Below are 57671 nucleotides of genomic sequence, written 5' to 3'. Positions count from 1 at the left end.
CGCAATAGGATATTCAGTGGTAAAGTTTCTCCAGGCTTGAATAAATCTCTATTTGAATAAGCGAACGCTTCCATTTCTTGCCAGTTATTGCCGGTAACAGCAAACGCTGATAAATCTAATGGCACCTCTTTTAATGGTAGATAACCAAAACGTTTACCGGCTTTTACCATTAATAGGTCAGAACTATTGGTTTTATATTTAAAGTTTCCTAAACCATTGGTTAGCTTGCCTAGTTTTATCTTTGAGCCATCTTGTTTAACAACATACACCGTCCCTTTGTTGATTGGCTGCTGACTTGATAAAGTTAGCACATTCACCGAAATACTATCGGCAAACACTTTCGCTTGAATGCCAATATCGGTAATCAATGCCTGCACTATTTTGGTGTCGTTATTATTCATTTGACCGCCACCTTTTATGCCCAGCACATACCAACCGTCAGTGAGTTCTTTTGGTAATTGTAAAGCTGTTTTAATGGACGCGTTTTTCTCTGCTTTAGGAATATCAAAGGATAAGGTAGTGATGCTTTTTAAGTACTTGGCATTGTCAGCCATTCGATAAGCTCGGATTTGTTGGTTGTAATACAATTTATTTAATATCTTTTCAGGTTCTAGCACTTGCAGAACTTCTACTGAAACGGTATCTAAATTGCTAACAGAAATTGGAATGGTTCGATAACTTGCACTTGGTATTACAGGGCCTTTGCTCAAAACTGTTAGCGTCGGCGCATATTCCGGAATAAATATTTCTTGTTTGCTGGCAACTGTGATTTTTTTAGCCCCTGTAACCGTTACTTCATAACGCTTACCTGCACTGACATTAGTGTTAATCATTGCCAGCTTATTGCTGTTTAAAAACCAACCCGAGGATAAGTCCTCTTTGGTTATTACATCGATTACTTTGACACCTGCGGTGCTAGCTGACTTTTCTGAAAATTGAACAATAAGCGCGGGCTTATTTTCATGGCTGTATGTACCGACATAGCTGACTTCACTAGCAACTGCGGTGAACATCTGTACCGATAAAATGACTGCAAGAGCTATGTTAATAGCGACAGACGAAGTAAGAGAAACGAAACGTTTCATAACAAATCCTTATGCGTTGAGGCATTTATAATTATTTGAGCAAATTCAATTTGCTTGAACACACATTGCAAATTAATAGAGATCTATTATGAGCGATGGTGATATAAATGTTGTGACCTAGTTATGACTAATTATGATGAATTATGACAAGCTCATATCTTGTCATAACCCAATGATTAATAAAACGTATTATAAATAGTAAACACAAAAATTTAGTCATTTTCTTAGTAATAGAATTGTGTAGTTAAAACTAAACGTTATTTCTATGAATCCTGCCTAGTTGACGAGAATATTAACGAATTTTTAACTACAAACTATTGCAGTGTTTTACAATTGGTTAACGGTATTTTTTCATAATTCGTTTAATATTAAACACAGTTAACTTTCATAGTTTTCCTCCCTGAAATGTATTTTTACCTCGCTCCTTAGCGAGGTTTTTTTTGTCTAATTTTCAACGTCTAAACGATTACACGCTCCTATATGATTTGCTGAACTTGTTTCAGTATCTTGTTGAGTTAAGAAGAGATCCTGAAACAAATTCAGGAAGTCGTAAAAAGTTTAATTTACACAACCTTTACACTTGCCTTACTCACAACTGACAGACTTCTGGTGGTCTGTTGATATAGTTAAAGTTAAATAATTGTTGGGGAGTTAACTTTATGGGCAAATATTTGCTAGTTGTATTTGTTTTTGCGTTTAATGTTATTGGCTGTGGCGGTGGAGGTGACACGCAAGATAGTGATGTTAATGAAACTCCGACCGAGCAAGGTAGCAGCTCGGATAACACTGGTGACAGCTCTGATGGCGACTCTAGTGACAGCTCTAACAATGATTCTAATAACGACTCAGCTAATGACTCAAATGACGACAACTCTTCGGAGCAAGTTGATACTAATTCACCCAACATCTTATTCATCATCAGTGATGATCAAGGTGTAGATGCATCGGCTCAATATCCATATTCAGAAGATACGCCGTTAACCCCTGAAATTAACGCCATCGCTGATTCTGGCATTGTATATACTAATGCATGGGTGACTCCTGCTTGTACCACAACACGAGCTGCAATATTAACCGGAAAGCATGGCATTAATAGTGGGGTTACCTATGTACCCGGCACACTTGACACCTCGTTGCAAACACTGCCTAGACTATTAAATGCTAATGCCAATACCTCGCACTACCAAAGCGCACACTTTGGAAAATGGCATTTAGGCGGTGGCAATCCAAGTGTCACTCACCCTAATGATAGCGGTATCGAATATTATGCAGGTAATCTCAGTAACGTATCCGATTACTATGATTGGCAACTCACTACCAATGGCGTTGTCTCGCAATCAACAGAATATCACTCCACTAAAATTACTTCGTTAGCAATAGATTGGATCGATGAACAATCCGCTCCTTGGTTTGTCTGGCTAGCTTATAGTGCGCCTCATTCACCATTGCACTTACCACCAGCGGATTTACATACAAGAGATTACTTAACAGGGACAGAGTCTGACATTGAAGGACGTAAGCGAGAATATTACCTTGCCGCGATTGAAGCCATGGATAGTGAAATTGGCCGTTTAGTAAATTCGCTTTCAGCCGAGCAAAGAGAAAATACAATTATCATTTATATGGGTGACAACGGCACACCAAGAACAGTAATTGACGCCAATGTTTTTGCTCCAAATCACGGTAAAGGTACGCTCTATGAAGGCGGCGTTAATGTTCCACTAATTGTCTCAGGTAAAGGTGTAGAGCGAAAAAACGAAACAGATAACAGCCTTATAAATGGTACCGATCTATATGCAACAATTGCCGCCTTAGCGGGCGCTGAAATAAACAGTATATACGACAGTTATAGTTTTGCAGATACATTGACAAGCTCAGCAAATAACGCTCAAAGAGTTTTCAATTATTCTGAGTTTGAAAGTAATAACTCTACCGGCTGGGCGGTACAGCAAGGTGACTACAAATTAATTGAGTTTGCTGATGGCACACAGCAATTATTTGATGTTGAAAATGACTTTGCAGAAGCAGACGATTTATTACTGACATCATTTGATAGCCACGATCTTGTCCATGCGTTAGAAGATATAGCTGCACAAGTGCGTGGTGAAACAACAATAAGTGGAATTGATATCACCAATCAAATATTCGATAAAAGAAGCGCAAATTGTGGCGACTACGTTGAGCAGTATTTATCAAGCGTACTAGATGTAAACAATGGCACAGTCTTTTCTGGCGATTTGGTCATCACTGCAAATAACGGTAAGTGTATTTTTAAAACCAATGCGATTCCAAATCATGACTTTAACGATGGCGGTAGAAGCTTTCCTAATGATGTTTCAGCACAAAACGATACTTTTGAAATAACGAGTTCACCGAGCTTTGCGGCGGCGATTACTCCTATTAGTTTATCGATGGATAACGCTATTTTGCTAAACGGTGTTAAAGTGGATTTACTTGCCGCAGGTTGTTATGGCGTTGGCAATGGCAAAGTCGGTTGTAATGATATGGCACAAGCGTGGCGTTATGATCCAATGTCACCATCTGCAGGATTTTTGGTTGATAGCCACAATGCACATGCGCAACCTGATGGAACATATCATTACCATGGTACGCCAAATGCGTTTTATCACGCAGAGAATAATGGTATTGCTTCTCCGGTTGTTGGCTTTGCTGCCGATGGGTTCCCAATTTATGGTCCGTACTTTGATGACGAGGGTGTGATCAGAAAAGCAAGCTCAAGTTACCGACTTATTACAGGTAACCGTCCGACAACAAATGGCAGCCCTGGTGGCTCTTATGATGGTACTTTTCGTGATGATAACGAATATGTCGAAGGTTTAGGTGATTTAGACGAATGTAACGGCATGACTATTGATGGTGTTTATGGCTATTACATTACCGACAATTACCCTTATGTAGTTAATTGTTTTAAAGGTACACCGGATCCTACGTTTAATAAATAGTAAAAAATAAAAGTTGAATAAGTGATCTTGTTTACTATTTTGTCAGTATTAAGTAATAGTTAACATCATTGTGTCGTTAGATTTTGTTAATTGATGTAGTTTTCTATTCCCTAAAATGCTTTGCCTCGCACCTTTGCGAGGCTTTTTTTACCTAACAGGACGGGACAGATTGATACAAAAAAGCCAATGCGGACATTGGCTTTTTAATCTTAGGTGTTCAATTGTACACGTCATGTTTTAGAGACGAATTAAAACAAATTGATTTCGTTACACGCAATGATGCCTAGAACTAAACCTAAAAACACTAGAAAAATCATCATAGTGCTTCCCCCCTTTAAAAATATTTACTTCTGTTTAGAGCTATAAATACGACGATAAATATTTGTTTTGTTATGGATCTTCGAGCGGCCAGTTATCTGCGTCAGAATAATGTCTACAAAGCCTTTAATAACAATTGGTACACCTAATACAATCAATTTTGCTAGATCTAGTAATAGATTCTTTGGTATTTCTTGGTCTTGCACTTGTTTATTTTTGCGGTTCATATCAATTAAATCAGCGCTTTGGCACAGATCCTTAGTTTTTTTAAGAATAATTTCAAAATAAATATCTAAATTGAAAACACAGGTATTCAAGAGAAAATTTATTGTGTTTAATTTTCATCGAGTGCAGTTTAACCAAATAAATGTAGCTATGTGTAACCGCTTTGTAACAGCTAAGAGGAAGACGTAACTTTCGGTATAAGCCAGAGTTTTAGGGGGTATTGGTAGGAGCGATTTCAGATTTTAACGGATGTTAATTTTATTTAAATCAGGCATTAACAAAAATATAACAACAAACTGTTGCGCAAAATTACATTTCGTTAACAGTTTAATTTTATAACTAAGGTAATATTAAACACAGTTAACTTTTTTAAGTTTTCCCCCCTGAAATGCATATTTCTTTGCCACCCTACTTTGGGTGGCTTTTTTTTAACAATAATCGTCTTTTAAAACTAATGACGGTAAACCTGTGTCATCAATCCACACATAAGCAGCTTGATTGTATTGTTTGGCAATTTCATTAGCTTGAGACTTATCGATTGCCAGCACTAACACACTTTGCTCTGCAGGCCACTTATTATCCTGACTTTGACCATACCCATGTAAGAACTTAAATCCCTGTTTCGTAAGCTGATGTTGCAGTTGTTGGTGAGCGCGTTTATTAACTTTTTCGCTAGTCGGCTTACTCATTGGGTTATAGGCTGTGATAAATGCAGCGGTTGGTTTAGCTTGCATATGCAAGTACCTGCTTAAGGCTCTATCATGTTGATTAATGTTAATTAACCATAAGCCTAGTTCATCATCGATCATATAATCGGTGCTGATATAGTTATCTATTAATGCTTTATCCATTTAACTCTAATTAAGTTGCTTGTTAGCACTAGTCTAATGCAGTTGCTAAGCCGTTTACAACAGGGTAATTCAATGGACTTAGCAAATGCACTAGTAGCTTTCATCAATTAATAATTGATGTACACGTTTTCTAAAACAAAAAAGATATAACTAAATCAACAACTTGCTAATTTATTTAACTAGGTAATTAGGATTTGGTATTTCTTTATGTGCTGAAATATCTATCTTCCATTGCTCTAGTTTTTTCACTAATTGTTCAGTGATTTCTGGATTATTCTTAGCAATATTCTTGCTTTCTTGAGGATCATTTTTCAAATCGAAAACTTCCACGTGATCTGTATCAGGATACTGTATCAGCTTATATCGGCCATCATTAATGACATTTCGCCAAGCATTATGCCAAGTATTGGTCTTAGAATTATATCGTTCCCACTTAGGGAAAAACCAAAATAAATCACGTTTTGCTAAAACATTTGTATCGCCAACAAGTAATGGCATTAAATTTTCACCATCGAGCTCTTTTTGTCCAGCTTTAGCATTCGCAAAAGCCATTAATGTAGGGTAAAGATCAATCCCCATAACCATTTCAGAGTTTGTTTGGCCTGCTTTAATTTTACCAGGGAAACGAAATAGATAAGGCACTCGTAAACCGCCTTCATAAATCTCCCCTTTATAAGCTCGTAAATTACCATTGAGGACATTATTTAGCATTTTGTAGCCACCATTATCAGAGGTAAATACAACGAGGGTGTTATCATCAATCCCTAAGTCTTTAAGCTTGGCTAATACACGACCTACATTATCATCCAGCGCTTTTGTCATGGCAGCAACTTTAATGGTGGTATCATCATAATCAGCACCTAGTTTTTTCTTAAAATAAGCAATATCTTCCGATTTTCCTTCCGCAGGCTTATGTATCAGGAAATAAGGTAAATAAGTAAAAAATGGCTTTTTCTTGGCTACAGCATCATTCATAAAGTCGATGGCTTTATCCGTCATATAATCGCCAATATAAACATCTTTGGGTAATACTTTTTGATCAACATTTACTTTCGCTCCAAAGTGCACTTTGTGACTTTCATAAGATACATCAAAGCCTTGAGTATCAGGTAAGTAGCTTTTATATTTTTCTAAATGCCATTTACCGAAGTGACCGGTTGTATAACCTGCTGCTTTTAATGACTCTGCAATTGTTACGTTCTCTAAGGCTAAATGGCTGGCGTTTGGAGGAACAATGAATTTGATATTATTTGATAAGTCAGGCTTACCTCTCATTTTGTGTCGATCAACAACTCGATAAATAGAAGTTCTCGGCCCATACTGCCCACTCATTATGGCTGCTCGAGCTGGTTTACATGTTGCTGCATTAGCGTAACCACGGGTGAACTTCATACCTTGTGCTGCAATTTGATCTAAATGCGGTGTTTCCATAATGTCGTTACCGTCAGAACTTAGAGTATGAGCACCAAGGTCGTCAGCTAAAATAAACACTATGTTTGGTTGTGATTGTGATTGTGATTGTGCAATCGAAGATGCTGATATGAGGCACAAAATTACAGTTGAAAATATTCGAATTAACATTTTATATTCCTGAATAAACCACAAAAAGCCAATAGACGAAGTTCATCTTAACTCGGTTACTGGATTATTTGTGGCGTCTTAAGATAATTAATTAAACAAAGACACCTTAATAGTTTTTATTCTATCAAGGTGTCATAGTCATTGATTTTTATGCTGTTTTATTTCGCTGCACTAAAAGCAACGATATCACCAACACTTAACTGTTTAGCTGATGAGAAAGCTACTTTTATTGCGCTAGCCTGGTAGGTTTTGTCAAGGGCAATACCATTGTTTACCATAACCTGCGAACCACTATAAACGTCTTGCCATTTATCATTGATTTTTAGGCTCACAGTAAAGCTTTGTCCTTTCGGGATTAATTTACCAAAGTTATGTGAATCAAAAGTAATGTAATCGATATCTTTAACTTCACCTAAATCTAATTGGATCCAAGGATTGGCATCACCAGTTGATGGTGACCATGTAGAACGAATATGAATACCTTCAGAAAAACTCGTAGCGCTACCTTCTACCATTGCTTTTGCACTAAACTTCTCGCTTCTATCTGATGATGATTGCGCTTTTGCATTTAAAGTAACTGCGTCACCTGTAGTATTAATAACCGGTAACTCCATTACATCTTCGGCCATAGTAAGCTTAACTACTGAACCAGGACCTACAGTTTTAGCTAATTGTATAGTTAACTTATCTTTATTCTGTTCAAATTTAACCGCATCACCATTTAACAAGTGTGCTGATAGCACCTTAACAGGTGGTGACGGTAAGTTTAATGCATTACCAACACTACCATATAAGTGCAGGTATACATTATCAGCGTTACGAGTAGAACCACCCCATGGGCCATCGATAAATGGTCCCCCACGTGTGCCATATATACTTTCACCATTTTCAGCTAACCAATCACCCATCTGTTTAAAGCGTTTAGCATGCGAAGGGGTAATCTCACCTAGTGCTGTTGGTCCAGTATTTAGCAATAAGTTTCCGCCTCTACTGACCGTTTTTTGTAATAAAGTTAATGCGTTAGGTAAAGACATCGGCGGCTTATCACCCATCCACCCCCAACCGCCACCGATAATGGTGCAGGTTTCCCAAGGACGGTTAATTTGGAATCGACCAATTTTACGCTCAGGACCATCAAAGTCGCCGAATCGCCATGCAGGATTTCCCCAACGATGATTAACAACCAAATGAGGTTGTAATTTACGCATCATGGTAATCATTTCAGGGCCATACCAAGTATCAATTCCTTTGCCTAAACCATCGAACCAAATACCATCAATTTTTCCGTATTGGGTTAATAATTCTTTTAACTGTGGGAACATAAATTCACGAATAAATTCATCGCGATTTTTCATATCTCGATATAACTCTTCTTTCCAATCAGGCTGTGAAAAGTAGAAGTAAAATTTGATTCCTCGTTTACGAGCAGCAGCAACTAAATCTTTAGTTACATCCTTGCCGTAAGGTGAGTTCATAATACCAAAATCACTCACCTTAGTATCCCACATGGCATAACCAGCATGATGCTTAGCTGTAAAGACTATATATTTTGCTCCAGAGTCTTTAACAACATCCATCCACTTTTCCGCATCAAACTTAGTTGGATTAAATGTCTTAGCTAAATCATTATACTCCTGCTCTGGCACCCCTTTTTTTACAGTGCCATCTGAAGAGTGGTGTGGACGAGCTCCCTTTCTTCCCCAACTCATACTTACAGGTACTTGTGAAGAATGATCCCAATGAATAAAGACACCAAATCGATCGTCTTGCCAAGCTTCAATCATTTCTGGCTGAGCTTGCATATATGGCTTGTATTTTGGATCAAGCTTATCTAGATAACTTAAGTGTGTTTTCGGAGCTTGATAAGGGAAGCTAATACCATCATCATGAGTTCTCTTAACTAAATGATGAGCTGCCGCCAAAGTTACAGCGGGAGCCATCAATACTCCGCAGATAGCGCTGTTAATTAAAAGGTTAGTAATTTTTTTCATTATATGTACCTAGAGTTGCAATTACCTATAAAAATACAGCTTTATAATTATTTTGTAAACGATATTTACACAATTTCACTTCAACTTCTACAACAAACATTCTAATTCAGTGTAAAAAAATGTCTGCTAGACATATAAACATTGGATGTGAACACAATATAGTAGCAAAAGAGTTCTATTTATTTTTCACACCAACCTTTAATAACTTTTTATATATAGAAATTAATACATCTAACTTTTTATAAGCGGGCACTTAACATGTAGAAATTTTACAAGTGATTTTTGGGGTTATTTCTATTTGTCCCGTCCTAAAAGTGTAAATCTATTTCAGGACGGGACAGGCAAAGAAAAAGGGAACTGAGTTTCAGTTCCCTTTTTCTCGTCCTAAAATACATTTGAGGCATTACTATGATTGTTTACTTCAACCAATAAGCTTGTGACCAACGTTGCTCGCCATCATTCTTCTGTGGCTTACCAGGGGTTAATCTACCATCTAAAATAATTTTACTAAATTCGTCCTGTAATCTTTTGGCTACTTCAGGATTTTTTGCAATTACATTGTTCGTTTCTGCGATATCATTCGCAAGATTATACAGCTCTTGCTGCTTAGTATTTTTGCTCAATTTTAATTTCCAATCTCCAGAGCGAAACGCAAAATGGCCAGAAAAGCCAGTATGTACCGCTTGGCTACGATTGCCTTTATGACCGACATCTAATAACTGCGGTAAAAAACTTATACTATCTTCCGCAGCATTTTCAGCTAGGTTTACCCCTAGAAGATCAGCAAGCGTTGCGTAGGTATCGGTTAGCTCAATTAGGCTAGAACTTTGGCCAGTAGCCGCTATTTTTTCAGGCCAATGAACAATAAATGGTACTCTATGACCGCCTTCATCGACGGAGGCTTTGCTGCCTTTGTAAATATAACTTGGTTTATGTTGGTATTTTTCTTGATCCGCTAATGAGAAGGCAACCTTAGCAGCGCCGTTATCAGCAGTAAAAACAATGATGGTGTTTTCTAGTAAGCCTTGTTTTTTTAACGCTTGATACACTTCGCCTACCGCCCAGTCTACCTCATGAACAAAATCTCCATAGATCCCTGCGTTACTCGACCCTAAAAACTCTTTACGAGGTATGACCGGTGTATGTGGCGCTGTTAATGGCATATAAATAAAGAAAGGCTGTTTGCTATCTTGCTTAGCAATATAGTCAACCGTTTTTTCAGTCATATGCTGCATTACTAAAGCGGCATCAAAACCCGAAGATCTTAAACCTTTTCGATGCAACCATGGTATTGTTTTATCTGATTTTTTAGGCCCTTTATAAGGCATTAATATGGTTGGGGTTTCAATAACTTTGTTATTTTCAATCCAAGTATATGGAGGAAAATCTAGTGATGCATTTATACCATAGAAATAGTCAAAACCATGTTCAACAGGCCCGCCAGTAAAAGGCTTGCTGAAATCGATGAATGGCTCAATATCTTTAGGGCGATATTCAGTTATTTTCTTACCATTAGTTAATTGCCAGTTAAGTCCTAAATGCCACTTACCAAACATTGCTGTTTTATAATTATTGTCCTGTAACAAGCGAGCAACTGTCGCACGGTTGGGCTTAATTAACGCTTTGCCATAACCATCAATAACTCTACCTTTCATCTCAGTGCGCCAATGATAACGCCCTGTCAATAAACTATAGCGAGTCGGCGTACATACTGCAGAAGTACTATGAGCATCACTAAAATACATTCCATTGCTAGCAATTTTGTCAAGGTTAGTAGTATTTACTTTAGCGTCTTTATTAAAAAGGCTAACATCACCAACCCCCATATCATCAGCTAAAATAAAGACAACATTAGGTTGTTGCTTAGCAGCGGAGTTAAAAGAAATAACATAAAAACATAGTAGAAGGAGTAGTCGACTTATCATAGCTTTCCTAAAAAGTTATTTAAAATTTAAATACACAGCATATATAACTAAAACTAAATAATATAAATGATGTTTGCTAGGTTGTTGCGTTTAAATTTTCCGTATTATCAAATACTAAGCTAGCTATTACTCTACTGATATTACTTCAATAATGGTTAATATCACGAGAAGATTAACCTGATATAGGTTAACAATACAGTCCCTAATTTTAGGTAAAAATTGTTAATCTAGTTCTACGAGACGCTAGCTAAATATGTATAAAATGTTATCAATAAAAATATTAATGCCAGATAAAATCTGGCATTGTTCAGTTAATAATATAGGTTACCCCATATTACAAATCGGCTATTTTATCAGCCCTATCTTAGTTTCTATTTCATCCATACTAATGGCTGGAAATGAATCCGTTCTAAATGGCATTAATGGTCCACCACTTTTATCATAGACATTAAGTCCTTGTGGGTTATCAGCCCAACCATAGCGAACATATAAAGGCTCTTTAATGTCTTTATGAGATAACACGACACTATTGCCTTTTAATTCTGCATCTGCCCAATAAAACTTTTTGTCTTTACCAGCGATAGCAAATCCAGTTGGTTTATCAGACGTTGGAGTTAACGTAAATGTTGTGCCAGTATGTCTTTGGGCTACAATTAAACCTTTACTGATATTGGAGAAATGTACATTAAGTTTATTTCCCGATTGTTCTAAATGACTATATCTAGGACTCGAATAAGACTTTCCTAATGAATACACTTTATTAAGTGTTGTAGCAATCAAACGTTCACCAACCACCTTTTTGTTTCTTGGGTGGATATTACCTTTTTGGTCAAGATCAATAGCGACAACCGTATATACATTAGAAAGTTTATTTTCTACTTTATATTGAGAGTCCCTTGTTTCTGCAATTGAACTATCTTGAGGCTGTGACGAAATTCGCTTTATCTCAGGTAACTGTACTTGAATAAAAGGTAAATCAGGTTGTTTAAGCTCATTGCGCCATAAATTAATCATATCAGCTAATAAGAATTGGTATTGCCACCCTCTTTTCATATTTGCTTCACCCTGACGCCAAATAATACCTTTTAATGTCATCGGAATTAACGGGTTGAACATACCGTTATACGCTCCTGACGGGTACAGTCGACTCTCATGAGGTGCTAGCACTTGCGTTGGAGGTTGTAGTTTTCCTGGTGGTATTTCTTTACCTTTCGACTTCATCTTTTTAATGTATTTTTGATGTTCGGCTATTTTCTCATTCAAAAAAACAGACTTTTGTGTCGCCCAGTTTTCCTCAGCGTATACCCATGGTGCTACAGCCGGTGCAAAATTCACTGTTTTTAACATTTCATTTGACACCCAAGCTTCAACAGAAGTACTACCTACAGCGGCAGAGATGATACCAATCGGTACATCCAACTCTTGTTGTAAGCCTTGAGCAAATATAGAAGCAAGTGCGCTAAAATCTTTAATATTATTTGGAGACGATACTACCCATTTATCAGCTAACTTTGTTTGCGGCTGTTTTTGGATATTTTGGCTAATAGGCAAAAGTCGTATTAGAGGATTGTTCCCTTTGGCAATGACATCTTTGTTACCTATGATGCCTTTGGTTTTATACTTCATGTTTGATTGGCCACTAGCAAGCCAAACATCACCAACTAAAATATTATTAATCGTTTGATTATTGCTAGCAGTAACCAGCAATTTTTGCGGTTTACTGTTTGCTGCTAATGGCGCGAGTTTAACAAACCAAGAACCATTTTTGCCTGTAACAGTCGTCTGCTGTTGTCCTGAAAATTCAACTTTCACAGACTCTCCTGGAGATGCTTGTCCCCAAATGGTAACTGGTTTACCTCGTTGTAATACCATATTGTCAGAAAATACGTCTGCCAGTTTTACATCAGCAAATGCTTGACCGCTTAATATTAAACTAGTAACTATGACCGCAATTTTTTTGGTTAAGTTAATCATACTAACCCTTAATGCATTAGTTTTTTGTAGCTAAAATCTAGTATTAGCAAAAGATTATTTGTTTTTATAGATAAATTCAGGATTTTCAGTTGGTATTGGCGCATCAAGCGATTCTTTCCACTTACTCAATTTAGCTTTTAATAGTTCAACCTTTTCAGGATTAGATTTTGCCAAGTTATTTTCTTCATATGGGTCATTGGCAAGATCAAATAATTCATAACTATCCGTATCTACATACTCTATTAATTTATAATTATTCGAGCGAATAACATTACGCCAGTTATCTAACCATACTTTCCTTTTCTTATTAAACCTTGCCCACTTAGGGTAGAACCAATATAAATCGCGCGTTGCTAAGTTTGCTTTTTGCGCAGTAAGTAGTGGAAGTAGGTTTTCACCATCTAAGATCTGATCTTTGTCTTTGTCAGCATTTGCTGCTGCCAAAAATGTCGGATATAAATCGACTCCCATAATTGGTTCATCATGAACAGTATTTTTAGCAATTTTATTCGGCCATTTAAAAATATAAGGTACTCTGATGCCGCCTTCATAAACCATGCCTTTTGAACCACGAAGGTCGCCATTAAGAATATTGTTTGCTAATTTATAACCACCATTATCAGAGCTAAATACAACTAAGGTATTATCGCTAAGGTTTAACTTTTCAAGCGCAGCGACAACTCGCCCTACGTTATTATCAAGAGCTTTGGTCATGGCTGCGACAATTTTCGCATCCTTATCGTATTTATCACCAACCTTTTTCTCGAAATATTCGATATCTTCAGGCTTTGCCTCTAAAGGACGATGAATTAAGTAATAAGGTAAGTACAGGAAAAACGGCTGTTTCTCTGCTTTTGCAGCTCCCATAAAGTCAATAGCTTTATCCGTAAGTACGTCTGGAACATAGGTATCTTTTGCTATACCAAGGTCAGGTATGGTTTGAGCGCCAAAATGAGACCCTTTGGTTTCAATTGATAAATCAAAACCTTGATCTTTTGCCGAGTGACCATTATTGCCAAGATGCCACTTACCAAGTATCGCTGTTTTATAGCCTTGTTCTTTTAACGCTTCAGCAATCGTTTTAGTTTCATTGGCAATCGTCGTTTTACTATCTGGTACTTGATAACGAATTTTTTCTTCATGTCCGCGATGTTTATTACTTACACGGTAAATAGACGTTCGAGGACCATATTGTCCAGATAAAACAGCAGCCCTTGAAGGTTTACACGTAGGATAATTTGAATAACCTTGACTAAATGACATGCCATCTATGGCTAACTTATCGATATGAGGCGTTTCAATCAGTGGATTTCCATCCTTAGACAATGTATGTGCGCCCAAATCATCAGCAAAGATAAACACGATATTTGGTTTACTACTCGCAAATGCAGACAAATTAACGGATGCTGTAGTAATTAGTACAAGTAAAGTAGGTAGGTTGAATAACTTATTCATTGGTTACCTTATTTATTAAAATCATTAATTACAAAAACCTTCAAAAGCATTTTGTTTATAACTCAGGGTAGAGTTCTAACTCAGCTAATGGGTAAGTTTTAGTACCTTTAACTAATAAGCGTAAATTAGAGGTCGTCACTGGTTTTTTCAATGTTACAACAGGATTCCACTTTGGCTTGTATTTGTGGATTGTTTTCCATTTACCATTGCCATCTTTAATTTGAATTTCAGGTAAATTTTTGGTTGTCCAGTCTTCGCCACGCCCCGTTTGCAGTGCCGCAATGGTCACAGGTTTGTCCCAATTCATTTCAACCCAAATTGGTGATTTGTCACCTTTTGCTTTTTTTGCATGCCAAATAGTCATTGCGTTACTGTCGGTTAATACTGAAAGGTCACCTGGTTCTGATGCAGTCAACTTGGCCGTTTTCGTTAATGATTCTGTTCTTAACTTAGGAACAATATCATAAGCATTAATATTGTTATCGATGGTTAATTCAATTGTGGTACTTACTTGTCCACGATGCTTTTTATCCACCTCAACACTAAACGTGCCATTATCATTCATGTTAACGTCAACATCGCCACCAGACAGTATTTGTGTTGCTTTAATTTTATGACCATCTAATGCGGAGAACTCTAAAGGAGAGTTATCTTCTGGCCAATTTAAAACATGTAAATATACTTTATCATTCTTAGTCGTAGATACGCCCCATAAACCTGGCTTTACAGGACCACCACGAGTACCTCTTATTGATTTTTCACCATGAACTTGCCACCAATCAGCGAGTTGTTCTAGACGCTCTAATTCAAGCGGATTCATACTGCCGTCACCTCGAGGACCGATATTTAACAACATGTTTCCATCTGCGCCCCAAGTATAAAGTAAAATTTCCATTAATAATTTAAATGGTTTTGCTTTTACATCAGGATTAAAGCCCCATTGGCCAGTCGTTGTATGACATGCTTCCCATAATTGGTCGCGGTTAAAGTAACTCACCGTGTGTTCAGGAGTATAAAAGTCAGCGCCAACACCACCACGGTCATTTACCATCGCGTTTGGTTGGTACTTACGAATTTCAGCCATAACTTCTTCGGCAGTATCACCCCAATCACCAGGCCCCATACCATCAAACCATAGCTCACTTATCGGACCATATTCAGTTAAAAGCTCATGCATTTGGGTTTTATAGAACTTGATATAACGGTCGTGATTTTCGGTATCAACATCAGGGTGATACCAATCTCTTGGGGAATAATATAAGCCGAAATCCATATCCATTTTGGCACTTGAATCGGCAAACATTTTCACAATATCTTTTTTATATGGTGCCGACATAATGTCATAGTCACCTGCTTTTGAGTCAAACATGGCAAATCCAGCATGATGTTTAGCTGTAAATACTGAATAATTCATACCTGCTCTTTTTGCTAAGCCAATAATTTCATCACTATTAAATTTAGTAGGGTTAAATGTTTTGTACTGAACATCGTAAACTTCGGGTAAAATTTTACCGTTCTTTTTATATTTTCCTTTACGCGAGTGGCTCAATTGCTTACCCATTTGACTGATCGGCCCCCAATGTATAAACATTCCAAATCGATCATCTTTCCAAGCTTCTCTTGCAGCCTCAGGAGCAGTTGGCATTTTACTTTCCTTAGCTTTTTCATATACTTGAATTTCATCCACGGCGTTAGCAACATTGTTCGTTGCTAACATCGCAATTGCCGAATATAGTGCAACGTTTTTCATTGTAATTTTCATTTTCTTTCCCACTTAAAGAACCTATTAATTTGCTACTTGTTGGCTTATTGGTTTGGTTTAATATTATTTTTTATTTCGTTTTTACTTGGCTTTCATCAATTAAAGTAGTTTTTCCAAATATACTGGAGCTTGATAAAGCTATGAAATTCCAGAGCCGCCGTATACCAAAGCCAACCAGAAACGATAGTTTATATATAAAACAAAGTATCTATGTTATTAGAAAAAGTCAACTGATACTATCGTCAATATTGTGTAAATAATTGCCCTCTTTATTCAATAGGAACCCGTTTACAATATATTATTTACTTTTCACCCTAACTTATATATAAAATACAATTTTATACTTAATATTTAAAATCGCGTCATTTAATAACGCTGACTTTCACAAAAACAGTTGATGAGAACAAAACAAATGAAAGTTAAATTTATTAAATTAAGTGCATCCATTGTTCAGGTGTTCCTTATTTGCGCAATTACTGCGGTGGCGGTGGCTCAAGTAAAAGTGATAACGAAGAAAAACCTATTATTGCACCAGAGCCTGAGCCTGAGTTTGTCGTTGGTAAATTACTTTAATGGTATTTTCAAGAGACGATACAGAAATTACCAATCAAGGCTTAATTGATAGTTCTTAGGCTGCAATGGGCTTTGTTCCACTTGATCCAGATACGGACGACAACGGTACGCTTGATGATGACGAATTATCAGAGCCTTTTTTTGATGATTTTGAAAAAGGTACATTAGGACATTCTTGGGTTGTAAACAATTTAGCCGATGTGCTTGAAACAGCAGCCAATACGGAGTCCTATGGTGCACGCTTCCGTAATACGTCATCAATGGAATTGAGAATAAGTACCATTGGCCACAGTGCAGTTAATATTACATACGATCGCAGAGGAAAGAATTTAGAAACGGGCGAAATGCTAACAATTGACTGTAGTGTTGATGGTTTTACTTGGTGCGTACTTGAAACAGTTACTGACGGTGACTGGGCGAGCCAAACATTTGACTTAACTGCAAACGCCACTGAACAAGCGGGATTTCGACTACGTTTTAGTCTAAATGGCGATTTAAACACAGACCAAGCATATATCGATAATGTATCGGTAACTTTTGACTAAAATAGCAAAACTTAAATCAGCTAAACCATTTGTTCACAAAATAAATGGGTTAGCTCTTGAGCCGATTTTCCCCTCTTTACACTTGTTTTGCATCCTACATATTGGTTTTAGTTGCAATACTTAAGTGCTTAATTATATGATATTAATTACTTGTTCATAACGCTTTCTAATTAAAATGCAAACGATCAAAAAAACCAAATACTCTGCGCCAGCTCTAGTCAAAGGCTTTGAAATATTAGAATTACTAGCCCAAAAAAGAATACCTATGTCACTAGTGCAAATATCAACAGCGTTAGAGCGTTCGAAAAGTGAGCTTTATCGTATGATAGCGGCTTTAGAGCAAATGGGTTACCTAGCTCGAAATGAAGGTTCAGACTATTATCATATAACCAATCGGTTATTTGAGCTTGGATTGCAAGTGCCACCTATAGGTACGTTGACAGAAGCCGCTTACCCTCTAATGCGAGAGCTTTCTTCAACAATACAGCAATCTTGCCATATCACTGTAGAGAGTCAAGATTCGCTGGTAGTCATTGCTAAGACAGATAATCCAGCAAGTTTTGGCTTTGCTGTTAACCTAGGGCATCATTCGCTGCTACATAAATCCGGCTCAGGATATGTTCTACTCGCCAATAAAAGTAATAAACAGCTAGCTATAGCTATTAAACGCCTAGCTCAGTTGGATGATGATTTAAATCATACTGATTTAATGACATTAATAGAACAAGTTAAATCTCAAGGTTTTGCAAAAACAAAAAGCGCAATGGTCCAAGGATTAACGGATATAAGTTACCCTATATTTATTGGGGATACAGGAACTATCATTGGTACATTGACTATCCCATATTTAAAAGATAAGTCGTCATCATTAACTATGGCCCAGGTGCAAAAACATATTTCAGAAACAGCAAATCAACTTTCTCAATTAAGTTTGTCTTATGGAAGTAGAGTGTAAATAGACTAACAGTTTATGACCATAGTAATGCAGGGACATCATTCTTAATAATAAGTATTCAATCTAAGTTAATGCAATTAAATAACGTTGCATTGCTAACAATTCGTGCTTGAGCCCTTCCTCTCCTATTACTCATTTATTATCGCATTAGTAAAATAGATAGCTGTATACATGCCATACAACCTCAAGTGTAGCATGCCCCTAATGACTATAAGGAACAGCCCTTAGTTCAATTTAAGGTAGCTAATGTTAATATCTTTCAATTGAGTTAATGACGCAATTCATGAGTATCATTTTCTAACCTATTAGAAGTACCACTAATAATTAATTAGTGTTTTAATTGCTAAAGTCTTCAACGTAATAACTCAAAAAAAACGGCCACCTTAGGTGACCGTTTTATTAATTATGCATTATTTTTATTTCATCGCTTTACTTTGCTAATTAAGCCACGTCCAATAAGCATATTCATTATTAATAAATACCATGTTGTGAGTCTATCGGCTTTAGCAGCTACGGTAAATGAAGCAGATAATAATACCGTTAACGAAACGGTAAGCAACTTAGTGTTTATAACTATGTGCTTAAATATATTGGAATAAACTTTTGATTGATTTAACTTAGAAGTAGATGTTGGCGACGAAAATGACTTGGCACCTCAGTACCCAGAAAGAACCGAGCAGATGACAGCAGAACTAAAAAAATGGAAAAGATACCTTTAATCGAAATAAGTTAGTTACTGATTTTCGATTGAAAGTAGTTCTTAAAAAGATTGCAGTTATAATATCTATATATGAGCTCTAATGATTAATATGTTGTCAATAGGCTTGTTAACAGTTATTAACGAATTTTTTGACCGGTTTTCTATATTATAAGTGTTTCAGATCTGTCGAAGTAATTCATTAAATTACTCCTGAATAATTATATGTCGCCAATTTAGGCGACTTTTTTTTGGTTAAAATTCAATCCTTAATTTTTTTATCTCTATAATTTAATTAACAATTTGAAAGATATTGTGTAGAAGTATAATTCTTAAACTATCCTTATTATCAAAATAAACTTAATTATTGCCAGGATGCATGACTCTTCTATTAGAATTAAAACGTCGAAACGTTTTTAAAGTAGCAATCGCTTATATCGTTGTGTCATGGTTAACGGTGCAAGTTGTCAACTCGATCGTGCCAATTATTGAAGCTCCTGAGTGGGTTGCCAAAGTTGTTCTAATTTTATTATTAGTTGGATTTCCAATAGCGTGTCTATTTGCCTGGGCATTCGAACTTACTCCACAAGGTATTAAACGCAGCAGTGAAGTTGATTTGAGCGACTCGATAACCACTAGCACAAGTCGAAAAATTGATTTTATAATTATTGGTGCGTTAATCCTGATTATTGGTGGCCTAGTTTATACACGAGTGCCTACTCCTAGTTACGATATCGAAGCATCAAATAATGCTGCTTCAATCGCAGTATTACCGTTTATCAATATGTCATCAGATCCTGAACAAGAATATTTTTCAGATGGTATTTCTGAAGAAATATTAAATGTTCTTGTTCGCATAGACGGACTCGCCGTTACATCAAGAACATCTTCTTTCGCATTTAAAGGCTCTAATAAAAGCATCGGGGAAATCGCAAATACTCTTGAAGTAAACCATGTATTAGAAGGCAGTGTTCGAAAGGCAGGAACAAAGATTCGAATAACTGCTCAGCTTATTGATGCAACAACGGATAAGCATTTATGGAGTGAAACCTATGAACGAAAACTTAATGATGTATTTATTATCCAAGATGAAATAGCGAACGCCATCGTTAACTCTCTACATATTACCTTAGGTGGTAGTCAGAGTACTCAAAATAACCTTACCGATAACCTTGAAGCCTATAACTTATTTTTACAAGGTAAATATGAATATGCAAAACGTGCCGAAACTCCTGAAGCATTGTTAACCGCCATTGACTTATTTGAGCAAGCGGTAAAACTTGATCCTAATTTTAGTACTGCGTACGCCTACCTAGGTATAACTCACGCGCTTATTAGTAATTATGATCTTTCTGATAGTAATCATCAGCAAATAAACTTAGCAAGATTATCAACTAATAAAGCACTTAAATTACAGCCAAATAATGTTTTAGCACTATTAGGCTCAGCCTTAATAAAATATCAATTTGAAGCAGACTTTGAAGGTGCAGATAAACAATTCAATCAAGCATTAGCCATAGAGCCGAATAACTCTATCCTTTACAATTTTTATGGTGATTTTTTATCGGTGACGATGAACTATCAAAAAGCATTCTTATTCGAAAGTAAAGCAGCAGAACTAGATGCAGGCTCTATGATTAATATTTCAGAGCATGCCGAAGTGTTAAATGCTTTGCAAAAGTATAATCAAGCCTACCAAATATATAAAAAAGCTGTTTTAAAGTGGCCGGATGAACATTATATGAGTGTTCGAATGGCAATGAATTACTTTTATGCTGAAAATTTTGAACAAGGCTTTGCCCTTGCTGATAAAATCATTAAAAAATGGCCCGATAAACGTAAGCACTTTTTATGGGTAGGACAAGCATTGCAAGGTGATGCTAATGCTATAGAAAAATTAAAGGAACACCCTATTGGTGGTAATAGTTTCATCAATCAAAACGATCTTGCTATCGCTGCGTTGTATTATAAAGATAAACAATTTGATGACGTTAAATATTGGTTCGATCGTTATTATGCTAATGGTGTGAATTATTATGACCTTCTATATTCACCTATGTTTAACCCCGAGTTAAACACCCCTCCACATACTGTAATAGAAGAGATCTATAGTCGACCTGGAATCAATGAACTAATCCGTGTTAGAAAAGAAAATATAGCAAAGGGATTACACCTTCCAAAGTAGCGATTGTTTAACGCGGGTGTAGGTATGCATTCTCTATCTAAGGCACATTATAACCTGATGGGGTCCCGCACAAAAACATTGCGGGATGACGGCGCTCTTTTTCTTATTCTCTTGGTGAAAGTTGCATACCGTCCCACTAAAGTGTGTCCGACTGGACAAATAAAAAAGTCTCTCTTAGTTTAGTTGATAGTTTCGACCAAAAAACAATCAACAACAAACGGAGAGAGACCATGAGTCATTTAACGCTGAATCCACAACAAATTCAAGCTGCACTTGAAGCTTTGGTAGAAAAACCTAGTGGTTTAAACCAAGTATTAGAATTAGCCCTTAATTCATTTATGAAGGCCGAGCGGTAATCCCCCCATTTTTAATGGAGTTCGGCAGTAGAAGATTATCTTCAATATTATGCTACCTACTTGGACTTTGAGCCACTGATCTGGAATATGATTTATACTACTAACTGGATTGAACGTTTGAATAAGTCGTTTAAACGTACCTTGAAAATAAGAAATTCTATGCCAAGTGTCGACTCAGTTCTTACGCTACTGAGTAAAGTAGCAATTGATATGAACAATACGACTTATCGATATCCAATAGGTAGATTTGAAAAAAGTGAGCTATTTAATTAATTAGATTTGAAACTGAAATTAAATTAAGAGAGACACACTTATTGGGACGGTACCACTAAAATGGAAAAGGGTATCCCTCAACATCGGATAAATAGCGCGCGTTTTCAGTGAAAAAAAGACAACAAAAAAGGGTACCCTTTCGGATACCCTTTTTCATTTTCAATAGGAGCCTGGCGATAAGCCACATGGATGTGGTGAATATCAAAAATGCATGGAGCAATTTTTGATAACTACGTAGTAGGTCGAGCCAGGCTGGAAAGTAAAAAAGCCCCTAGCGTTAGCTAGGGGCTTTCTTGAATTGGAAGCCTGGCGATGAAGTGCATGGATGCACAAATGCCGGCAAGTTCATGGATGAACGGTTTTGCCGGTGACCTACGTAGTAGGTCGAGCCATTAGACGCACAGTGTTTGAAAACGAAAAAAGCCCGCTCAAATGAGCGGGCTTTTCGAAATAGGAGCCTGGCGATGACCTACTCTCACATGGGAACTCCCACACTACCATCGGCGCAATTGCGTTTCACTTCTGAGTTCGGCATGGGATCAGGTGGGGCCACAATGCTATGGTCGCCAGACAAAATTTGGTTACAATCTAGAAAGTAATATTAAACGTTTTTCTCAAGTATTCTTTTTAATGCGTGAACTCTCTTTCAAAGAGTGTCAAACAACATACAACATACGACCTCCATGGATGGAGGAAGTGCTAGAAATTGTCTGGAACAATTTCAGTGCATACTCAAACAAAACTGTTTGGGTGTTGTATGGTTAAGCCTCACGGGCAATTAGTATCAGTTAGCTCAATCCCTCACAGGACTTACACACCTGACCTATCAACGTTGTAGTCTCCAACGACCCTTTAGGGGACTTAAAGTCCCAGTGAGAACTCATCTCAAAGCCTGCTTCCCGCTTAGATGCTTTCAGCGGTTATCAGTTCCGAACGTAGCTACCCGGCAATGCCACTGGCGTGACAACCGGAACACCAGGGGTTCGTCCACTCCGGTCCTCTCGTACTAGGAGCAGCCCTCTTCAATTCTCAAACGCCCACGGCAGATAGGGACCGAACTGTCTCACGACGTTCTAAACCCAGCTCGCGTACCACTTTAAATGGCGAACAGCCATACCCTTGGGACCGACTTCAGCCCCAGGATGTGATGAGCCGACATCGAGGTGCCAAACACCGCCGTCGATATGAACTCTTGGGCGGTATCAGCCTGTTATCCCCGGAGTACCTTTTATCCGTTGAGCGATGGCCCTTCCATACAGAACCACCGGATCACTATGACCTACTTTCGTACCTGCTCGACGTGTCTGTCTCGCAGTTAAGCTGGCTTATGCCATTGCACTAACCGTATGATGTCCGACCATACTTAGCCAACCTTCGTGCTCCTCCGTTACTCTTTGGGAGGAGACCGCCCCAGTCAAACTACCCACCAGACAGTGTCCCCAAGCCCGATAAGGGCTCTAGGTTAGAACATCACGCATACAAGGGTGGTATTTCAAGATTGGCTCCACCACATCTAGCGACGCGGTTTCAAAGCCTCCCACCTATCCTACACATGTAGGAGCAATGTTCACTGTCAAGCTATAGTAAAGGTTCACGGGGTCTTTCCGTCTAGCCGCGGGTATACGGCATCTTAACCGCAAATTCAATTTCACTGAGTCTCGGGTGGAGACAGTGTGGCCATGATTACGCCATTCGTGCAGGTCGGAACTTACCCGACAAGGAATTTCGCTACCTTAGGACCGTTATAGTTACGGCCGCCGTTTACCGGGGCTTCGATCATGAGCTTCGCAGAAGCTAACCCAATCAATTAACCTTCCGGCACCGGGCAGGCGTCACACCGTATACGTCATCTTTCGATTTTGCACAGTGCTGTGTTTTTAATAAACAGTTCCAGCCACCTGGTTACTTCGACTCTCCTGTGCTTACTCCGCAAGGGATTCACACTAGAGAGCGTACCTTCTCCCGAAGTTACGGTACTATTTTGCCTAGTTCCTTCACCCGAGTTCTCTCAAGCGCCTTAGTATTCTCTACCTAACCACCTGTGTCGGTTTGGGGTACGGTTCCTATATATCTGATGCTTAGAAGCTTTTCCTGGAAGTAAGGCATCAACAACTTCAACTCCGTAGAGTCTCGTCTCGTATCTCAGTGTTAACAGCGTCCCGGATTTACCTAAGACACCCACCTACATACTTTCACATGGACAACCAACGCCATGCTTGCTTAGCCTGCTCCGTCCCTCCTTCGCAATATATAGAAGTACAGAAATATTAATCTGTTTCCCATCGACTACGCGTTTCCGCCTCGCCTTAGGGGCCGACTTACCCTGCCCTGATTAACATGGGACAGGAAACCTTGGTCTTTCGGCGGGGGAGTTTTTCACTCCCCTTATCGTTACTCATGTCAGCATTCGCACTTCTGATACCTCCAGCAAGCTTTACAACTCACCTTCAACGGCTTACAGAACGCTCCCCTACCACTCTTACAAAGTAAGAATCCGCAGCTTCGGTGCATAGTTTAGCCCCGTTACATCTTCCGCGCAGACCGACTCGACTAGTGAGCTATTACGCTTTCTTTAAAGGGTGGCTGCTTCTAAGCCAACCTCCTAGCTGTCTATGCCTTTCCACATCGTTTCCCACTTAACTATGACTTTGGGACCTTAGCTGGCGGTCTGGGTTGTTTCCCTTTCCACTATGGACGTTAGCACCCATAGTGTGTCTCCCGGATAGTACTCATTGGTATTCGGAGTTTGCAAAGGGTTGGTAAGTCGGGATGACCCCCTAGCCTTAACAGTGCTCTACCCCCAATGGTATTCGTCCGAGGCTCTACCTAAATAGATTTCGGGGAGAACCAGCTATCTCCCGGCTTGATTAGCCTTTCACTCCGACCCACAAGTCATCACCGCATTTTTCAACATACGTGTGTTCGGTCCTCCAGTTGATGTTACTCAACCTTCAACCTGCCCATGGGTAGATCGCCGGGTTTCGGGTCTATGCCCTGCAACTAAACGCGCAGTTAACACTCGCTTTCGCTACGGCTCCCCTAATCGGTTAACCTTGCTACAGAACATAAGTCGCTGACCCATTATACAAAAGGTACGCAGGCACCGGACTAAATCCGGCTTCCACTGCTTGTACGTATGCGGTTTCAGGTTCTATTTCACTCCCCTCACAGGGGTTCTTTTCGCCTTTCCCTCACGGTACTGGTTCACTATCGGTCAGTTAGGAGTATTTAGCCTTGGAGGATGGTCCCCCCATATTCAGTCAAGATTTCTCGTGTCCCGACCTACTCGATTTCATGGTAAGTTTATTTTCGTGTACGGGGCTATCACCCTGTATCGCTGTCCTTTCCAGAACATTCCACTAACTTACAAACCACTTAAGGGCTAATTCGCGTTCGCTCGCCGCTACTAACGAAATCTCGGTTGATTTCTTTTCCTCGGGGTACTTAGATGTTTCAGTTCTCCCGGTTCGCCTCATAACGCTATGTATTCACGTTACGATACCCGCCTTACGACGGGTGGGTTTCCCCATTCAGAAATCGAAGACTATAACGGTTTTTATCACCTTGTCTTCGCTTATCGCAGATTAACACGTCTTTCATCGCCTCTAACTGCCAAGGCATCCACCACATACGCTTAGTCACTTAACCATACAACCCCAAAAAGTCTTTCAACTTGAGTGACTTGGTGACAAAACCAAACCTGAATGTACGTCTGACATTTTCACGCATTCAATAAGAATGAGATAACTTATCAACAAGTTATCTATCTCAAGCATTGCTGCTTGAGCCTTGAGTAAGAACAACTAACATAACGACTATGTTAGTTATAATTTCGACAATCTAATGATTATCTAAATGTGTTTCTGTAAAACAGAAACTCATTGGTTGATAATTCGCATGCGTTTATGACTGGTGATCATAAACACGAATTATCGGGTTTAATATCAGCTTTCCAAATTGTTAAAGAACAGTGAGTTAAAAACTCAAAAGCAGTACCTAGATACTGCTTTTGAATTCTTTACTCGATTAATTATCAGTGCAATTTGTGTGAACACTCAGCGAAGTTGAGAAATTACTTAAGGTAAGGAGGTGATCCAACCCCAGGTTCCCCTAGGGTTACCTTGTTACGACTTCACCCCAGTCATGAATCACAAAGTGGTAACCGTCCCCCCGAAGGTTAGACTAGCTACTTCTTTTGCAACCCACTCCCATGGTGTGACGGGCGGTGTGTACAAGGCCCGGGAACGTATTCACCGTGGCATTCTGATCCACGATTACTAGCGATTCCGACTTCATGGAGTCGAGTTGCAGACTCCAATCCGGACTACGACAGACTTTCTGGGATTCGCTCCACCTCGCGGTCTCGCTGCCCTCTGTATCTGCCATTGTAGCACGTGTGTAGCCCATCCCGTAAGGGCCATGATGACTTGACGTCGTCCCCACCTTCCTCCGGTTTATCACCGGCAGTCTCCTTAGAGTTCCCGCCACTACGCGCTGGCAAATAAGGATAGGGGTTGCGCTCGTTGCGGGACTTAACCCAACATTTCACAACACGAGCTGACGACAGCCATGCAGCACCTGTCTCAGAGTTCCCGAAGGCACTAATCTATCTCTAGAAAATTCTCTGGATGTCAAGGGATGGTAAGGTTCTTCGCGTTGCATCGAATTAAACCACATGCTCCACCGCTTGTGCGGGCCCCCGTCAATTCATTTGAGTTTTAACCTTGCGGCCGTACTCCCCAGGCGGTCAACTTAGCGCGTTAGCTACGCTACCCACAGATCAAGTCTACAGACAGCTAGTTGACATCGTTTACGGCGTGGACTACCAGGGTATCTAATCCTGTTTGCTCCCCACGCTTTCGTGCCTCAGCGTCAGTATCTGTCCAGGTGGCCGCCTTCGCCACTGATGTTCCTTCCAATCTCTACGCATTTCACCGCTACACTGGAAATTCCACCACCCTCTACAGTACTCTAGATAGCCAGTTCGAAATGCAGTTCCAAGGTTGAGCCCTGGGCTTTCACATCTCGCTTAACAATCCGCCTACGCACGCTTTACGCCCAGTAATTCCGATTAACGCTCGCACCCTCCGTATTACCGCGGCTGCTGGCACGGAGTTAGCCGGTGCTTCTTCTGTCGCTAACGTCACAGATGCAGAGTATTAATCTACACCCTTTCCTCACGACTGAAAGTGCTTTACAACCCGAAGGCCTTCTTCACACACGCGGCATGGCTGCATCAGGGTTTCCCCCATTGTGCAATATTCCCCACTGCTGCCTCCCGTAGGAGTCTGGGCCGTGTCTCAGTCCCAGTGTGGCTGATCATCCTCTCAAACCAGCTAGAGATCGTCGCCTAGGTGAGCCATTACCTCACCTACTAGCTAATCTCACTTGGGCTAATCTAAAGGCGAAAGGTCCGAAGAGCCCCTCCTTTGGTCCGTAGACATTATGCGGTATTAGCAGTCGTTTCCAACTGTTGTCCCCCACCTAAAGGCATATTCCCAAGCATTACTCACCCGTCCGCCGCTCGTCATCTTCTAGCAAGCTAGAAATGTTACCGCTCGACTTGCATGTGTTAAGCCTGCCGCCAGCGTTCAATCTGAGCCATGATCAAACTCTTCAATTAAAAAGTGTAATGTGAACCAACAAGTGGTTCGGCTCAATGAATTCTGTACTCTTACTTCCGAAGAAATAAGTTTCAAATAAAACGTACTTATCTAATGTTATAAAAACATCGTTTAAGTATGTATATTTGTGTAGTCATTCACTGAGTAAGTTTTGAGTCCGAAGACTCTGGTAAAATCTACATCAACGTGAATGTCCACACAAATTGCATGATAACTAATTGTTAAAGAACCAATTAAGATGAATCTTAATTGCAGAGGTAATCGCATTCGTTACACTCTTTGCTCCAGCAGGCCTTAGCGGCTTTGCCCGAAGCGGATGCGCATTGTACGCCATCCAGTTTTGATGTCAACAACTTTTTTCATTAAATCGTAAATTAAATTAAAAAGTTTTCTTAACCGTTTTGCTATCAATATCGATAACCAAACTTATCAAAACACTGCCTTGGGATGTCCCGAAGAAGTGGATGCGCATTTTAGGGATTTTTAAGAGAAGATCAACAGTTATTTTCAATTAATTAAAAATAACTGTTCGTTTGGTTGTTTTATAAACAAAAAGCTTAGATATGGTCAATTATCGAACTTACATTTTCTAGTCGTAACGCTGATATAGCTTGATCGTCACCATATTTACCACTAACCAAAATTCTATTTTCAATGCCGGCAGCTTCAGCAGCTTGCATATCAGAGACCTTATCGCCAACAAAGAAACTTTCACTAAAGTTAATGTTATGTTTTTTTGCAGCTTTAATTAGCATTCCTGGTGCAGGCTTTCGACAATCACATGTAATTTTATAGTGTTCGTTGCCCTTTGTTGGGTGATGAGGACAAAAGTAGACATCGGTTATATTAACCTGACGTTCTAAAAATTCCTTTTTCATCCAATCAGTTAGCTTTAAAAATTGTTCTTCGCCATACATTCCTCGAGCAATTCCAGACTGGTTAGTGATCACAATAATTTGAAAGCCTTTTGCCTGTGCATGCTGACAAAGTTCAAATATGCCTTCAACAAATTCAAACTGATCTGCTTGATAAACATAGCCGTGATCAATATTAATAATACCGTCTCTATCTAAAAATAATGCTTTATTCATTTTATTTCTTTTAATTACTCTTTTTTAAATTGTAGATTATATGACAGATACAATAAGAGCGAGTATCACTCGCCCTTATTATCATAGCTGAAAACCAATAAAGGTTTACACACTATTATTACATTGAAAGACCACCGTCACATTCTACAACGCGGCCACTAAAGAAATCATTTTCAAAAATGTACTGTGCCGTGTGGGCAATCTCTTCTGCAGTACCTAATCGTCCTACAGGTTTCATCTTTTCTAATCGTTCACGCATTTCTGGTTTCATAGCGTCTGTCATTGCGGTTTTAATTACACCAGGTGCAATCGCTCCAACACGAATACCATGTCTACCTAATTCACGAGCCCAAGTAACAGTCATAGCAACAACACCAGCTTTTGCAGCAGCGTAATTGGTTTGCCCCATGTTACCACCGCGAGCAATTGAAGACATATTAACAATAACGCCTTCACGACCATGCTTTATCATTTGTACTGCAGCTTCTCGGCCACATAAAAATACACCGGTCAAGTTTACGTCGATCACTGACTGGAATTGTGAAAGTGACATCTTTTTAACGATTTCACCATCTTTAGCTTTCACAAACATACCGTCACGTAAGATACCGGCATTGTTTACTAGACCATCGATACCATTAAAGTCTGTCGCGATTTGTTCGAATGTTTGTTCAACTTGCTCTTCATTAGCAACGTTACCTAAGTAATACTTAGCCGTGCTACCAGCTTGCTCAACCAAAGATACGGTTTCAGTTAACATCTCTTCATTTAAATCAATTAATGCTAACTTCGCACCTTTTCTCGCAAATTCAATCGCCATAGTGCGACCTAATCCTTGACCACCGCCTGTGATCACGATTACTTTATCTTGTAAATTCATTTCATTACCCTTTGAGTTAGCTCGAATATCTTTTATTAATCAACTAATTAAGACTTTTCGAACATTTTGATGATACTTGAGAAATCTTTTTTACCATTACCTTGACCTGCATGTAATGCAAATAAGCTGCGCGCTAAAGCGCCCATAGGTGTTGAAGATTGACTGTTAACTGCTGTATCCATGGCTAAACCTAAATCTTTCGCCATTAAGTCTGTCATGAAACCACCATTGTAATCATTTGATGATGGTACGTTCTCCAATACACCAGGTGCAGGATTATAAACTTCTAGTGTCCAGTTACGACCCGAGCTTTGCAACATAATGTCGGAAAGTACTTTGGCATCAAGACCATTGTCCATACCTAACTGCAACGCTTCAGATGTACCCGCCATTAATACCGCTAACAGCATGTTGTTACATACTTTGGCAACCTGACCCGCACCATGTGAACCGGCATGAAATATATTTTTACCCATATTTTCTAGAACAGGTTTAGCACGGTCAAAATCTGATTTCTCGCCACCAACCATAAAACTTAATGTACCGGCTTGCGCGCCACCAACACCACCAGATACTGGTGCGTCAATAAAATCAATATTCGCTTGCTTAAGCGCACTAGATACTTTGATAACCGTTTCTTTATCAATTGTGGAAGAATCAATTACTAACGACCCTTCTTTAATGTGATTTATAAGGCCGTCCTCACCTAAATATAAACCTTCAACATGCTTACCTGCTGGTAACATCGATACGATGAAGTCTGCACCTTTGACACAATCGGAAACGTTATCAAAACTGCTCGCGCCTTCTGCTACTAATGTAGCAACCGCTTCAGGAAATAAATCGAATACAGTAACTTGATGCCCTGCCTTCAATAAGTTTGCGGCCATAGGCCCGCCCATATTACCTAAGCCTATAAATGCGATATTTGACATTTTGCTCTCCAAATTTAAATTTTATTTTATTTTTATCTTCATTAATCTTTAACAGCTTATATAAACAGCTTAACTTGCTATTCTCCAAGTGCTGCTAAAGGATGCTCATCATCGCTCCATGGCGATTCAAAGAACCAATCAATTAAAGTTGCGTCGACATCAGCAACACCAGCGTATTTCCATGCTGGTTTATTATCTTTTTCTATTAATAAGGCACGAACACCCTCTTTGAATTCACCAAACTCACCGCATTTAGTTGAAATTCCAAGTTCCATCTTAAAGCACTCAGCTAACGATAGATTTTTACCTTCGTTAAGTTGGCGATAGGCTAGATGTGCGCTAATGGCACTGCCATGTGTTAAAGATTTTTGCGCTCGATTAAACCACTTATCTTCAATCTCAAAACCTTTAATATCTGCAACAATATCGTTTAAGTTATTGGCTTTGGTAGTCTCTGCAATTAAATCACTATGCTGTTGAACATTCGACAGTGGAGCCGTAGATGCACATTCACTATCAAAGTTGTTCAAAACTTCCGTTAGTTTCTGTTGATTCAATACTTGAGTATCACCCCAGTTAATTTCAACAATAGCATCTAATATTTCTTGTTTACGTTGGTGTGTGATGAAGTGATCAGCAAGGTTTAAATACTTAGTGTCACTACCATTAATAGAGGCGCCAGTTAATCCTAAAAACAACCCACAATTATTAGGCATTTGATTTAAAAAGTAACTACCACCAACATCTGGATATAAACCTATACTAATTTCTGGCATGGCGATACGGGTATTTTCAGTAACAACTCGGTGACTTGCACCGGCCATTAGCCCTAATCCGCCGCCCATTACAATACCATTTCCCCAAACAACAAACGGTTTTCCAAAAGTATGGATCAAGTGATCTAACTGATATTCATCGGTAAAAAACTGTTCTATTTGTGGTGCTTTATCGCCATTGTTTGCAGGCAAATTATTATATAGATAGACAATATCACCACCAGCACAAAATGCCTTATCGCCACTACCTTGTAAAAACACAGCTGCCACATTTTCGTCGCCTTGCCATGCAAGTAACTGTGGGTAAAGTAAGTTAACCATTTCATGGCTTAATGCATTTAATGATTTTTCAGAATTAAGCGTCGCAACACCGATTTGTTTGCCATTTGTCGCGGTAACTAATTCGAATAAAACTACATCAGACATTTTAAAATCCTCTATGCACTTAAGCGTTTTGCCATTGTGGTTTACGCTTCTCTAAGAACGCGTTAACACCTTCGGCCTGATCTTTGGTATCGAATAAATCAACAAAAGCTTGGCGCTCTGCCGGTAATGCTTCATTGATAGGCATAGAACGATTGCTTTGGATTAATTGTTTACAAGCAGCGACAGCAACTGGCGATTGACGCGCAACTTTGCTCGCCAGTTCAATTGCTTTTTCTAGACCTGTGCCTTTTGCCACTACTTCTTCAACCAGACCAATGCGAAGTGCAGTTGCCGCGTCAACACGCTCACCACAAAGGATCATGCGCTTAGTCCAACCTTCACCAACTAATATATGTAGGTTTTGAGTACCACCTGCACATGGCAGTAGGCCAACAGTTGCTTCGGGTAGTGCCATCATTGCATGCTCTTCAGCAATGCGAAGATCACAAGCGAGTGCCACTTCTAAACCACCGCCCATTGACCAGCCGTTGATTGCTGCAATCGATACACCGCGAAATTGAGATAATGTTTCAAACGCTTCGCCAAAAATATCTGACATCTGTGTTGCTACAGCTTTATCGCCGTCAGCAAATAATTTCAAATCAGCACCAGCTGAGAAAAATTTCTCTCCGCCTCCGGTTAATACTAACGCGTAAATGTCTTTGTCTTCATTTAGTGCTAATACAATATCGCGTAAACCTGACAAACTTTCGTAAGTCCAAGTGTGCGCAGGTGGATTGTTGAACGTTATCAAAGCAGTGTTACCCTGCTTTTCAAATTTTAATAAATCAGTCATCTGTATTTCCAAGAAAACTCGGCTTTATGTTGCCGTAATTTATAGTGGAGCTAGCACTTATAGAAGCGCAGCAGCACCTTCAGTTAATAAACGACGCGATACAATTACGCGCATAATTTCATTTGTACCTTCAAGAATTTGGTGCACTCGTACATCTCTAAAGTGTCGTTCAAGCGGGTACTCTTTGATGTAGCCATATCCGCCGTGTATTTGCAGAGCTGCATCACATACTTTAAAACCAACATCAGTAGCAAATTGTTTTGCCATGGCACAATAAGCCGTTTTTTCTGGATGATTACTGTCAAGTTTGAATGCCGCTAATCGCACTAATTGTCGCGCAGCAACTAACTCAGTTGCCATGTCGGCTAATTTAAATTGCATACCTTGAAACGCAGCGATTGGTTTACCAAACTGTTCACGCTCTTTCATATATGCCATAGCGGTATCTAATGCTTGTTGAGCAGTACCAATAGAACAAGTGGCAATATTGATACGTCCGCCGTCAAGTCCTTTCATCGCAATAGCAAAGCCTTCGCCTTCTTCACCTAAAAGGTTGGCAACAGGAATACGTACATCTTCAAACGTAATTAGTTTTGTAGGTTGTGCGTTCCAACCTAACTTTTCTTCTGCTTTACCGTAAATAACACCGTCTGCATCAGCCGGAATAACCACCGCTGAAATACCTTTCGCGCCAGGGCCGCCGGTGCGCACCATTGCAACAAGTACATCGGTTTCACCAGCGCCGGAGATAAACATTTTAGAGCCGTTTATCACATATTCATCGCCATCACGTTTAGCCGATGTGCGAAGCGAGGCTGCATCAGAACCAGCCCCTGGTTCAGTTAAACAATAAGAAGCTAGTTGTTGACCAGAGATCAAGCCTTCACACCACTGTTGTTTTATTTCTTCAGTGCCCCAAGTCGCCAACATCCAAGTCGCCATGTTATGAATGGTGATCATTGCCGTAGTTGCAGTACACCCCATAGATAATTGTTCAAAGATTATTGAAGAATCTAAGCGAGATAAGCCTAAACCACCTTCAGATTCTGGGCTGTATAAACCACAAAACCCTAATTCACCGGCTTTAGCGATAACATCTTTTGGAAAAATGTGTTCTGCATCCCATTTGGCAGCATGAGGAGCAAATTCGGCTTGAGCAAATTGTGATGCCATGTCAGCAAACATTTGCTGGTCTTCAGTTAATTCAAAGTTCATAGTCATTTCTTATTTGTCAGTTAGATAACGTTTTGTTATCTTTTTCTTAAATTATAAAAGCTTAGGTGGTTTGTCATTAAGTGACTCAATATAGGCTGCTATGCTGAGTAACTATATTTAAATGACTGAAAATATGTGCCTAAGCGAAAACAAATAACCGCGACTTAGGCTGCGGTTATTAGTAATTTTTTAAATTAAAGCATCTCTACTGCGATCGCGGTAGCTTCACCGCCACCAATACACAGAGTTGCGACGCCTTTTGATAGGCCACGTTGCTTAAGTGCATGAATGAGAGTCACCATTATACGAGCACCACTAGCACCAATTGGATGACCTAAAGCGCATGCGCCGCCATGCACGTTTACTTTGCTATCATCTAAACCAAGTTCTTTGATTGCCAACATAGTTACCATGGCGAATGCTTCGTTAATTTCAAATAAATCAACATCGTTTTTAGTCCAACCAATACGTGCGAATAGTTTTTCAACCGCGCCAACCGGTGCTACGGTAAATTCAGCAGGAGCTTGTGCATGGTTGGTGTGGCCAACCACTTTACATAACGGTGTTAAACCACGTTTTTCTGCTTCAGACATTTTCATCATTACCATTGCCGCTGCGCCATCAGAGATAGAGCTAGAGTTAGCCGCGGTAATTGTGCCGTCTTTTTTAAATGCAGCGCGTAATGAAGGGATTTTTTCAGGACGAGCATTACCTGGTTGTTCGTCAGTATCAACCGTTACATCACCTTTGCGAGTTTTAAACGTAACCGGAGTAATTTCGTTTGCAAAACTTCCGTCATTAATTGCAGTATTTGCTTTGGTTAATGATGAAATTGCAAAAGCATCCATATCTTCACGGGTAAAGGCAACATCGTCAGCAGTATCTTGAGCAAAACATCCCATGGCAATACCGTCATAGGCATTTTCAAGACCATCGTACATCATGTGATCGATAACTTGGCCATGTCCCATACGCATACCTGAGCGTGCTTTTGGTAACATATAAGGTGCTTGTGACATACTTTCCATACCACCAGCAACGGCAATATCAATGCTACCTGCAGCCAATGAATCATAGGCATTCATAGCTGCTTTCATACCAGAGCCACATACTTTGCTTACCGTCGAACAGGTGGTAGATAGCGCAAGATCAGCACCTAATGCGGCTTGACGTGCAGGAGCTTGCTTTAAGCCAGCGGCTAATACACAACCCATTATTACTTCATCAATTTGATCATTTTCAAGGTTTGCATTGCTTACCGCTGCGCGAATAGCTTGCGCACCTAAAGTTGGAGATGCAACATCAGAAAGGCTGCCCATAAAGCCGCCCATTGGCGTGCGAACAGCTGAAACGATAACGATAGGATCTGTTAATGACATAATTGTGCCCTTAAATAATATAATATTTAGTATTCGTAAAATTGCGCGCAAGCATACCTTATTTTGCAAGTTTACGCCAACGTTAACATATTTACCTAAACACCAGGGTGTAAGTATTTCTAAACAGTAAATGAAGATTAATCATTCGTCTAATCGATTGCTCGAAATGAATAAAAACTCAATTAAAATGAATCATACAGGACAGTTAAAGGGGCAAAATCGTTACCACCCACAAAGTTTACCTTTACGTCAACTTCCCTTTAAACTATACTCGTTGAAAATTAATTATTTATCGTGAGCTATGGCTACAGCAACTCAATCAACAAAAACCGCAACGTTTTCAATCGGCGATCTAGCGCGAGAGTTTGATATCACAACAAGAAGCATCCGCTTTTATGAAGATCAGGGATTACTCGTGCCTGAACGAAGAGGCCAAACTCGTATTTATAATCGCCGCGACCGAGTGAGATTAAAATTGATTCTACGTGGTAAGCGTCTAGGCTTTACATTAGCTGAAACCGGACGTTTATTTGAGCTCTACGATACAGACAAAACAACGAGCATTCAGCTCGATACAATGAAACAACTCATAGCCGATAAACGCAGTGCCTTAAAACAGCAACTTGATGACATTAATGTTGTTTTACTTGAGTTAGAAACATTAGAAAAGCGATGTGAATTAACCCATCACGAATTAACGAAAAATATCAACAGTTCGCACGATTAACTCGTGCTAATTAATAAATTATCAAATTAACGAAAAAATTAAGTAAATAAAGGATCAGACAATGATTTCAAGCTTCTCAAGTTTAAACTTCAATCTAGGCGAAACCGTGGATATGATCCGCGATACAGTTAACGCGTTTGCCCGTGACGAGATCGCTCCACGAGCTGAACAAATCGATATCGATAACGAATTTCCAAATGATCTTTGGCGCAAGTTTGGTGATTTAGGTTTGCTAGGTATGACTGTTGATGAGCAATACGGTGGTTCTGGTTTAGGTTACTTAGAACATATGGTTGCGATGCAAGAAATTAGCCGTGCTTCTGCCTCTGTTGGTTTAAGCTACGGTGCGATGTCTAACCTTTGTTTAAACCAATTAAACAAAAATGGTTCACACGAACAAAAATTAAAATATTTACCAAAACTTTGTACTGGTGAACATATTGGTGCATTAGCAATGAGTGAACCGAATGCTGGCTCTGATGTTGTTAGCATGAAACTGCGCGCTGATAAGAAAGGTGATAAATACGTACTTAACGGCAATAAAATGTGGATCACTAATGGTCCAGACGCGAATGTTTACGTTATCTATGCAAAAACCGATACGTCTGCCGGTTCTAAAGGCATTACAGCGTTTATTGTTGAACGTGATTACCCTGGTTTTTCTCGTCACCAAAAACTCGACAAATTAGGTATGCGTGGCTCAAATACGTGTGAACTTGTATTTGAAGACTGTGAAGTACCTGCTGAAAATATCTTAGGTGAAGAAGGCAAAGGTGTTCGTGTATTAATGTCTGGTCTTGATTATGAACGTTTAGTTCTTTCAGGGGGTCCATTAGGGATCATGGATGCGTGTATGGATCTAGTGGTTCCTTATATCCATGACCGTAAGCAATTTGGCCAATCAATTGGTGAGTTCCAATTAGTACAAGGTAAAGTTGCCGACATGTACACCCAAATGAATGCCGCCAAGTCATATGCCTATATGGCAGCTATGGCCAGTGACCGCGGTGAAACAACTCGTAAAGATGCTGCGGCAGTAATTCTTTATTCTGCTGAACTTGCCACCAAAATGGCACTTGATGCGATTCAATTACTTGGTGGTAATGGTTACATCAATGAGTTTCCAGCGGGTCGTTTATTGCGTGATGCAAAATTATACGAGATTGGCGCCGGCACTTCAGAAATCCGCCGTATGCTAATAGGTCGAGAGTTATTCTCTGAGTCCAAATAAGCCTAAATTGCTTTAAAGATAAGTGGGGTCAGATCATACTTTTTGGTGATGACCTAATAAGTCAGATCTGACCCTACTTATTGAGAAATTGATAAACAAGATAAAGAACACCTTAATTAGATAAAAAAGGGTTGGTCACGTGGCAAAAATCACATCCAAAATAAATACTAGAAGCCAAGAGTTTACAGATAACGCTGAACATATGCAGGCTCAGGTAGACGACTTAATAACAACACTTGAAACCATAAAACTTGGTGGCGGAGAACGCTTTCGAGAGCGTCACTTATCACGCGGTAAGTTATTACCAAGAGATCGCGTATATCACTTGCTCGATCCTGGCTCTCCATTTTTGGAATTATCACAATTGGCAGCGATGGATGTATATTCAGCTGACGTGCCCGCTGCAGGTATTATCACCGGCATAGGTCGTGTTGCAGGACAAGAGTGTGTGATTGTTGCCAACGATGCCACGGTAAAAGGCGGTACCTATTTTCCACTAACGGTTAAGAAACATATACGCGCACAAACCATTGCCCAAGAAAACAACTTACCGTGTATCTACCTAGTGGATTCAGGTGGTGCGAATTTACCTAACCAAGACGAAGTATTCCCTGATCGTGAACATTTTGGTCGCATCTTCTTCAACCAAGCCAATATGTCTGCGCAAAACATTCCACAAATTGCTGTGGTTATGGGTTCGTGTACGGCCGGTGGTGCTTATGTACCAGCTATGGCTGATGAATCAATCATCGTTAAAGAACAAGGCACTATCTTTTTAGCCGGACCGCCTCTAGTTAAAGCGGCAACGGGTGAAGTTGTAAGCGCTGAAGATTTAGGTGGCGCCGATGTTCATTGTCGTACATCTGGTGTATCGGATCATTATGCACAAAACGATCATCATGCATTAGAAATCGCGCGTTCAGCTATTAAAAACTTGAACCGCATTAAGCCGGTACAAATGAACATTGAAGAAGTGGTTGAGCCGGCTTATGACGCCAAAGAATTGTATGGTGTTATACCTAAAGACGCGCGCCAACCTTATGATGTTCGAGAAGTCATTGCTCGTGTTGTAGACGGCAGTGAATTAGATGAATTTAAAGCTCTTTATGGTACAACGCTAGTTTGTGGCTTTGCTCGAATTTATGGTTACCCTGTTGGTATTGTTGCCAACAACGGTATTTTATTTGGTGAATCTGCACAAAAAGGCGCTCACTTTATCGAGCTATGCGCACAACGAAAAATACCATTAGTGTTTTTACAAAACATTACCGGCTTTATGGTTGGTCAACAATATGAAGCTGGCGGTATCGCTAAGCATGGTGCCAAAATGGTTAATGCTGTTGCCTGTGCAAAAGTACCAAAATTTACCGTGCTTATCGGTGGTAGTTTTGGTGCCGGTAACTATGGTATGTGTGGTCGAGCTTATGACCCAAGATTTTTATTTATGTGGCCAAACGCCCGTATTTCAGTAATGGGCGGCGAACAAGCAGCCGGCGTTTTAGCGCAAGTTAAACGCGATCAAAAAGATAAACTTGGTGAAAACTGGAGCGAAGAGCAAGAACAAAGCTTTAAACAACCTATTATCGATGAGTACGAAAAACAAGGTCACCCTTATTTTGCTTCAGCACGTTTATGGGACGATGGTGTTATTGACCCAGCGGATACTCGTCAAGTGTTAGGTTTAGCAATCTCTGCATCATTAAATAAAGACATCGAAGATACTAACTTCGGTGTATTTAGAATGTAGGAGCAGCCATGAGCCAAGAAAATAAAGCCATGATCAATAATAACGAGAACAAAGTACTTGTTGATATTGATAACCGTGGCGTCGCTACTGTTACATTAAACAATCCAGATAAACACAATGCCTTTGATGACCAAATCATTAAAGAGCTTACCTTGGCCTTTGAGCAAATTTCTGCAAACCAAGATGTTCGAGTAATGGTTTTAGCATCAAAAGGAAAGAGCTTTTGTGCCGGTGCTGATTTAGGCTGGATGAAACGCATGGCAGCTTATTCTTATGAAGAAAATCTAGTTGACGCAAATGCATTGGCAACGATGCTGCATACACTCAATTTCCTGCCGGTCACAACCATAGCTAAAGTCCAAGGCGCAGCCTTTGGTGGCGCGGTTGGCTTAGTTAGTTGTTGTGATATTACCATCGCCAGCAACAAAGCGAGTTTTTGTTTATCAGAAGTAAAACTCGGCTTAACACCAGCGACCATAAGTCCTTATGTGGTCAATGCTATCGGCCTTAAAGCAGCTCGCCGTTATTTCCAAACGGCTGAGCGCTTCTTCGCTGATAAAGCAAACCAAATAGGTTTAGTGGATGAAGTTTGCGGCGTTGATGAACTTGACGGTGAAGTCGAAGCTATGGTCAACGTATTGCTAAGCAATGGCCCCGTTGCCGTCAAAGCTGCTAAAAAACTAGCACAAGATGTCGCTTATAGCGATATCGATGAAACCCTAATGGCCGATACTAGTGATCGTATTGCAAGCATTCGAGTATCAGCTGAAGGTCAAGAAGGTTTAACGTCATTTTTTGAGAAGCGCCCTGCCGCTTGGATAAATAAGTAACAGTTAAGGTTATATAGAATATGTTTACAAAAATTTTAATCGCAAACCGTGGTGAAATAGCCTGCCGAGTTATTAAAACTGCTCGCCAAATGGGTATTTTAACTGTTGCAGTCTATTCCGATGCGGATGCAGAATCATTGCACGTAAATATGGCCGATGAAGCCGTTTACATTGGGCCATCACCGTCGAAAGAAAGTTATTTATTGGGTGATAAAGTTATTGAAGCTGCGATACGAACCGGTGCTCAAGCTATCCACCCAGGTTACGGATTTTTATCTGAAAACGCGGAATTCTGTCGCGCATGTAGCGACAATAACATCACTTTTATTGGCCCACCTATTCCTGCAATTGAAGCGATGGGCTCAAAGTCTGCGGCAAAATCAATTATGGAAGCCGCCGATGTACCATTAGTTCCTGGTTATCACGGTGATGACCAAAATCCAGCGATTATCAAGAAAGCTGCTGATGAGATGGGTTACCCTGTTTTGCTTAAAGCGACCGCTGGTGGTGGTGGCAAAGGCATGCGTCAAGTTTGGTCTGAAGACGAATTTGATGAAGCATTAGCCGCGGCAAAACGTGAATCTTTGTCGTCATTTGGTGACGATACGATGTTGGTAGAAAAGTATTTAACACAGCCGCGTCACGTTGAAATCCAAGTGTTTTGTGATAATCACGGCAATGCTGTTTACTTATTTGAACGTGATTGTTCAGTACAACGTCGTCACCAAAAAGTCATCGAAGAAGCGCCAGCACCAGGAATGACTGATGAGCTTAGATCTAAAATGGGTGAATCTGCAATTCAATCAGCGCAAGCTATTGGTTACCAAGGCGCCGGTACGGTAGAGTTTCTTCTTGATGTCGATGGCTCATTCTACTTCATGGAAATGAATACGCGTTTGCAAGTTGAACACCCTGTCACTGAAATGATTTCAGGGCAAGATTTAGTTGAGTGGCAGCTACGTGTTGCAGCTGGTGAAGATTTACCGCTGAGCCAAGAGCAACTTAAAATTAACGGCCACGCTTTTGAAGCGCGTATATATGCGGAAGATCCAAATAACGACTTCCTGCCAGCAACGGGTACTTTAAACTTTTTACAGCCGCCAATTGAAAGTGAAAACGTTCGTGTTGATACCGGCGTGCGTCAAGGTGATGACGTTAGCGTATTTTACGATCCAATGATCGCTAAACTGATTGTTTGGGATGAAAATCGTGATAAAGCACTACAACGATTAGCAAAATCATTAATGGAATATCGTATTAAAGGTGTTACCACTAATATTGACTTCCTTTATAACTTAGCGACGGCGAAGCCATTTGTTGAAGCTGATCTAGATACTGGTTTTATCGAAAAACATCATGATTTAATCTTCCACAAAGAAGAGACATTATTGAATGATGAGTTGCCAATTGCTGCTCTATACCTTGTGTTAGCGCAAAAAGCACAAGCGCAATCAAAAGCCAATAACAGTAAAGATCCAAGTTCACCTTGGCATCAAAATAATGCTTGGCGTTTAAATGAAGCCAACCTTCATCGCTTTGAAATTGAACACAATGATGTCATTTACCCTGTGTCTGTTGAAGAAAAGCGCAGTGGCAACTCAGCGTACTTTATGATTTCTATCAATGGTAAGACTCTTGATTGCCAGGGCCGTATCGATGGCGAGCAATTATTTGCAAACATCGATGGCTACCGTTTTAACGCGACCATTGGTGAGAATGACAACCACTACAGTTTATTTAGACAATCTGGTGTTTTCCACTTTAGTAAAGTCAGCCCAGATCTAGGTCAGGCCGACGACGAAGCAAACGCAGGTGGTTTAACAGCGCCAATGAACGGCACTATGGTGAGTTTACTTGCTGACGTTAACGAACATGTCGAAAAAGACCAACCGTTATTGATTATGGAAGCAATGAAAATGGAACATACTATCCGTGCACCAAGTGCCGGTATGGTCAAAGAGTTCTATTTTACCGCTGGCGATATGGTTGATGGCGGAGCAGAGTTAGTTGATTTTGTTGCTAGCACTGATGAGGGAGCATAATTGTTATGACAGTAAATATGGCCTTGCCTAGTTCAGTTAAAATTGTTGAAGTGGGTGCTCGTGATGGTTTACAGAACGAAAAAACACTGATTGATGCAACGGATAAAATCGAGCTCATCGAACAACTTGCTGACGCCGGTGTTAGCTATGTTGAAAGTGGCAGTTTTGTTTCACCCAAATGGGTTCCGCAAATGGCAACATCGACGGACGTATTTAACGGCATCAAACGCAAAGATGGTGTTACTTATGCTGCTTTAACGCCAAATTTAAAAGGCTTTGAAGCTGCAGTAGCCGCAGGTTGTGATGAAGTTGCTATTTTCGGTGCAGCCAGCGAAAGCTTTTCACAAAAAAACATTAACTGCTCAATTGAAGAGTCTTTAGCGAGATTTGCACCTGTTGTTACTGCTGCAAAAGCTAAAGGTATTGCGGTAAGAGGTTATGTATCGTGCGTTGTTGGTTGTCCTTATGAAGGCGATATCGCCCCTGAGCAAGTTGCCAAAGTAGCAAAGACATTGCTTGATATGGGGTGTTACGAAATTTCTCTAGGAGATACTATTGGTGTTGGTACGGTTAAGTCTGTAACCGAAATGCTTACAGAGGTGCTACAGCAAGTGCCGGTCGACAAGTTAGCGGTACATTTTCATGATACCTATGGGCAAGCATTAACTAATATTTACGCGGCTTTGAATATGGGTGTAAGTGTTGTTGATAGCGCAGTATCTGGTTTGGGCGGTTGTCCTTATGCCAAAGGTGCATCTGGAAATGTCGCAACCGAAGATGTGGTTTATATGCTAAATGGATTAGGCATTGAACACGGTATTGACCTTGATAAACTGCTGCAAGCAGGCTGGTTTATTTCCGATAAGCTTGGCAAAGCACCGACGTCGAAAGTGTCTAATGCCTACAGAGCAAAAGCTACATAATAGCAATTTAATACCAAATAAAGTGAATTGATAGCGATAAGCTATCGTCTCTATATTTACCCATTTCTAAGCACCGCACCGGTAAAAAGTTACGGTGCTTTTTTATGTGTTCAACAAAATGCCCTCTGCTTTGACCTTTTTGTTATTAAGCCCTTTACTAAATCATCGATATCTAACATTATTAAATTAAAGGATTAATACCAAGTGATGTCGGTATTAAAAATAGCACAAGGGTTTTGTTGTAAGTATGACCGAGAAAAAAAGTTATAAAGGCTGTAAAACAGCGTTACTTCTCACCGGTGGTGGCGCAAGTGCAGCGTATCAATTAGGTGTATTAAAAGCGATTGCTAAGTTTTTACCTCGTAACCACGGTATCCCTTTTCCGATCATCAGCGGTACATCAGCCGGCGCGATAAATGCAACCACGATTGCCTGCTATGCTTCTTGTTTTCATTTAGGCATACGCAAGCTCGAGTACATTTACAATCATATGCATACCGATCAAATTTACCATAGCAATGGTAAAAAGGTCTTTGGTCATATTCTTAAAGGTTTGTTTGGTAGCTTTCAAGCTGGTTATGCACCGAAAAAACCAATGAGTTTATTAAACAATGAACCACTTCGACAACTTCTAAATCGAGTTGTAGATTTCAAGCGTATAGATGCCAATATTGCCAATGGCTATTTGTCGTCTATTGCAATTACCGCATCAAGTTATACTTCAGGTGATTCGATTAGCTTTTATCAGGCTGATAAATCAATTGAGCCATGGCAACGTGCTAAGCGCCGTGGGATTCAAACTCAGCTTAATTCAGAGCATTTAATGGCATCAAGCGCGATCCCATTAATTTTTCCATCGGTAAAAATAAAGCACGAACATTATGGTGATGGCTCAGTAAGTCAATTATCACCATTAAGCCCACCAATTCATTTAGGTGCAGAAAAAATATTCATCGTCGGTTTAGCACAACCACAACAGCAAATACATCACGCTGTAGACTTTCAGCAACCACCAACGGCAGCAACTATTACTGGTCATCTGATGGATACCGTTTTTACAGAATCCTTAAATTCTGACTTAGAACGTATGCACCGAATCAATAAAACCATCGGAATGATTGATAAGGAAAAATACGGAGACTCTACTCATTTGAAAAATGTTAATAGTTATATGCTTAACCCTAGTAAGAATTTTCATGTTATCGCCAGTGAACATTTCGATGAATTAAAATGGTCGTTACGATTTATTTTGAGAATGATGGGAGTGCAAAAAGATACTGAAACGACTCTAACCTCTTATATTTTATTTGAGCAAAACTATTGTAAAAAACTTATTCAAATGGGAATGGAAGATGCATTAGAGCAAGAAACTCAAATCCGTGAGTTCCTTAATCTATAGCGCTATACATTTAATAGCTAAACGATATTTGTGACGCTATCTCTGCAATTTAGAGATGCTATTTAGATCGACAAGAAGGTGACGTTTATTACGGTCCTTCTTGCAAAAACCTTTCTACACGTTCAACACGCCTAGGCTTACCCTGCAGCACGATGGTATCTTGCGCCTTTAAAAGAAAGTCATCAGCAGGTTCACTAAACTCATCGTTATCTCTTCTTACCGCAATGATCTCGACACGTTTAGCTGTTAACCCTAGCTCACTGATTGTTTTGCCATTAGCCCAAGCATCATCTGGTAACAACGTAGGATGAACAAACTCAAGTCTTTCAATCGATTCAGCACTCATGTTGGTATCAACCCCAGGGTAGAAGCCATGCAATCTGTGGTAATGACTTTTACGCTCTGCTTGTACTCGTCGAACAATGCGAGAAAATGGAATACCTGATAAGTTTAAGACTTGTGAAACCAGCATTAAACTGCCTTCTAGCGATTCAGGAACGACTTCATTGGCGCCAGCATCTTTTAGAGAAACAAGGGCGTCATCATTACGAGTTCTTACTAAAATTTGTACTGATTTAGAGATTGAACGAACTTTTTGCACAACGTCTAGTGATTGCTCAGCCGCTCCGTAGGAAATAACCACAAGCTTGGCTTGTTGAAGATTAGCCGCATTAAGAACCTCTATCTGACGTGCCGAACCAAACAATACCGTTTCGCCAGCTTCTCTTGCTTCACTGACACGGATCGGATCGATATCAATTGATACAAAATCAATTTTTTCCTCTTTTAAAAATCGACTTACTGTTTGTCCAACTCGACCAAAACCACAAATAACAACGTGATTATTTAACTTACTAGCATTAACTTTTTGTTCTTCGCCAACGTCATCATTCTTACCATCATAGGCAATTTTAACCGACCATTTGCGCGCATTTTTTATCATATATGGTGTTATCGCCATCGAAATGATACCGCAACCTAGTAACAAAGATGTTAGTTCGCTCGACAAAACACCGACAGTCGCCGACAAAGAAATCAGTACGAAACCAAACTCCCCCATTTGTGCTAACATAAATGCACTTGCCCAAGAATCTTTTTTCGACTCTCCTGCTTTGACCGCTAAATAACGAATAATTAATATTTTAATGCCCATAAAGCCAATCACAATCAATGCGATTTTAACTGGCTCAGTGAATAATAAAATAGGGTTAAGCTTCATACCAACGGTAACAAAAAACAGACCAAGAAGAATATCCCTAAACGGCCTAATATCAGCTTCTAACTGATACTTGTATTGGCTTTCACCTAACATCATGCCGGCTAGGAAAGCGCCAAGAGCCATCGACAAACCAAAAAACTGAGTCAATGCCGCTGCAAATAAGGTAACTAACAAAGTCGTTAATACAAATAGCTCATCAGTTCTAACTTGAGCCACTTGGTTAAATAATCGAGGCAATAACCACTTACCTGCTGACAACAACAAGGCGACGACAAACACACCTTTTAACAAGGCAAATAACAGCGCCATTAGCATCGAGCTATCACCGCTATCACTTAAAAATGGGATAACGATAAGAAATGGTACAACGGCAATATCTTGAAAAAGCAATACCGCAACTGATATCTGTCCTGATTTTCGCTTTATTGACCCCGACTCGTTGAGCTGACGAATAACAATTGCGGTGCTTGAAAGCGCTAATATGCCGCCAATAACAAAAGCAGTTTCGATTTCTAGGCCGACGAATAGTGAAATAAGTAAGAATACTACGGCAGTTATTAACACCTGCTTAGAGCCTACGCCCATTACTAAATGACGCATTGCCATAAGCTTAGGAAGTGAAAATTCTAACCCTAGAGTAAACAGTAGAAATACAATGCCTAACTCAGCAAAGTGTTCATAATCAATCGATGCACCAGTAATACCTAAAACATGTTCACCGACAATAGTACCCGCGACAAGGTATGCAAGAATCGCAGGCAAATTTAAACGACGAAATAACCAAACGATGACAACTGATGCGACAAGTATTGCTAGAATTTCAAAAAAATGGCCCACGATACTCCTAATAGATCTTAGTTAATTGACTTGAATGTAACTTGGTAAATAAAATGAAAAATACGACTTATCCAGTTTACATTAATTTAACACACTTTTTCACCTAACTTTTTAGTCTTTATTTTATTTTCATAATGAAACTTGGTAGCGAATTTGACGGTATAGACCATACTTATAAGTCATTGTTAATGGGTTCTATGACATTTAACTAGTGTCTTAACTGAGTGAGATAGTGACGGAAAAACAAATCAACAAAAGCATATCTGAGGGATCAACCACAATAAATGCCGTTGATAACTTTGCTGTGGCAAAAAAAATGCACGCAGGCTTTTGCCTTGGTCAAACTATTGTGGAGCCGAACTTAGGAGTCGTAATTAGGGATTCAGAACGCTATCACCTACCACCTAAAGCCATGGAAATTTTAGTATTGCTTGCATCCAAAGATTGTAACGTTGTATCACGTGATGAAATCTTAGAGTTTGGTTGGGGCGACGCCAATGCATCGGGCTCCAATGTTACTCATATTATCAGTGAAATACGCCACGCTTTAGACGATCATATTGAATGCCCTATTTATATTCAAACGATACCTAGAAAGGGTTATCGAATGATGTTACCGACCATAGAAAAAACAGAGAGCGGCATATTCAGCTTAGGTTCTAATACCAGTTCAGAAAATCTTACAAGCAGTATATGGCACATCTCAATGGCTATATTTAAAAGTAGCCGATTGCTTAAACCTAGCGCCGCCTACATAGTAATTTCTTGGGTGTTATTGCAAGTCTTTGCCCTAGTATCTCCTATTTTTCATGCCCCTGAATGGGCGGTAAAAATTGCCACTCTTTTGGTAATCATTGGATTCCCTATATTCTTTGGCTTCCATTGGTTACAAGAGCTAAAAATAAGGCGCAGGATTATACTATCTAAAGAAAACAAGAAGAAATACTAATATCAGCAGTAACCGATAGATAAATTATCGCTCGGATAAATCTTCAAGTATTTGTCTTTGTTCCCGCACTGATGCAGCCACATGAATGCGAGCATAACGAATCGCATCACTAAACCTATCGATACCCAAAACATCTATGAGCTCTAATAGGAATGTGCGTTTAAGGGCAAAAGATTTAACGTAAAAATCTACTGCTTGATTGATATCACTGTAAGTAACCCCATCAAAGACAAACTGCTTTCCTGCCGTTATGTCTTCAATTTGCTCACCGTGACACCATAATGGCCAACCAGCGAAGTTTACCCTATCTCGCGCCACTTCAAACATAAACCAACCACTTTTGGCAAAGCCTTCAAAGTTACCACCTTCAAAGCCAGCGTTTTCAAGTTCTTCTTTGGTCCAATTTTTACCAATAGCTAAATGCTTTTGATATTTGTTCGCTAAAGATTTCTTCAACGCTTCACGATACTGCCAAATATTATCGCCACGAATACCATTAGATATTACTTTGCACTCGCGGCAAATAGGCAATGAAATCGCTCGATGGGTGCAATACTCCATCGCTTTTTTGGTTTTTGGGAAGTATAAATCTTGGGCTGCAGGTTCAGAGCAAAACCAACAGGTATGGCGAAAATGAAATGGAATATCAATTTGTTGATGATTGAGCGAATGATCTATGCGCTCGTCATCAATCGGTTGATAATATTGTTCGGTATCAACCGTTGATATATTGTTTTTATGTATTACCGCAGATTGTTTTTTTTTCTCAAACATAACTATTTCGATGAATGACGGCTCTTGCGTTTTACTTTAGCTGCGCCCTTAGCTTTTGCCTTTGATGACGAAGTTTTCTTTTTCGCTAAACCTTGGTTTTTCTTTTGTTGCGCTTGGTATCGATTCAGTTCAGACTTGCCACCTTTTTGCGCCGCTTTTTGCTCAGCCTTTGAGGCGTAATCAAGCGGGTTAAACTCGTAACCTGGTAACTTGATTTGCTCAATCTTGTGGCCAATTACTTGCTCAATATTATCTAAAAACTTGTTATCTTTTGGCGATAATAAAGATATTGCAGTGCCCGACTTACCAGCACGACCGGTGCGACCTATTCGGTGAACATAATCTTCAGGTAAAAACGGTAAATGATAATTTACTACATATTGTAAATCCTTAATATCTATACCTCGGGCGGCAACATCGGTAGCCACCAATACTCTTACCTTTCCTTCAGCAAAGTCTTCAAGCGCTTTATTGCGAGAGCCTTGCGATTTATCACCATGACAAAGCGCAGCTTTAATGCCATCAAGTTTTAGCTCTTTAGCAATTGCATTAGCACTTTCTTTGGTGCCAGCAAACACCATAATTTGTTGCCAGTTATTAACACCAATAAGTTCAGCTAGCATTTCGCTTTTACGATGTTCTTCCACCGGATAGACAAAATGCCTAACTTTTGCTGCCGTAGCATTTTGTTTCGCTGTTTCTAAAACTCGAGGATTTGTCAGGAATTGCTGCGCTAACAATTTTACTTTATTTGAAAATGTCGCAGAAAACATTAGCGTTTGATGTTGGTGTTTCAATCCTAAAAATATTTTTTCAATATCCTTGGCAAAGCCCATATCAAGCATACGATCCGCTTCATCTAGCACAATGAACTTTAACTGCGAGATATTCACATGGCGTAAGTTCAAGTGCTCTATTAATCGCCCCGGTGTTGCCACTAGAATGTCTGAGCCGGCTTTTAAACGTTTTTCTTGGCCGGAAGAGCCTACGCCTCCATAAACCACGTTGGTAGTTAATTGAGTATGTTCTGTGTAACTTTTAATATTATCCGCAACTTGTATTGCTAACTCTCGAGTTGGCGCTAATACTAATGCTTTTACAACCGGCACTGTCGATTGTTTTGCTTTTAATAATTGCTCAATAATTGGAATTGAAAATGCGGCAGTTTTACCGGTACCGGTTTGTGCACTGGCAAGCACATCTTGACCAGAGCGAACAGCAGGAATAGCTCGCTTTTGAACTTCTGTCATTGTGCGGTACCCGCAACTCTTTACCGCTTTTAATAATTCATCCGGCAAACCGATAGAATCGAAACTCATTTAAATTCCAAAATAATGATAGTGTTAATGGTCGCAAGCATAGCAAAAATTGCTATGCTTGGCATCTGGTAATACAGTGAAAGAATTGAAAATCTGTATTCTTTATTTCTAAGATAGATTAACTAAAGCTTTATCTAAGCTTATTATTTTAGCTCTGTATTTTCTTTGCTCCAAATATTTGGAGTCAAGTTCATTTCTTGCTCTTGCTCTTTGCTAGCAATAAATCGAGGCACATCACCTTTGTCGATATGACTGTTGTAATCTTTAGCCAATATCACTAATTGTTTAGTTAATAAACCGATAGCAACCACATTGACAATAGTCATTAACGCCATGGCTAAGTCGGCAAGATTAATCACTTCACCGAGGGTCGCAATCGAACCATAAAAAATCATGCCTAGGAATACAGCTAAAAACACCAATCGGCCAATTTTATTATTCATCTTGATAAACGGTAAAGCATTTTCAGCATAAGCGTAATTAGCCACCATAGAAGTAAAACCAAAGAAGAAAATTGCTACTGCGATAAAATCTCGCCCCCAAGAACCAACTTGGTTTTCTAGTGCCTGTTGGGTTAATGCGATACCAAAGTTTTCTTGTCCTAACTCAATACCACTTAGTAAAATGATCATTGCCGTACAAGTACACAATACAATGGTGTCGAAAAAGACACCGAGCATTTGTACATAACCTTGTGAAGCAGGGTGCGGAGGGTAAGGTGTTGCTGCGGCTGCCGCATGAGGTACGCTACCCATACCTGCTTCGTTAGAATACAAACCACGTTTTATCCCTTGCATCATGGCAATACCAATCATGCCACCGCCGGCTTCTCTTAAACCAAATGCCGACTCAAATATATTTAGTAATATGCTTGGAATTTCACCAATATTCATCAATATCACGAACGTTGCGACAAGTAGATAAGCAACGCCCATAAATGGTACCACCATCTCTGAAAAGCGAGCGATTTTTTTCATTCCACCTAAAACAATAATAGCGGCAAAAATGGTAAGCACAACACCGGTAATCATGGTATCGACGCCATAGGAATAATTAAATGCTTCGGCAATTGAATTCGCCTGTGGTGCCGAAAAAATCATGCCATAACCGATAAACAAACATATGGAGAATAACAAAGCTAAGGCTGGGCTCTTTAAGCCTTTTAGCATGTAGTACGCAGGACCACCACGGTAATCACCATTGCGATTGGTTTCTTTATATAATTGTCCTAAAGTGCTTTCGGCAAAGGCTGTAGCCATACCGATAAGCGCTATCACCCACATCCAGAAAATTGCACCAGGGCCACCAATCGATATTGCAACGGCAACACCCATTAAATTACCTGTACCGACACGTGCCGCGAGAGACGTACAAAGTGCTTGAAAAGAAGAAATACCGTGCCCGTCACTTTTTCGACTATTTTTCATAACCGAAAACATATGACCAAAATGACGAAATTGAATCGCTCTTAAACGAACCGTAAACCAGACCCCGGCGATTAAAAGTAAAGGTACCAATATTTGGCCCCACAGGAGACCATTCGCCGCATTTACAAAGTCGTTTATCACGCATTATTCCTTTCAATAAGAGGTAAGACGCTCATTAAAACATAAAAACCTAAGTGAAAGTATTAATTAGCGTTTTTTCATTATTTAATAATAGGATATAAATAGCTGTTACTTTATTTTTTTTCGGCTATTGCTTTAGTAATTGCTGATAATTCGGTTATTTGCCGCTGTAATTGTTCAATTTGTGCTCTACTTGCAGGCTCGCCTCCGTCTTCCGACTCACCATGAGCTTTTGCTCGTTCTAGCTCATGTTCATGGGCCATTACTTCCAAGATAGTACCTACCATCATATTTAGAAAAACAAAGGCGGTAAGGAAGATAAAGGTTAGATAAAACACCCAACTTAAAGGGTACACCGCCATTGTTTCGTACATGATATCGGTCCAATCTTCAAACGTAGCAACGCGGAATAAAGTCAATAAAGATACCGAAACATCACCCCATAAAAATTCATTTATTTGGTGAAATAAGATCGAACCAATTGCTGCGTAAATATAGAAAATAACAAACATCAATAAAGCGATATAGCCCATTCTTGGGATAGCTTTAAGTAATGCATTTATTAGTAACCGAAGTTCTGGCACCATGGAGACCAGTCGCAGAACTCTAAACACCCTAAGTAATCGCGCTAGTAAAACACCTGAGCCGCCGGCAGGAATGAGAGAACCGATGACGATTAAGCTATCAAAAATATTCCAACCACTTTTAAAAAACGTTTTATTATCCTCACTAGCTAAGTAGCGAATAACTATTTCGACTAAAAAGAATACCGTAATACTCATGTCCATTATCGCCAATACGGTGATAACTTTCTCTGGGAAGTCATGAGTTTTAGCGCCAATCAATAAAGCTGAGAGTATGATCACAGCAATCACCACACCTTGGAATGCTTTGCTTGAGTCAATACGTTTTAATTGATTCTGAAATAACGAAATACTGGCGGTCATAATTAATAATTTTTATAGGGTATTAGATTTAACGATTTGACTGATATATGGGCGAAATTAAACACTTCAAGAGAAATTGAGGCAAAACCCTGCTAAATTAACAATTAAACACTAATAAAACCTACTTTCCGAGCCAAATGAATTTCATTCAAACCATACAATTAGTAGCACTAGCCGCAATTTGGGGCGCTTCATTCATGTTTTTGCGCTACTCAAGTAGTGATTTTGGCGCTGTTTCATTGATATTTATTCGTGTCGCCATAGGCTTTTTAACTTTGCTGCCTTTTCTTATTTACTATAAAGCCGGTAAGCAATTAAAAAACCATTGGAAAGGTATCATGATTGTTGGCCTAACCAACACTGCTCTACCATTTACCCTATTTGCTTATGCGACTTTAAGCCAAAGCGCCGGATTGACCTCGATTCTGAATGCGACAGCGCCAATCTTTACCGCATTGGTCGCTTTTTTGTGGTTAAAAGATAAATTTACCCCATTAAAAATTGCCGGTCTGCTGGTCGGTTTTACAGGGGTAATTTTGCTATTTTCCGGTAAAGGAGGCTTACAATTTGATGCGAGTAGTGTTGCCATTTTATGCTGTTTAGTGGCAACGCTAAATTACGGTTATGCAGCGTGTTATGCGAAAAGATACTTACAAGGAGTTAATAGCTTGGCAATCGCCGCAGGTTCTTTATTGTTTGCCACCATCATGCTATTGCCATTCTTGCCATTTTATTGGCCAAGTGAAACACCATCATTAAATTCCTGGCTTTCAGCAATCGTATTAGGGGTGCTTTGTACCGCCCTTGCATACATATTTTACTTTCGATTACTCGCTGATCTTGGCCCAGAAAAAGCGATGACAGTTACTTATCTTATTCCAGTGTTTGGAGTGTTATGGGGCATGTCATTTCTTGATGAACAACTATCTGTATTAATGCTTACAGGCGGCTTATTAATATTGCTAGGCGTTGGATTAACTACCGGTGTGCACAAACGACTTATCTCTTGGGTAAAGAAGTAAGCTAACAAACTATTTTAAAATAGCTATGTTAAAAGCTCAGTTAAAAAGCTAGTTAAGCCTTATTATTCACTGTGTTTATAGGGTAGATAGTTTTTTGCATTTTTTAGGTACTCTTTATGATGTTCAGTCTCTTGCCGTAAAAACTGAGCAATAGATTGCTTGTAAGTCTGTTCAAAAAACAAATAGTTCCCATAATTAACCACAGGTTCAAAACCGCGGAGTAACTTATGTTCGCCTTGAGCACCAGCGTCAAACACTTGTAAACCGTGTTTGATGCAATATTCAATACCTTGATAATAACAGGCTTCAAAGTGCAAAAAGTCAAACTCTTGAGTGCTCCCCCAATAACGGCCGTATAGATGAGTATCTGATTTAAAGTAAAGTGCACAACCAACGACTCTATCGTCTTTAGTGGCTTTTAATAATAAAACTTGCTCACTTATCTTTGCCGGCAAATTTTGAAAAAAACTTAGATTCAAATAACCTTGATGGCCAGAGCGGCGCATATAGGTTAATTGATAGAATTGAAAAAATTGCTGCCAGTCTAGGCTAGATATTTGCTCACCGGACAACCAACTAAAACAGATACCATTGTTATGTACCTGCGCTCGCTCTTTGCTTATATTTTTCCGTTTTCTCGACTTTAATGTTGCAAGAAAATCATCAAAGTTAGCATAACCGCGGTTAAACCAATGATATTGAATATCTGTTCGCTGTAATGTGTCTTCATTAGCAAGTTCAAGTGAGCCTTGCTTATCAACAAATAGCCACTGCATATTCGATAAAGAAACGCGGTGTGCTATTTCTTTACAAGCATTAACCATTAATTTAATTAACTGGTTGTAATTTTCTAGTTCACTATTAGCAACAGCAAAACGTTGGCCGGTTGCTGGTGTAAATGGAACTGAACTAACCAATTTAGGGTAGTATTCAATTCCTTTTGCTAAAAAAGCGTCTGCCCAACTCCAGTCAAACATATACTCGCCATATGAATGAAGTTTGATATAAGCTGGCATTGCAGCCACTAATGATTTTTGGTGTTTAAGATTGAGTAGTTGGCTTTGAGGATTTAGTTGGATAGAGTTTTGATTTGAGTTTTCTTTTTCTTTTTTATAGATAAGTAAATGCTGAGCTATCCAGCCAGTCTCTTTAGAAACTACATGACTGTCTTCAAGGGCTGATAAAAAGCCATGCTTGGTAAATGGGTATGATGATGAAAACAGGGTATTCCAGCTGTCTTCATCGATATCATTTATACTAGTAACAAAGTGCGCTATATATTCAGACACGGCTTTGGGTATCAATCCTTATACTAATTACTAAAAACCACGCCATCTTTCATCACAAAGTTCACACGGGTTAATTCGGTGATATCTTTAAGAGGATTTTTATCCATGGCGATAATATCCGCTAACTTTCCAGCTTCTATTGTACCAAGTATATCTGACTTACCGATTAGATCGGCAGAATTTATAGTCGCCGACTTAATAATGTCTATTTCAGTCATTCCAGCTCCATGCATTAATATCGCTTCTTGCGCATTTATACCATGTTTAGAAACGCCAGAATCGGTACCAAAAGCTATGTTCACGCCAGCTTCATAAGCAGTAGCGAAGTTTTTCAGCATATCGCCACCAACGCGAATCGCCTTAGCTTTAATATCATCGGACATAAAGTCGGTAGTTTTTGCCAAATTAACAACGGTATCGCCCGCTAATAATGTAGGAACTAAATATGCCCCGGTTTGTTTAAACAGCTGAATTGAGTCTTTGTTTGCATAACTACCATGTTCAATAGAATCAACGCCAGCTTTTAATGCAGCATTAATGCCATCTGCAGCATGAGCATGGGCTGCTACTTTGCGCCCTAATGAATGTGCCGTGGTAACAATTTCTTTTAATTCATCATCATTCATTTGTTGACCGGTACCTGTACTGGTATCCGATAATACACCGCCGGTCGATGCGACTTTGATCATATCCGCGCCATACTTAATTGTGGTGCGAGTCGCCTTTCGGCAATCATATGGACCATCACACAAGGTGTCTGAACTGTATTTTTCAAGTAAGTCGTGACGCATACCATCAACATCTAAATGGCCGCCTGTGACACTGACTCGGCCAGCGGCAATAATACGAGGGCCTTCAACCCAGCCTTTACTGATACCATCGCGCAATGCATACATATATTGTGGATTTGAACCTAAATCACGAACCGTAGTAAAGCCGGACATTAACGTTCGTTTCGCAAATAACACGCTTTGCATACTGACATCTTCGTCAGAAAGTCGAACAGTTTCAGCGGTATTATTTGGTCCCAGCTCGCCCTGTAAATGAACATGCATATCCATCATGCCCGGCATAACAAAACTATTTTTCAAATCAATTACTGTCGCGTCTTCTGATACTTCTTTAGCGCGTACATAGCCATCGAGAATTTCGCTTATTTTGTTATCAACAATAACGATAGTCTTTTGTTTTTGAATGGTTTTACCAGGTACGGAAAGCATCTCACCGGCATGTATTAGTTGGATATTATCCGCCGCTACAGTAAAGCTAGATAGCGCTAAAATTGCCGCACTAATGTATTTTTTATTAAAGTTCATATTATTGTTCTTATTGTTGTCATTGTTATCGCTGAATTCGCTCAGCAGATTTAGGAATTTTAGAATAACTATTAGTAACATAATCAAACTAAGTAGGTAAAGAAAGGAACGGATTTGCTAGATTATTGTGAAATTTACAGATGATATCGAAAGTAAAATGACGGCAGAAGATTATAGGTAGGACTATTGGTCAGTAAAAGGTATAGCTATAGTAAACAAGCACTATAACTAAACCTTTAACGATTGAATTATTAAACAATCCAATTAGTGCTGATGACCACCTACGCCATGGGCATGACCATGAGAAATTTCTTCTTCACTCGCTGCTCTAACGTCAATGATATTAATGTCAAAGTTCAGTGTTTTTCCTGCAAGTGGATGATTGGTATCAACGGTAACCATAAACTTACCAACTTTTAAAACTGTTACTTGGCGTTGACCTTGTTCAGTATTAACCACTGCCACCATACCTGGCTTCCACTTTACTGCGCCTTGTAAATGCTTTGATGGCACACGTTGTACAGCTTCATCAATGTATTCACCGTAGCCATCTTCAGGCGTTACTGATACAGAGAATTGCTCTCCAGACTCTTTGTCGAGTAAGGCCGCTTCAACGCCTTTGATCATATTTTGATGACCAATCAAAATGGCCATTGGCGTATTGCCGTTAGAATCTTCAATGACATCACCTTGCTCTGTTTTTAACACGTAGTGAAATTGAACGACGGTATTTTTAGCAACTTTCATAATATTCCTGGATAAATTATTTACATTGGTTTTAAGGTTTACTTAGCCTAATTTTAGCGTAATTTGCATTAACTTAGCACAATTAATTTTTTCAATTGAGACGGTATATCCAAAACTCTGAGATAAAAACTTTGTAATATAAATAATAAAGCCCGCTATAATAAGCGGGCCTTTACATTTTGATATTTACTTTTGCACAAAGTACTTAAAGTGCTTTGAAAATCTTCTCGACAGAATCTTTCGCATCACCAAATAACATCACCGTATTATCCTTAAAGAATAATGGGTTTTGTACACCTGCGTAACCTGTGTTCATTGAGCGTTTAAATACAACAACTTGCTTTGCATTCCAAACTTCACATACTGGCATACCAGCAATCGGACTATTTGGATCTTCTGCCGCTGCTGGGTTTACGGTATCGTTTGCACCAATAACCAATACAACATCAGTTTCAGGGAAGTCATCATTGATTTCTTCCATGCCTAATACGATATCGTAAGGTACTTTAGCTTCTGCTAACAATACATTCATATGACCAGGCAAACGTCCCGCTACAGGGTGAATTGCAAAACGAACTTCGATGCCTTTATTTTGTAATGCTCTAGTAATTTCATATACCGGATATTGCGCTTGCGCAACCGCCATACCGTAACCTGGAGTAATAACAACTGTCTTCGCTTCTTTCAATAATTCAGCAGTCGCTTCCGCTGAGATCTCTTGATGCTCGCCGTAATCAACATCCGTTGCTACTTGAACATCAGTGCCGAAGCCACCGGCAATAACACTGATAAACGAGCGGTTCATTGCCTTACACATAATGTAAGAAAGAATCGCACCCGATGAACCAACTAAAGCACCAGTGATGATTAACAAGTCATTACCTAGCATGAAACCTGCCGCCGCTGCTGCCCAACCAGAATATGAATTTAGCATCGACACAACAACCGGCATATCGGCACCACCGATTGATGCAACTAAGTGCCAACCAAAAACGAATGCGATAAACGTCATAATTAATAATGGTTGCGTTGCACCGCCTGCACTAACAAATTCAAACATTAAATAACCACTGGCAATAATCGCAAGCAGGTTCAATTTATGACGATGTGGCAACATAAGCGCAGAGGTGTTGATAATGCCGCGTAATTTAGCAAACGCAACAACAGAACCGGTAAAGGTTACCGCACCAATAAATACCCCCAAAAACACTTCAACATCGTGAATCGTTTTCGTGGCACCTATCATAATGCCGTGATCATAATATGAGTTAAAACCAACAAATACTGCAGCTAAACCAACAAAACTATGTAAAATAGCCACAAGCTCGGGCATTTCTGTCATTTCAACTTTTTTAGCTAAACGTAAGCCTATTAACGCACCGCCAACCATACATGCAGCAACAATTGTTAATGGCAAAGCACCGCTAACTCCTGGCCCTGCAATTGTCGCGATAAGCGCGATCGACATACCAATAATGCCGTACCAGTTACCCGCTTCCGCTGTGTCTTGCTTGCTTAATCCAGCAAGAGACATAATAAATAAAATAGCAGCAATTATATACGCCGCAGTGATAATACCTTCAGTCATTGCAACGTCTCCTATTTTCTAAACATTTTAAGCATGCGCTTGGTTACAAAGAAACCGCCCGCAATATTGATGGTCGCGATTAAAATCGCGATGCCGGCAAGAATTTGTACTATTAATTCATCACTGCCCACTTGCAGCAATGCACCAACAATAATAATTCCTGAAATAGCATTGGTTACACTCATTAATGGTGTGTGTAGAGCGTGCGAGACGTTCCAAACCAAATGATAACCAACAACACAGGCCAACATAAATACTGTAAAATGTGAAAGGAACTCAGCTGGAGCTACACTTGCAACCCAAGCAAAACCAATGGCCCCTAATGCCATTGCAACGTATTTCTTCGTATTTGACTTCGGTG

40 protein-coding genes, 3 rRNA genes and 1 pseudogene (2 of these 44 cut by a window edge) are annotated in these 57671 nt (G+C 39.6%); 15 read left to right on the top strand and 29 right to left on the bottom strand.

The window, feature by feature from the left end; all coding sequences use genetic code 11:
- Positions 1 to 1085, bottom strand: partial view of an alpha-2-macroglobulin family protein gene (locus tag LT090_RS05530; protein ID WP_068546501.1) — the 5' portion only. It extends 3823 nt beyond the left edge of the window; 1085 of the gene's 4908 nt are visible here — the first part of the coding sequence; its start codon is at positions 1083 to 1085; its stop codon lies off the left edge, out of view.
- Positions 1086 to 1744: 659 nt separating this feature from the next.
- Between LT090_RS05530 and LT090_RS05525 the strand changes: the two genes are divergently transcribed.
- On the top strand, positions 1745 to 4048 hold the full coding sequence (locus LT090_RS05525; RefSeq protein WP_068546499.1) for a YHYH protein: 2304 nt from the start codon (positions 1745 to 1747) through the stop codon (positions 4046 to 4048).
- A 344-nt stretch (positions 4049 to 4392) separates the two neighbouring features.
- On the opposite strand, the gene LT090_RS05520 is transcribed toward LT090_RS05525, so the two are convergent.
- The 8 genes from LT090_RS05520 to LT090_RS05485 form a co-directional block, all read right to left on the bottom strand.
- Positions 4393 to 4593 (bottom strand): hypothetical protein, encoded by a 201-nt coding sequence (locus LT090_RS05520; protein ID WP_068546497.1) that lies wholly within the window; start codon positions 4591 to 4593, stop codon positions 4393 to 4395.
- Between the two features lie 426 nt (positions 4594 to 5019).
- The gene (locus tag LT090_RS05515) at positions 5020 to 5442 is read right to left on the bottom strand and encodes a DUF3293 domain-containing protein (protein WP_068546495.1); all 423 of its coding nucleotides are present in this window, start codon (positions 5440 to 5442) and stop codon (positions 5020 to 5022) included.
- 171 nt (positions 5443 to 5613) lie between these two features.
- On the bottom strand, positions 5614 to 7023 hold the full coding sequence (locus tag LT090_RS05510; protein ID WP_068546494.1) for a sulfatase: 1410 nt from the start codon (positions 7021 to 7023) through the stop codon (positions 5614 to 5616).
- A gap of 158 nt (positions 7024 to 7181) precedes the next feature.
- Positions 7182 to 9014, bottom strand: coding sequence for an alpha-L-fucosidase (locus tag LT090_RS05505; RefSeq protein WP_068546492.1), 1833 nt, complete (start codon positions 9012 to 9014; stop codon positions 7182 to 7184).
- 416 nt (positions 9015 to 9430) lie between these two features.
- Positions 9431 to 10939: a sulfatase family protein gene (locus LT090_RS05500; RefSeq protein WP_068546490.1), complete on the bottom strand. Its 1509-nt coding sequence runs from the start codon at positions 10937 to 10939 to the stop codon at positions 9431 to 9433.
- A 345-nt stretch (positions 10940 to 11284) separates the two neighbouring features.
- Positions 11285 to 12913 (bottom strand): sialate O-acetylesterase, encoded by a 1629-nt coding sequence (locus tag LT090_RS05495; protein WP_068546488.1) that lies wholly within the window; start codon positions 12911 to 12913, stop codon positions 11285 to 11287.
- Between the two features lie 54 nt (positions 12914 to 12967).
- Positions 12968 to 14368, bottom strand: a complete 1401-nt coding sequence (locus LT090_RS05490) for a sulfatase (RefSeq protein ID WP_068546486.1) — start codon at positions 14366 to 14368, stop codon at positions 12968 to 12970.
- Between the two features lie 55 nt (positions 14369 to 14423).
- The gene (locus tag LT090_RS05485) at positions 14424 to 16130 is read right to left on the bottom strand and encodes an alpha-L-fucosidase (protein WP_068546484.1); all 1707 of its coding nucleotides are present in this window, start codon (positions 16128 to 16130) and stop codon (positions 14424 to 14426) included.
- 638 nt (positions 16131 to 16768) lie between these two features.
- On the opposite strand from LT090_RS05485, the gene LT090_RS05480 reads away from it, so the two are divergent.
- The 5 genes and pseudogenes from LT090_RS05480 to LT090_RS17275 all read left to right on the top strand — a co-directional run.
- Positions 16769 to 17248, top strand: coding sequence for a hypothetical protein (locus LT090_RS05480; protein ID WP_068546482.1), 480 nt, complete (start codon positions 16769 to 16771; stop codon positions 17246 to 17248).
- Between the two features lie 175 nt (positions 17249 to 17423).
- Positions 17424 to 18203 (top strand): IclR family transcriptional regulator, encoded by a 780-nt coding sequence (locus LT090_RS05475; RefSeq protein ID WP_068546481.1) that lies wholly within the window; start codon positions 17424 to 17426, stop codon positions 18201 to 18203.
- A gap of 1076 nt (positions 18204 to 19279) precedes the next feature.
- Positions 19280 to 21085, top strand: coding sequence for a hypothetical protein (locus LT090_RS05470; RefSeq protein ID WP_068546480.1), 1806 nt, complete (start codon positions 19280 to 19282; stop codon positions 21083 to 21085).
- 230 nt (positions 21086 to 21315) lie between these two features.
- Entirely contained in the window at positions 21316 to 21441 is a 126-nt protein-coding gene (locus LT090_RS17200) for a hypothetical protein (RefSeq protein ID WP_257785277.1), read from the top strand.
- Positions 21442 to 21471: 30 nt separating this feature from the next.
- A pseudogene (locus tag LT090_RS17275) lies at positions 21472 to 21714 on the top strand (transposase); the annotation flags it as partial.
- A gap of 456 nt (positions 21715 to 22170) precedes the next feature.
- Here LT090_RS17275 and rrf read toward each other — a convergent pair.
- From rrf to LT090_RS05420, 10 genes are all read right to left on the bottom strand, one after another.
- A 5S ribosomal RNA gene (gene rrf / locus LT090_RS05465) occupies positions 22171 to 22285 on the bottom strand.
- 186 nt (positions 22286 to 22471) lie between these two features.
- Positions 22472 to 25362: ribosomal RNA gene (locus LT090_RS05460) — 23S ribosomal RNA — on the bottom strand.
- 434 nt (positions 25363 to 25796) lie between these two features.
- Positions 25797 to 27337: ribosomal RNA gene (locus LT090_RS05455) — 16S ribosomal RNA — on the bottom strand.
- Together the 16S, 23S and 5S rRNA genes form the textbook arrangement of a ribosomal RNA operon.
- Before the next feature lie 558 nt (positions 27338 to 27895).
- Positions 27896 to 28429, bottom strand: a complete 534-nt coding sequence (gmhB, locus tag LT090_RS05450) for a D-glycero-beta-D-manno-heptose 1,7-bisphosphate 7-phosphatase (RefSeq protein ID WP_068546858.1) — start codon at positions 28427 to 28429, stop codon at positions 27896 to 27898.
- 118 nt (positions 28430 to 28547) lie between these two features.
- Positions 28548 to 29309: an SDR family oxidoreductase gene (locus LT090_RS05445; protein WP_068546859.1), complete on the bottom strand. Its 762-nt coding sequence runs from the start codon at positions 29307 to 29309 to the stop codon at positions 28548 to 28550.
- Positions 29310 to 29356: 47 nt separating this feature from the next.
- The gene (mmsB, locus tag LT090_RS05440; protein WP_068546860.1) at positions 29357 to 30244 is read right to left on the bottom strand and encodes a 3-hydroxyisobutyrate dehydrogenase; all 888 of its coding nucleotides are present in this window, start codon (positions 30242 to 30244) and stop codon (positions 29357 to 29359) included.
- A gap of 77 nt (positions 30245 to 30321) precedes the next feature.
- On the bottom strand, positions 30322 to 31446 hold the full coding sequence (locus tag LT090_RS05435) for an enoyl-CoA hydratase/isomerase family protein (RefSeq protein ID WP_068546861.1): 1125 nt from the start codon (positions 31444 to 31446) through the stop codon (positions 30322 to 30324).
- Between the two features lie 19 nt (positions 31447 to 31465).
- Entirely contained in the window at positions 31466 to 32242 is a 777-nt protein-coding gene (locus LT090_RS05430) for an enoyl-CoA hydratase (RefSeq protein WP_068546862.1), read from the bottom strand.
- A gap of 57 nt (positions 32243 to 32299) precedes the next feature.
- Entirely contained in the window at positions 32300 to 33457 is a 1158-nt protein-coding gene (locus LT090_RS05425) for an acyl-CoA dehydrogenase family protein (RefSeq protein WP_068546863.1), read from the bottom strand.
- A gap of 194 nt (positions 33458 to 33651) precedes the next feature.
- A complete protein-coding gene (locus LT090_RS05420) occupies positions 33652 to 34836 on the bottom strand; it encodes an acetyl-CoA C-acyltransferase (protein WP_068546864.1) in 1185 nt (394 codons plus the stop codon).
- Between the two features lie 301 nt (positions 34837 to 35137).
- Between LT090_RS05420 and LT090_RS05415 the strand changes: the two genes are divergently transcribed.
- The 7 genes from LT090_RS05415 (at position 35138) to LT090_RS05385 (ending at position 43735) form a co-directional block, all read left to right on the top strand.
- Entirely contained in the window at positions 35138 to 35563 is a 426-nt protein-coding gene (locus LT090_RS05415; RefSeq protein WP_068546865.1) for a MerR family transcriptional regulator, read from the top strand.
- 61 nt (positions 35564 to 35624) lie between these two features.
- Entirely contained in the window at positions 35625 to 36794 is a 1170-nt protein-coding gene (locus LT090_RS05410; protein WP_068546866.1) for an isovaleryl-CoA dehydrogenase, read from the top strand.
- 139 nt (positions 36795 to 36933) lie between these two features.
- The gene (locus LT090_RS05405) at positions 36934 to 38541 is read left to right on the top strand and encodes a carboxyl transferase domain-containing protein (RefSeq protein WP_068546867.1); all 1608 of its coding nucleotides are present in this window, start codon (positions 36934 to 36936) and stop codon (positions 38539 to 38541) included.
- An 8-nt stretch (positions 38542 to 38549) separates the two neighbouring features.
- A complete protein-coding gene (locus LT090_RS05400; protein ID WP_082897202.1) occupies positions 38550 to 39371 on the top strand; it encodes an enoyl-CoA hydratase/isomerase family protein in 822 nt (273 codons plus the stop codon).
- 20 nt (positions 39372 to 39391) lie between these two features.
- On the top strand, positions 39392 to 41413 hold the full coding sequence (locus LT090_RS05395; RefSeq protein WP_068546868.1) for an acetyl/propionyl/methylcrotonyl-CoA carboxylase subunit alpha: 2022 nt from the start codon (positions 39392 to 39394) through the stop codon (positions 41411 to 41413).
- Positions 41414 to 41418: 5 nt separating this feature from the next.
- Positions 41419 to 42336, top strand: coding sequence for a hydroxymethylglutaryl-CoA lyase (locus LT090_RS05390; RefSeq protein ID WP_269466068.1), 918 nt, complete (start codon positions 41419 to 41421; stop codon positions 42334 to 42336).
- A gap of 247 nt (positions 42337 to 42583) precedes the next feature.
- Positions 42584 to 43735 carry a patatin-like phospholipase family protein gene (locus LT090_RS05385; RefSeq protein ID WP_068546869.1) on the top strand — a complete coding sequence of 384 codons (1152 nt, stop codon included), beginning with the start codon at positions 42584 to 42586 and terminating at the stop codon, positions 43733 to 43735.
- Positions 43736 to 43823: 88 nt separating this feature from the next.
- Here the strand turns inward: LT090_RS05385 and LT090_RS05380 are convergent, their stop codons facing one another.
- Positions 43824 to 45791 carry a monovalent cation:proton antiporter family protein gene (locus LT090_RS05380; RefSeq protein WP_089153025.1) on the bottom strand — a complete coding sequence of 656 codons (1968 nt, stop codon included), beginning with the start codon at positions 45789 to 45791 and terminating at the stop codon, positions 43824 to 43826.
- Positions 45792 to 46023: 232 nt separating this feature from the next.
- Between LT090_RS05380 and LT090_RS05375 the strand changes: the two genes are divergently transcribed.
- Positions 46024 to 46740, top strand: coding sequence for a winged helix-turn-helix domain-containing protein (locus LT090_RS05375; RefSeq protein ID WP_068546871.1), 717 nt, complete (start codon positions 46024 to 46026; stop codon positions 46738 to 46740).
- A gap of 24 nt (positions 46741 to 46764) precedes the next feature.
- On the opposite strand, the gene LT090_RS05370 is transcribed toward LT090_RS05375, so the two are convergent.
- The 4 genes from LT090_RS05370 to LT090_RS05355 all read right to left on the bottom strand — a co-directional run bounded on the left by LT090_RS05370 (position 46765) and on the right by LT090_RS05355 (position 51348).
- A complete protein-coding gene (locus tag LT090_RS05370; RefSeq protein WP_082897203.1) occupies positions 46765 to 47514 on the bottom strand; it encodes a hypothetical protein in 750 nt (249 codons plus the stop codon).
- A gap of 2 nt (positions 47515 to 47516) precedes the next feature.
- Positions 47517 to 48833 (bottom strand): DEAD/DEAH box helicase, encoded by a 1317-nt coding sequence (locus LT090_RS05365; RefSeq protein ID WP_068546872.1) that lies wholly within the window; start codon positions 48831 to 48833, stop codon positions 47517 to 47519.
- Positions 48834 to 48976: 143 nt separating this feature from the next.
- A complete protein-coding gene (locus tag LT090_RS05360) occupies positions 48977 to 50398 on the bottom strand; it encodes an alanine/glycine:cation symporter family protein (RefSeq protein ID WP_068546934.1) in 1422 nt (473 codons plus the stop codon).
- 116 nt (positions 50399 to 50514) lie between these two features.
- Complete coding sequence (locus tag LT090_RS05355) at positions 50515 to 51348, bottom strand: ion transporter (RefSeq protein ID WP_068546873.1); 834 nt, start codon at positions 51346 to 51348, stop codon at positions 50515 to 50517.
- Positions 51349 to 51485: 137 nt separating this feature from the next.
- Between LT090_RS05355 and LT090_RS05350 the strand changes: the two genes are divergently transcribed.
- Complete coding sequence (locus tag LT090_RS05350; RefSeq protein ID WP_068546874.1) at positions 51486 to 52370, top strand: DMT family transporter; 885 nt, start codon at positions 51486 to 51488, stop codon at positions 52368 to 52370.
- A 62-nt stretch (positions 52371 to 52432) separates the two neighbouring features.
- Here LT090_RS05350 and LT090_RS05345 read toward each other — a convergent pair whose 3' ends face one another.
- From LT090_RS05345 to LT090_RS05325, 5 genes are all read right to left on the bottom strand, one after another.
- Positions 52433 to 53659 carry a GNAT family N-acetyltransferase gene (locus tag LT090_RS05345; RefSeq protein WP_157726641.1) on the bottom strand — a complete coding sequence of 409 codons (1227 nt, stop codon included), beginning with the start codon at positions 53657 to 53659 and terminating at the stop codon, positions 52433 to 52435.
- 23 nt (positions 53660 to 53682) lie between these two features.
- Positions 53683 to 54975 (bottom strand): metal-dependent hydrolase family protein, encoded by a 1293-nt coding sequence (locus LT090_RS05340; protein ID WP_068546876.1) that lies wholly within the window; start codon positions 54973 to 54975, stop codon positions 53683 to 53685.
- Positions 54976 to 55239: 264 nt separating this feature from the next.
- Positions 55240 to 55722, bottom strand: a complete 483-nt coding sequence (locus LT090_RS05335) for an FKBP-type peptidyl-prolyl cis-trans isomerase (protein ID WP_068546877.1) — start codon at positions 55720 to 55722, stop codon at positions 55240 to 55242.
- A 205-nt stretch (positions 55723 to 55927) separates the two neighbouring features.
- Positions 55928 to 57310: a Re/Si-specific NAD(P)(+) transhydrogenase subunit beta gene (gene pntB, locus LT090_RS05330; RefSeq protein WP_068546878.1), complete on the bottom strand. Its 1383-nt coding sequence runs from the start codon at positions 57308 to 57310 to the stop codon at positions 55928 to 55930.
- Between the two features lie 11 nt (positions 57311 to 57321).
- On the bottom strand, positions 57322 to 57671 hold the final stretch of the coding sequence (locus tag LT090_RS05325; RefSeq protein ID WP_068546879.1) for a Re/Si-specific NAD(P)(+) transhydrogenase subunit alpha. It continues 1186 nt past the right edge of the window; the window shows 350 of its 1536 coding nt (coding positions 1187–1536); the start codon falls outside the window, past its right edge — the gene reads right to left on this strand; its stop codon occupies positions 57322 to 57324.

The organism is Thalassotalea crassostreae, from assembly GCF_001831495.1.
Lineage (GTDB): Bacteria > Pseudomonadota > Gammaproteobacteria > Enterobacterales > Alteromonadaceae > Thalassotalea_A > Thalassotalea_A crassostreae.
The sequence above is the reverse complement of the archived record's forward strand: the minus strand, read 5'-3'. Positions and strand labels throughout refer to the sequence as shown.

Excerpts from the sequence above, each read along its gene's own strand:
- LT090_RS05525 (WP_068546499.1), top strand. The coding sequence starts at position 1,745 with ATGGGCAAATATTTGCTAGTTGTATTTGTTTTTGCGTTTAATGTTATT.
- LT090_RS05520 (WP_068546497.1), bottom strand. The coding sequence starts at position 4,593 with ATGAACCGCAAAAATAAACAAGTGCAAGACCAAGAAATACCAAAGAAT.
- LT090_RS05445 (WP_068546859.1), bottom strand. The coding sequence starts at position 29,309 with ATGAATTTACAAGATAAAGTAATCGTGATCACAGGCGGTGGTCAAGGA.
- LT090_RS05510 (WP_068546494.1), bottom strand. The coding sequence starts at position 7,023 with ATGTTAATTCGAATATTTTCAACTGTAATTTTGTGCCTCATATCAGCA.
- LT090_RS05340 (WP_068546876.1), bottom strand. The coding sequence starts at position 54,975 with ATGAACTTTAATAAAAAATACATTAGTGCGGCAATTTTAGCGCTATCT.
- LT090_RS05395 (WP_068546868.1), top strand. The coding sequence starts at position 39,392 with ATGTTTACAAAAATTTTAATCGCAAACCGTGGTGAAATAGCCTGCCGA.
- LT090_RS05505 (WP_068546492.1), bottom strand. The coding sequence starts at position 9,014 with ATGAAAAAAATTACTAACCTTTTAATTAACAGCGCTATCTGCGGAGTA.
- mmsB (WP_068546860.1), bottom strand. The coding sequence starts at position 30,244 with ATGTCAAATATCGCATTTATAGGCTTAGGTAATATGGGCGGGCCTATG.
- LT090_RS05515 (WP_068546495.1), bottom strand. The coding sequence starts at position 5,442 with ATGGATAAAGCATTAATAGATAACTATATCAGCACCGATTATATGATC.
- LT090_RS05485 (WP_068546484.1), bottom strand. The coding sequence starts at position 16,130 with ATGAAAATTACAATGAAAAACGTTGCACTATATTCGGCAATTGCGATG.
- LT090_RS05370 (WP_082897203.1), bottom strand. The coding sequence starts at position 47,514 with ATGTTTGAGAAAAAAAAACAATCTGCGGTAATACATAAAAACAATATA.
- LT090_RS05410 (WP_068546866.1), top strand. The coding sequence starts at position 35,625 with ATGATTTCAAGCTTCTCAAGTTTAAACTTCAATCTAGGCGAAACCGTG.
- LT090_RS05355 (WP_068546873.1), bottom strand. The coding sequence starts at position 51,348 with ATGACCGCCAGTATTTCGTTATTTCAGAATCAATTAAAACGTATTGAC.
- LT090_RS05350 (WP_068546874.1), top strand. The coding sequence starts at position 51,486 with ATGAATTTCATTCAAACCATACAATTAGTAGCACTAGCCGCAATTTGG.
- LT090_RS05425 (WP_068546863.1), bottom strand. The coding sequence starts at position 33,457 with ATGAACTTTGAATTAACTGAAGACCAGCAAATGTTTGCTGACATGGCA.
- gmhB (WP_068546858.1), bottom strand. The coding sequence starts at position 28,429 with ATGAATAAAGCATTATTTTTAGATAGAGACGGTATTATTAATATTGAT.
- LT090_RS05430 (WP_068546862.1), bottom strand. The coding sequence starts at position 32,242 with ATGACTGATTTATTAAAATTTGAAAAGCAGGGTAACACTGCTTTGATA.
- LT090_RS05500 (WP_068546490.1), bottom strand. The coding sequence starts at position 10,939 with ATGATAAGTCGACTACTCCTTCTACTATGTTTTTATGTTATTTCTTTT.
- LT090_RS05400 (WP_082897202.1), top strand. The coding sequence starts at position 38,550 with ATGAGCCAAGAAAATAAAGCCATGATCAATAATAACGAGAACAAAGTA.
- LT090_RS05490 (WP_068546486.1), bottom strand. The coding sequence starts at position 14,368 with ATGAATAAGTTATTCAACCTACCTACTTTACTTGTACTAATTACTACA.
- LT090_RS17200 (WP_257785277.1), top strand. The coding sequence starts at position 21,316 with ATGAGTCATTTAACGCTGAATCCACAACAAATTCAAGCTGCACTTGAA.
- LT090_RS05475 (WP_068546481.1), top strand. The coding sequence starts at position 17,424 with ATGCAAACGATCAAAAAAACCAAATACTCTGCGCCAGCTCTAGTCAAA.
- LT090_RS05415 (WP_068546865.1), top strand. The coding sequence starts at position 35,138 with ATGGCTACAGCAACTCAATCAACAAAAACCGCAACGTTTTCAATCGGC.
- LT090_RS05390 (WP_269466068.1), top strand. The coding sequence starts at position 41,419 with ATGACAGTAAATATGGCCTTGCCTAGTTCAGTTAAAATTGTTGAAGTG.
- LT090_RS05335 (WP_068546877.1), bottom strand. The coding sequence starts at position 55,722 with ATGAAAGTTGCTAAAAATACCGTCGTTCAATTTCACTACGTGTTAAAA.
- LT090_RS05495 (WP_068546488.1), bottom strand. The coding sequence starts at position 12,913 with ATGATTAACTTAACCAAAAAAATTGCGGTCATAGTTACTAGTTTAATA.
- LT090_RS05385 (WP_068546869.1), top strand. The coding sequence starts at position 42,584 with ATGACCGAGAAAAAAAGTTATAAAGGCTGTAAAACAGCGTTACTTCTC.
- LT090_RS05420 (WP_068546864.1), bottom strand. The coding sequence starts at position 34,836 with ATGTCATTAACAGATCCTATCGTTATCGTTTCAGCTGTTCGCACGCCA.
- LT090_RS05365 (WP_068546872.1), bottom strand. The coding sequence starts at position 48,833 with ATGAGTTTCGATTCTATCGGTTTGCCGGATGAATTATTAAAAGCGGTA.
- LT090_RS05480 (WP_068546482.1), top strand. The coding sequence starts at position 16,769 with ATGGGCTTTGTTCCACTTGATCCAGATACGGACGACAACGGTACGCTT.
- pntB (WP_068546878.1), bottom strand. The coding sequence starts at position 57,310 with ATGACTGAAGGTATTATCACTGCGGCGTATATAATTGCTGCTATTTTA.
- LT090_RS05470 (WP_068546480.1), top strand. The coding sequence starts at position 19,280 with ATGACTCTTCTATTAGAATTAAAACGTCGAAACGTTTTTAAAGTAGCA.
- LT090_RS05435 (WP_068546861.1), bottom strand. The coding sequence starts at position 31,446 with ATGTCTGATGTAGTTTTATTCGAATTAGTTACCGCGACAAATGGCAAA.